Origin of the sequence: Staphylococcus sp. MZ3 (assembly GCF_018622755.1) — a bacterium.
Lineage (GTDB): Bacteria > Bacillota > Bacilli > Staphylococcales > Staphylococcaceae > Staphylococcus > Staphylococcus aureus.
This window is the reverse complement of sequence record NZ_CP076026.1, coordinates 2,421,378-2,479,048: the sequence shown is the minus strand read 5'-3', so window position 1 is coordinate 2,479,048 and position 57,671 is coordinate 2,421,378. Positions and strand designations below refer to the sequence as shown.

At 32.3% G+C, this 57,671-nt stretch carries 58 protein-coding genes and 1 pseudogene (2 of these 59 cut by a window edge); 44 read left to right on the top strand and 15 right to left on the bottom strand.

Annotated elements, in window-relative coordinates; genetic code table 11:
• On the bottom strand, positions 1-93 hold the 5' portion of the coding sequence (locus KI230_RS12250) for a glycerate kinase (protein ID WP_001176863.1). Its footprint begins 1,050 nt before the window's first position; the window shows 93 of its 1,143 coding nt (coding positions 1-93); the start codon lies at positions 91-93; its stop codon lies beyond the left edge, outside the window.
• Between the two features lie 267 nt (positions 94-360).
• Between KI230_RS12250 and gtxA the strand changes: the two genes are divergently transcribed.
• From gtxA to KI230_RS12195, 11 genes and pseudogenes are all read left to right on the top strand, one after another.
• Positions 361-747, top strand: coding sequence for a flippase GtxA (gtxA, locus tag KI230_RS12245; RefSeq protein WP_000779360.1), 387 nt, complete (start codon positions 361-363; stop codon positions 745-747).
• 133 nt (positions 748-880) lie between these two features.
• Positions 881-988 carry a type I toxin-antitoxin system Fst family toxin gene (locus KI230_RS12240; RefSeq protein ID WP_000482647.1) on the top strand — a complete coding sequence of 36 codons (108 nt, stop codon included), beginning with the start codon at positions 881-883 and terminating at the stop codon, positions 986-988.
• A gap of 706 nt (positions 989-1,694) precedes the next feature.
• Positions 1,695-3,458 (top strand): ABC transporter ATP-binding protein, encoded by a 1,764-nt coding sequence (locus KI230_RS12235; RefSeq protein ID WP_006191000.1) that lies wholly within the window; start codon positions 1,695-1,697, stop codon positions 3,456-3,458.
• Positions 3,459-3,482: 24 nt separating this feature from the next.
• Positions 3,483-5,216: an ABC transporter ATP-binding protein gene (locus tag KI230_RS12230; RefSeq protein ID WP_000486494.1), complete on the top strand. Its 1,734-nt coding sequence runs from the start codon at positions 3,483-3,485 to the stop codon at positions 5,214-5,216.
• Positions 5,217-5,446: 230 nt separating this feature from the next.
• The gene (locus KI230_RS12225; protein ID WP_001790576.1) at positions 5,447-5,614 is read left to right on the top strand and encodes a hypothetical protein; all 168 of its coding nucleotides are present in this window, start codon (positions 5,447-5,449) and stop codon (positions 5,612-5,614) included.
• 54 nt (positions 5,615-5,668) lie between these two features.
• Entirely contained in the window at positions 5,669-6,355 is a 687-nt protein-coding gene (bioD, locus tag KI230_RS12220) for a dethiobiotin synthase (protein WP_001217916.1), read from the top strand.
• The gene (gene bioA / locus KI230_RS12215) at positions 6,333-7,691 is read left to right on the top strand and encodes an adenosylmethionine--8-amino-7-oxononanoate transaminase (protein ID WP_001110071.1); all 1,359 of its coding nucleotides are present in this window, start codon (positions 6,333-6,335) and stop codon (positions 7,689-7,691) included. Before bioD ends, bioA begins: the two co-directional genes overlap by 23 nt.
• A gap of 1 nt (position 7,692) precedes the next feature.
• Complete coding sequence (gene bioB, locus KI230_RS12210; protein ID WP_001046645.1) at positions 7,693-8,700, top strand: biotin synthase BioB; 1,008 nt, start codon at positions 7,693-7,695, stop codon at positions 8,698-8,700.
• Positions 8,678-9,793, top strand: a complete 1,116-nt coding sequence (locus tag KI230_RS12205) for an aminotransferase class I/II-fold pyridoxal phosphate-dependent enzyme (protein ID WP_000971550.1) — start codon at positions 8,678-8,680, stop codon at positions 9,791-9,793. Before bioB ends, KI230_RS12205 begins: the two co-directional genes overlap by 23 nt.
• A 10-nt stretch (positions 9,794-9,803) precedes the next feature.
• A complete protein-coding gene (locus KI230_RS12200; protein WP_045177675.1) occupies positions 9,804-10,496 on the top strand; it encodes a 6-carboxyhexanoate--CoA ligase in 693 nt (230 codons plus the stop codon).
• A gap of 10 nt (positions 10,497-10,506) precedes the next feature.
• A pseudogene (locus KI230_RS12195) lies at positions 10,507-10,973 on the top strand (QueT transporter family protein).
• 51 nt (positions 10,974-11,024) lie between these two features.
• Here KI230_RS12195 and hlgB read toward each other — a convergent pair.
• From hlgB to sbi, 4 genes are all read right to left on the bottom strand, one after another.
• Entirely contained in the window at positions 11,025-12,002 is a 978-nt protein-coding gene (hlgB, locus tag KI230_RS12190; RefSeq protein WP_000783428.1) for a bi-component gamma-hemolysin HlgAB/HlgCB subunit B, read from the bottom strand.
• Position 12,003: 1 nt separating this feature from the next.
• Positions 12,004-12,951, bottom strand: a complete 948-nt coding sequence (gene hlgC / locus KI230_RS12185; protein WP_000916704.1) for a bi-component gamma-hemolysin HlgCB subunit C — start codon at positions 12,949-12,951, stop codon at positions 12,004-12,006.
• A gap of 567 nt (positions 12,952-13,518) precedes the next feature.
• The gene (hlgA, locus tag KI230_RS12180) at positions 13,519-14,448 is read right to left on the bottom strand and encodes a bi-component gamma-hemolysin HlgAB subunit A (RefSeq protein WP_000594519.1); all 930 of its coding nucleotides are present in this window, start codon (positions 14,446-14,448) and stop codon (positions 13,519-13,521) included.
• Positions 14,449-14,983: 535 nt separating this feature from the next.
• A complete protein-coding gene (sbi, locus tag KI230_RS12175) occupies positions 14,984-16,327 on the bottom strand; it encodes an immunoglobulin-binding protein Sbi (protein ID WP_045177671.1) in 1,344 nt (447 codons plus the stop codon).
• Positions 16,328-16,421: 94 nt separating this feature from the next.
• On the opposite strand from sbi, the gene KI230_RS12170 reads away from it, so the two are divergent.
• The 3 genes from KI230_RS12170 (at position 16,422) to KI230_RS12160 (ending at position 18,835) form a co-directional block, all read left to right on the top strand.
• Positions 16,422-16,526, top strand: a complete 105-nt coding sequence (locus KI230_RS12170; RefSeq protein ID WP_001789935.1) for a hypothetical protein — start codon at positions 16,422-16,424, stop codon at positions 16,524-16,526.
• A 429-nt stretch (positions 16,527-16,955) separates the two neighbouring features.
• Positions 16,956-17,822 carry a cation diffusion facilitator family transporter gene (locus KI230_RS12165; protein ID WP_000019127.1) on the top strand — a complete coding sequence of 289 codons (867 nt, stop codon included), beginning with the start codon at positions 16,956-16,958 and terminating at the stop codon, positions 17,820-17,822.
• 326 nt (positions 17,823-18,148) lie between these two features.
• On the top strand, positions 18,149-18,835 hold the full coding sequence (locus KI230_RS12160; RefSeq protein WP_001125208.1) for a 2,3-diphosphoglycerate-dependent phosphoglycerate mutase: 687 nt from the start codon (positions 18,149-18,151) through the stop codon (positions 18,833-18,835).
• 153 nt (positions 18,836-18,988) lie between these two features.
• On the opposite strand, the gene KI230_RS12155 is transcribed toward KI230_RS12160, so the two are convergent.
• Positions 18,989-19,093, bottom strand: coding sequence for a putative metal homeostasis protein (locus KI230_RS12155; RefSeq protein ID WP_000762708.1), 105 nt, complete (start codon positions 19,091-19,093; stop codon positions 18,989-18,991).
• A gap of 173 nt (positions 19,094-19,266) precedes the next feature.
• Between KI230_RS12155 and mdeA the strand changes: the two genes are divergently transcribed.
• The 4 genes from mdeA (at position 19,267) to KI230_RS12135 (ending at position 23,034) form a co-directional block, all read left to right on the top strand.
• Complete coding sequence (mdeA, locus tag KI230_RS12150) at positions 19,267-20,706, top strand: multidrug efflux MFS transporter MdeA (protein WP_000038959.1); 1,440 nt, start codon at positions 19,267-19,269, stop codon at positions 20,704-20,706.
• A gap of 120 nt (positions 20,707-20,826) precedes the next feature.
• Positions 20,827-21,606, top strand: coding sequence for a transporter substrate-binding domain-containing protein (locus tag KI230_RS12145; RefSeq protein WP_000825929.1), 780 nt, complete (start codon positions 20,827-20,829; stop codon positions 21,604-21,606).
• Positions 21,587-22,306, top strand: coding sequence for an amino acid ABC transporter permease (locus tag KI230_RS12140; protein ID WP_000479576.1), 720 nt, complete (start codon positions 21,587-21,589; stop codon positions 22,304-22,306). The genes KI230_RS12145 and KI230_RS12140 overlap by 20 nt, the downstream gene beginning before the upstream one ends.
• Positions 22,303-23,034: an amino acid ABC transporter ATP-binding protein gene (locus KI230_RS12135; RefSeq protein WP_000615461.1), complete on the top strand. Its 732-nt coding sequence runs from the start codon at positions 22,303-22,305 to the stop codon at positions 23,032-23,034. The genes KI230_RS12140 and KI230_RS12135 overlap by 4 nt, the downstream gene beginning before the upstream one ends.
• A 96-nt stretch (positions 23,035-23,130) precedes the next feature.
• On the opposite strand, the gene fmhA is transcribed toward KI230_RS12135, so the two are convergent.
• Positions 23,131-24,381 (bottom strand): FemA/FemB family glycyltransferase FmhA, encoded by a 1,251-nt coding sequence (fmhA, locus tag KI230_RS12130; RefSeq protein ID WP_001012241.1) that lies wholly within the window; start codon positions 24,379-24,381, stop codon positions 23,131-23,133.
• Between the two features lie 254 nt (positions 24,382-24,635).
• Between fmhA and KI230_RS12125 the strand changes: the two genes are divergently transcribed.
• The 22 genes from KI230_RS12125 (at position 24,636) to nreC (ending at position 44,688) form a co-directional block, all read left to right on the top strand.
• Positions 24,636-24,998 carry a DUF4467 domain-containing protein gene (locus KI230_RS12125; protein ID WP_000819843.1) on the top strand — a complete coding sequence of 121 codons (363 nt, stop codon included), beginning with the start codon at positions 24,636-24,638 and terminating at the stop codon, positions 24,996-24,998.
• A gap of 18 nt (positions 24,999-25,016) precedes the next feature.
• A complete protein-coding gene (locus tag KI230_RS12120) occupies positions 25,017-25,616 on the top strand; it encodes a DsbA family protein (RefSeq protein ID WP_000162812.1) in 600 nt (199 codons plus the stop codon).
• 6 nt (positions 25,617-25,622) lie between these two features.
• Complete coding sequence (locus KI230_RS12115) at positions 25,623-25,724, top strand: hypothetical protein (protein WP_001791744.1); 102 nt, start codon at positions 25,623-25,625, stop codon at positions 25,722-25,724.
• 164 nt (positions 25,725-25,888) lie between these two features.
• On the top strand, positions 25,889-26,140 hold the full coding sequence (locus tag KI230_RS12110; RefSeq protein WP_000584499.1) for a type II toxin-antitoxin system Phd/YefM family antitoxin: 252 nt from the start codon (positions 25,889-25,891) through the stop codon (positions 26,138-26,140).
• Positions 26,140-26,406, top strand: coding sequence for a Txe/YoeB family addiction module toxin (locus KI230_RS12105; RefSeq protein WP_000113262.1), 267 nt, complete (start codon positions 26,140-26,142; stop codon positions 26,404-26,406). The genes KI230_RS12110 and KI230_RS12105 overlap by 1 nt, the downstream gene beginning before the upstream one ends.
• 34 nt (positions 26,407-26,440) lie before the next feature.
• Positions 26,441-26,512, top strand: coding sequence for a hypothetical protein (locus KI230_RS13805; RefSeq protein WP_223200558.1), 72 nt, complete (start codon positions 26,441-26,443; stop codon positions 26,510-26,512).
• Between the two features lie 187 nt (positions 26,513-26,699).
• A complete protein-coding gene (gene adcA / locus KI230_RS12100; protein WP_045177665.1) occupies positions 26,700-28,250 on the top strand; it encodes a zinc ABC transporter substrate-binding lipoprotein AdcA in 1,551 nt (516 codons plus the stop codon).
• A gap of 185 nt (positions 28,251-28,435) precedes the next feature.
• Positions 28,436-28,903, top strand: coding sequence for an SRPBCC family protein (locus KI230_RS12095; protein ID WP_000153346.1), 468 nt, complete (start codon positions 28,436-28,438; stop codon positions 28,901-28,903).
• An 83-nt stretch (positions 28,904-28,986) separates the two neighbouring features.
• A complete protein-coding gene (locus KI230_RS12090; RefSeq protein WP_000230294.1) occupies positions 28,987-29,169 on the top strand; it encodes a hypothetical protein in 183 nt (60 codons plus the stop codon).
• A gap of 216 nt (positions 29,170-29,385) precedes the next feature.
• Entirely contained in the window at positions 29,386-30,210 is an 825-nt protein-coding gene (locus tag KI230_RS12085; protein WP_045177662.1) for a formate/nitrite transporter family protein, read from the top strand.
• Between the two features lie 232 nt (positions 30,211-30,442).
• Positions 30,443-30,979: a GNAT family N-acetyltransferase gene (locus KI230_RS12080; protein ID WP_000169317.1), complete on the top strand. Its 537-nt coding sequence runs from the start codon at positions 30,443-30,445 to the stop codon at positions 30,977-30,979.
• A gap of 229 nt (positions 30,980-31,208) precedes the next feature.
• Positions 31,209-31,940: a sirohydrochlorin chelatase gene (locus tag KI230_RS12075; protein WP_001014062.1), complete on the top strand. Its 732-nt coding sequence runs from the start codon at positions 31,209-31,211 to the stop codon at positions 31,938-31,940.
• A 65-nt stretch (positions 31,941-32,005) separates the two neighbouring features.
• Positions 32,006-34,411, top strand: a complete 2,406-nt coding sequence (gene nirB, locus KI230_RS12070; protein ID WP_001118725.1) for a nitrite reductase large subunit NirB — start codon at positions 32,006-32,008, stop codon at positions 34,409-34,411.
• A 3-nt stretch (positions 34,412-34,414) separates the two neighbouring features.
• Complete coding sequence (nirD, locus tag KI230_RS12065) at positions 34,415-34,729, top strand: nitrite reductase small subunit NirD (RefSeq protein WP_000448220.1); 315 nt, start codon at positions 34,415-34,417, stop codon at positions 34,727-34,729.
• The gene (cobA, locus tag KI230_RS12060) at positions 34,720-35,697 is read left to right on the top strand and encodes a uroporphyrinogen-III C-methyltransferase (protein ID WP_045177656.1); all 978 of its coding nucleotides are present in this window, start codon (positions 34,720-34,722) and stop codon (positions 35,695-35,697) included. Before nirD ends, cobA begins: the two co-directional genes overlap by 10 nt.
• A 308-nt stretch (positions 35,698-36,005) precedes the next feature.
• Positions 36,006-39,695 (top strand): nitrate reductase subunit alpha, encoded by a 3,690-nt coding sequence (locus KI230_RS12055; protein WP_000514385.1) that lies wholly within the window; start codon positions 36,006-36,008, stop codon positions 39,693-39,695.
• Complete coding sequence (gene narH, locus KI230_RS12050; protein WP_000692645.1) at positions 39,685-41,244, top strand: nitrate reductase subunit beta; 1,560 nt, start codon at positions 39,685-39,687, stop codon at positions 41,242-41,244. Before KI230_RS12055 ends, narH begins: the two co-directional genes overlap by 11 nt.
• Positions 41,237-41,812, top strand: coding sequence for a nitrate reductase molybdenum cofactor assembly chaperone (gene narJ / locus KI230_RS12045; RefSeq protein WP_000606771.1), 576 nt, complete (start codon positions 41,237-41,239; stop codon positions 41,810-41,812). The genes narH and narJ overlap by 8 nt, the downstream gene beginning before the upstream one ends.
• Entirely contained in the window at positions 41,805-42,482 is a 678-nt protein-coding gene (gene narI / locus KI230_RS12040; protein ID WP_000934155.1) for a respiratory nitrate reductase subunit gamma, read from the top strand. The genes narJ and narI overlap by 8 nt, the downstream gene beginning before the upstream one ends.
• Before the next feature lie 19 nt (positions 42,483-42,501).
• Positions 42,502-42,954: a nitrate respiration regulation accessory nitrate sensor NreA gene (nreA, locus tag KI230_RS12035; protein WP_000186933.1), complete on the top strand. Its 453-nt coding sequence runs from the start codon at positions 42,502-42,504 to the stop codon at positions 42,952-42,954.
• Between the two features lie 23 nt (positions 42,955-42,977).
• Entirely contained in the window at positions 42,978-44,012 is a 1,035-nt protein-coding gene (gene nreB, locus KI230_RS12030; RefSeq protein WP_000606546.1) for a nitrate respiration regulation sensor histidine kinase NreB, read from the top strand.
• 22 nt (positions 44,013-44,034) lie between these two features.
• Positions 44,035-44,688: a nitrate respiration regulation response regulator NreC gene (gene nreC, locus KI230_RS12025; protein WP_000706314.1), complete on the top strand. Its 654-nt coding sequence runs from the start codon at positions 44,035-44,037 to the stop codon at positions 44,686-44,688.
• 255 nt (positions 44,689-44,943) lie between these two features.
• Here nreC and KI230_RS12020 read toward each other — a convergent pair whose 3' ends face one another.
• Together KI230_RS12020 and KI230_RS12015 are read right to left on the bottom strand one after the other, a co-directional pair.
• Positions 44,944-45,684, bottom strand: a complete 741-nt coding sequence (locus KI230_RS12020) for a MerR family transcriptional regulator (protein WP_045177652.1) — start codon at positions 45,682-45,684, stop codon at positions 44,944-44,946.
• Positions 45,663-46,577: a DUF2268 domain-containing putative Zn-dependent protease gene (locus tag KI230_RS12015; RefSeq protein WP_045177650.1), complete on the bottom strand. Its 915-nt coding sequence runs from the start codon at positions 46,575-46,577 to the stop codon at positions 45,663-45,665. The genes KI230_RS12020 and KI230_RS12015 overlap by 22 nt, the downstream gene beginning before the upstream one ends.
• A 369-nt stretch (positions 46,578-46,946) precedes the next feature.
• Between KI230_RS12015 and KI230_RS12010 the strand changes: the two genes are divergently transcribed.
• A complete protein-coding gene (locus KI230_RS12010; RefSeq protein ID WP_000278558.1) occupies positions 46,947-48,116 on the top strand; it encodes a nitrate/nitrite transporter in 1,170 nt (389 codons plus the stop codon).
• A 106-nt stretch (positions 48,117-48,222) separates the two neighbouring features.
• Here the strand turns inward: KI230_RS12010 and KI230_RS12005 are convergent, their stop codons facing one another.
• Positions 48,223-48,651, bottom strand: coding sequence for an Hsp20/alpha crystallin family protein (locus KI230_RS12005; protein WP_014532690.1), 429 nt, complete (start codon positions 48,649-48,651; stop codon positions 48,223-48,225).
• A gap of 215 nt (positions 48,652-48,866) precedes the next feature.
• On the bottom strand, positions 48,867-49,313 hold the full coding sequence (locus KI230_RS12000; protein ID WP_000289213.1) for a MarR family winged helix-turn-helix transcriptional regulator: 447 nt from the start codon (positions 49,311-49,313) through the stop codon (positions 48,867-48,869).
• Between the two features lie 397 nt (positions 49,314-49,710).
• Here KI230_RS12000 and KI230_RS11995 point away from each other — a divergent pair, with 397 nt between their 5' ends.
• Both KI230_RS11995 and KI230_RS11990 read left to right on the top strand, forming a co-directional pair.
• Positions 49,711-50,076 carry a DUF3139 domain-containing protein gene (locus KI230_RS11995; protein WP_000727537.1) on the top strand — a complete coding sequence of 122 codons (366 nt, stop codon included), beginning with the start codon at positions 49,711-49,713 and terminating at the stop codon, positions 50,074-50,076.
• Positions 50,077-50,257: 181 nt separating this feature from the next.
• Positions 50,258-51,535, top strand: coding sequence for a cation:dicarboxylate symporter family transporter (locus KI230_RS11990; RefSeq protein ID WP_001173165.1), 1,278 nt, complete (start codon positions 50,258-50,260; stop codon positions 51,533-51,535).
• Between the two features lie 375 nt (positions 51,536-51,910).
• Here KI230_RS11990 and KI230_RS11985 read toward each other — a convergent pair whose 3' ends face one another.
• From KI230_RS11985 to KI230_RS11970, 4 genes are all read right to left on the bottom strand, one after another.
• A complete protein-coding gene (locus KI230_RS11985) occupies positions 51,911-52,267 on the bottom strand; it encodes a DUF4889 domain-containing protein (protein ID WP_000727328.1) in 357 nt (118 codons plus the stop codon).
• A 264-nt stretch (positions 52,268-52,531) separates the two neighbouring features.
• Positions 52,532-52,954: a pyridoxamine 5'-phosphate oxidase family protein gene (locus KI230_RS11980; RefSeq protein ID WP_045176540.1), complete on the bottom strand. Its 423-nt coding sequence runs from the start codon at positions 52,952-52,954 to the stop codon at positions 52,532-52,534.
• A gap of 70 nt (positions 52,955-53,024) precedes the next feature.
• On the bottom strand, positions 53,025-55,130 hold the full coding sequence (gene rsp / locus KI230_RS11975; RefSeq protein ID WP_000128366.1) for an AraC family transcriptional regulator Rsp: 2,106 nt from the start codon (positions 55,128-55,130) through the stop codon (positions 53,025-53,027).
• A 1,487-nt stretch (positions 55,131-56,617) separates the two neighbouring features.
• Positions 56,618-57,001 carry a YbgA family protein gene (locus tag KI230_RS11970; protein WP_000664393.1) on the bottom strand — a complete coding sequence of 128 codons (384 nt, stop codon included), beginning with the start codon at positions 56,999-57,001 and terminating at the stop codon, positions 56,618-56,620.
• 182 nt (positions 57,002-57,183) lie between these two features.
• Between KI230_RS11970 and KI230_RS11965 the strand changes: the two genes are divergently transcribed.
• Positions 57,184-57,671 carry the beginning of a sucrose-specific PTS transporter subunit IIBC gene (locus tag KI230_RS11965; protein WP_214958276.1) on the top strand. 955 nt of this gene lie beyond the right edge of the window, so 488 of the gene's 1,443 nt are visible here — the first part of the coding sequence; its start codon is at positions 57,184-57,186; the stop codon falls past the right edge of the window.

The following is a 57,671-nucleotide window of genomic DNA, read 5'->3' as shown; positions in this document are numbered from 1 at the left end:
AGTAAATGCCTGTTTTATAATATTGCCAACTTGCTGTGCGGTCATACTTTCCTTAAATGAGTCAGGAGCGATGACAATTTTTTGTAATTGCATAGTAGACATCCTCTCATTACTGTTGTCGCTCTTATTGTATATAAAATTACTAGTGAACTAAAGTAATCTCTATAGTGCTAATGAGTCACGCGATAAATCAGTTACATTATAATGGCGTATAAGGATGAGAGGAAAGAGACTAAATTTGCTGTGAAAGGGTATAAAGGTTGAAATAAGTAAATTTGAAGTGAAGCGGATTGGCTCGCATATTCGAGTATGTTGGAGAACGTAGCTATACATATATTTTGATGTTGAGGAGTTACACATATGAAACTAACACAAACGCATGCTGAAATTTTAAAATTTATCATTGTTGGCGGCATTAATACGTTAAATTATTATGTTGTCTATTTATTGCTGTTAAAATTATTACACATTGAATATATGATTAGTCATATTACCGGATTTCTAGTCGCTTTTGTGATTTCGTATTATTTGAATTGTTATTTTGTTTACAGGGTAAAACCTACTTGGAGAAAATTCATTAGTTTTCCAATTACGCAGATTGTCAACGTAAGCTTACAAACAGTTTTATTATATGTTTTTGTATCCTGGCTAAATTTGCCAGCGGAAATTGCGCCATTTGCAGGTTTAGTGATTACGATACCCATCACATTTGTATTATCTAAATGGATTTTAAAAGATAGTAATTAAAGTAGCGTAAACCACTAAAAAGCGCTTTACTCGAACTTTAATATTGCGTGAAATATAATAAATAAATGATATAATATAATGGTCGCCTAACATCTCGGGCGTTACTTTAACGCAGAGAGGAGGTGTATGACGGATGTTCAATTTATTAATTGACATCATGACTTCAGCTTTAAGCGGCTGTCTTGTTGCGTTTTTTGCACATTGGTTACGAACGCGCAACAATAAAAAAGGTGACAAATAACCAACACCTAAATAAATCCCCTCACTATGGCAGTAGTGAGGGGATTTGGTGTATTTAGATGTTCAATTTATTATGTAATTAATTATAGCATTGATGAACAAGGTGTGCAATGTATTTTTGCAATATTACAATAAATGAATTTAATTATATTAGAATTAAGTATTTTGGAAAATGATTTAATAGTTGAGTCATAGGATCATTAGATAAAGCTAATAATCAATTATAGGGACATTGGGATACAAATCAATGTACTAGACTCTACAAGGCTATACTCAGGGACCCAACAACATAGAGAAATTGGATCCACAGTTTCTACAGACAATGCAAGTTGGCGGAGTCCCAACACAGTAGCTGGCGGAAAGTCAGCTTACAATAATGTGCAAGTTGGCGGAGCCCCAACATAGAGTTTTACTCATGTATTCCTATTTTTAAGTACATATTAGCTGTGGCTAAGGATAAAGAACCATTACATAATAAATCATTAGTGGCTCTTTATCATTTCTGCCCCATAACCTTGTGAATTTTTAAAAGAAATGTGTCACAAATCCACGCAACATTGATAATCGTTATCAACTAATATATGATGTACTTGTAATAAGTATTAATTTTTAACAAATAACAAATTTATATTATGTATATCATCCAGTGAAATAAATAATATAAGCGGCTTAATTTAGATTATTAATTGAAAGGAGTTACATATACGATGAACAATCAGACAAATTGGATAAAGATACTCAGCGGATTTGCTTCTGATAGTAAATGGAAAATTATGTTATCAATTTTGTTGTCTATCATCAGTGTCTTTTCTGGATTAGTTCCATATTGGGCAGTCTTTAAAATTATTTTAATGATGATTAACAATGCATATACGATTAATTCGATTATGGTTTATATCTTTATTGCTTTAATCGCTTATATTTCACAAGTGTGTTGTTTTGGAGCGTCAACGATGCTATCACATATTACGGCATATGAAATTTTATCTGAAATTCGTAAAAAATTAGCTCAAAAATTAATGCGTCTCCCTTTAGGCGTAGTGGAATCTAAGAAAATAGGTGAATTAAAAAATATATTTGTCGATAAGGTTGAAACAATAGAATTACCTTTAGCACATATGATTCCTGAAGTTATAGGAAACTTACTTTTGTCAGCTGCTATCTTTTTATACATAATGCTCATTGATTGGCGTATGGCTAGTGCCTTATTAGTAACGATACCAATTTCAATTTTCGCTTTTAAAAAAGTTATGTCTGGATTTAATGAGACATATGCTGAACAAATGAAATCGAATAATTATATGAATAGCGCGATTGTAGAGTTTATCGAAGGCATTGAAGTGATTAAAACATTTAATCAATCTCAAAGTTCATATAAAAAATATAAAGATGCAGTAGATAATTATAAGATTCACACTTTGAATTGGTTTAAAAATACATGGGGGTATATGAATTTAGGAGCTAGTGTATTACCTTCAACATTTTTAGGGATTTTACCGGTCGGCATGTATTTGATATCTATCAACCAATTAAACTATGCGGAATTTTTCCTATGCATCGTATTATCTTTAGGTGTAGTAGCACCGATTAAGAATTTTACTAATTATGTAAATCATTTAAAGTCTATACAATACGCATTAACTGAAGTGAATCAAATATTAAGTCTAGAAGAGTTAGTATTGTCAACAAAATTTAAGAAGCCTCAACATTATGAAATTGCTTTTAATAATGTTGGATTTTCATATAACAAAGATAAGGACGATCTGGTCTTTAAGCATTTATCATTTACAGTACCAGAAAATAATTTCACAGCTATCGTCGGGGCATCTGGTAGCGGTAAGTCAACCATTGCCAAGCTTATATCACGATACTGGGATGTGACTTCAGGTGAAATTACGATTGGCGGTATAAATATAAAAGATATTGAATCGAAACAACTTAACGATTTAGTTGGTTTTGTTGGACAAGATAACTTTTTATTAAATCTTACTTTTAAAGAAAATATTAAACTTGGCAATCCAGAAGCTACGGATGAGGCAGTTGAAAAAGCTGCCAAGTTAGCACAATGTCATGAATTTATTGAAAAGTTGCCAGATGGATATGATACGAATGTTGGTACAGTGGGAGATAAATTGTCTGGTGGTGAAAAACAACGAGTCACTATTGCAAGAATGATATTAAAAGATGCGCCTATCATTGTATTAGATGAAGCGACTGTTTACGTTGATCCAGACAACGAACAAAAAATTCAAGAAGCATTAAATGTGTTGACGCAGGATAAAACATTGATTGTTATTGCACATCGGTTATCTACGATTCAACATGCAGATCAAATTATTGTTTTAGGTAAACAACAAATTTTAGAAAAAGGGTCACATCACTTATTGCTAAAATTAAACGGTAATTATAAGAAAATGTGGGATACGCACATGCATACAAAAGATTGGGGAATCAATACTGGACATAATTAAACTAATGAGAAAAGGAGGTCAAATATGTTTCAAATTACATTTAAAATTTTAAACTGGATAAGACCATATAAAGCAAGAATGATTTTAGGATTTAGCATGTCATTTTTAAATGCTATTTTTATTGCGTTACCTATCTTTTTAGCTGCAAAAATATTTAATAATGTGCTATCTCATAAACCTATTTATATGAAAGATATATTGAATGTTGTAATTATCATGGTTTTATTAGTGATTGGACGATTTATTACAGCATATTTCAAAAGCAAAAGCCATGAGAGCATCGCTTATGAAATGAGTGCGAAAGAACGTTTAGATATAGGGGATAAATTGAAAAATGTAAGGTTAGGTTATTTTAATTCGCATCATTCAAATGAGTTAACAACAATAGTAACAACAGATTTAACCTTTTTAGAAAACTTTGCTATGAAAATGGTGGACGTTGTTGTTAATGGATACATATTAATTACAGTACTCATATTGTCTCTACTTGTAGTTTCGTGGCAAGTATCATTATTAGCATGCATTGGCGTATTACTATCATTTTTTGCGATTCAATTATTAGAAAGAAAGAGTCGACAAAATGCGCCAGCGTATCATAATGTACAAAACCAATTAGTGGAAAAGGTATTGGAGGTTATTCGTGGTATTCAAGTAATAAAATCATTCGCGAAAGAAAATACGAGTCTTAAAAGTTTTAACCAAGCAGTCAATGAAAGTAAACGTATAAATACAAAAATAGAAATGCAATATATCCCATTCAATTTATTGCATTTACTTAGTTTAAAAGTTGTTTCAATAATGATTGTATTAGTTGCATGCTTATTATATATGAATCATAGTATTGATTTACCTACCCTTATTATGATTTCAATTTTTTCATTTGTGATATTTGATAGTGTTGAAAATATTAATAGTGCTGCACACGTACTTGAAATGATAGATATGACGATAGATGATATTGAAAAGATAAAAAATGCTCCAGAACTGGATGAGAATGGAAAAAATTTGACGATTAAAAATGAAAATATCGCTTTTCAAAACGTGAACTTTTCATATGATGATAAACAAGTGATAAAGAATGTGAATTTTGAGATACCTACACAAACATCAACAGCAATAATTGGACCTTCAGGAAGTGGGAAATCTACATTATGTCACTTACTCTTGCGCTTTTATGATATCGATGATGGAAATATTCGCATCGATGGTGTTGATATTAAAGATATGACATTAAGTACGTTAATGTCGAAAATTAGTGCAGTATTTCAAAAGGTGTATTTATTTAATGATACGATTGAAAATAACATATTGTTTGGCAATCCAGGTGCAACGAAAGAAGAAATTATTCGTGCAGCGAAGCAAGCATGTTGCCACGACTTCATCATGTCATTACCTGAGGGATATCAAACAATGCTAAATGAAAAAGGTAGTAATTTATCTGGCGGAGAAAAGCAAAGGATTTCTATTGCTAGGGCGATATTAAAAGATGCACCAATAATTATTTTAGATGAAGCAACTGCAAGTATTGACCCTGAAAATGAACAGTTGATTCAAACGGCAATTAATGAATTAAGTAAAGGCAAAACAGTAATTACAATTGCACATAAACTTGAAACTATTAAAAATGCAGATCAGATTATAGTGCTCAATGAAGGTGAAATAATTCAAAAAGGTAGTCATGATGAATTAATTCGAAAACCAGGAATGTATCAAGACTTTATAAGAATAAAAAGTAAATCAGCAGGCTGGAAATTATAAATAATAGTTTAATATGGAATCAGAATTTGGAAATAAAAAGGGTGATAGATAATCAACAGCAAAATAAATCCCCTCACTAGGGCAATAGTGAGGGGATTTGGTGTATTTAGATGTTCAATTTATTATGTAACTAATTATAGCATTGATGAACAAGGCGCTCAACGTAATATTACAATTAATGGATTGTTTCACAAGATGGTAAAGCTAGGATGTCTTTTTATTAAGAAATAATGCAATTATTAATTTTAACTGACATATTTTATCGAATCGCTGTTTATATCTGCCCGAATTCCTTAAGAAGTCTTAGTCATTTCAATAGCAAGGTCAAAATTTTGCCAAAATTTATAGTTATACTGAGAAGTTTAAATTCATGTTTTCTTGAAAAACATGCGCCTTAAATGTAAACTTATTAATTATAAAAGTTTACATTCGGATTGAGGTGCTTATTTTTTATGAGGATTTTTATTACAAGTACGAATACTGATGTAGGCAAAACCTATGTTACAAAGCATTTATACCATGCTTTGAAAACACGTGGTCATCGAGTTTGTATTTTTAAACCATTTCAAACTGAGGAACGCCAAGACGGGACATTTCCAGATTTAGAAGTATTTAAAAATGAATGTGATTTAAGCTATGACATAACGTCACTTTATACTTTTAAGCAACCTGTATCACCACACCTTGCATTTAAAATGACAGATCAAATTTTTCTAAATAAGCAGCGTGTATTAGATAAGGTAAAAGTTTTAGATAAGGAATTTGATTTTATCTTAATTGAGGGTGCTGGGGGAATTGCCGTACCAATATATGAAGGTACAGATGATTTCTACATGACTAAAGATTTAATCAATGATTGTGCAGATTGTGTCATCAGTGTGTTGCCATCAAAATTAGGTGCTATTAGCGATGCCATTGTTCACCAAGATTATGTTAATCAGAATGTATCGGCGAGTAATTTTTTAATAATGAATCGCTATACAGACAGCTATATTGAAAAAGACAATCAAATTACGATTGGAAAATTAACAAATAAAACAGTCTATACATTTGAAGAACATGCCACGTATGAAAATTTCTCAGAAGCATTTTTAAAACAATTAATAGGAGTTAAAAATGAATTACACACAACAACTTAAACAAAAAGACTCAGAATATGTTTGGCATCCATTTACACAAATGGGTGTATATAGCAAAGAAGAAGCAATCATCATTGAAAAAGGAAAGGGTAGTTACCTTTACGATACGAATGGCAATAAATATTTAGATGGTTATGCATCGTTGTGGGTCAATGTGCATGGTCATAATAACAAATACTTGAATAAGGTAATTAAAAAGCAACTCAATAAAATTGCCCATTCTACGCTGCTAGGATCATCAAATATTCCGTCAATAGAACTTGCGGAAAAATTAATCGAAATCACGCCAAGTAATCTAAGAAAAGTATTTTATTCTGATACAGGCAGTGCGTCTGTTGAAATCGCAATAAAGATGGCATATCAGTATTGGAAAAATATTGATAGAGAAAAATATGCCAAGAAAAACAAGTTTATAACGCTAAATCACGGTTATCATGGGGATACGATTGGTGCGGTAAGTGTTGGTGGTATCAAGACCTTTCATAAAATATTTAAAGACTTAATATTTGAGAATATTCAAGTAGAAAGCCCATCTTTCTATCGCAGTAATTACGATACTGAAAATGAAATGATGACAGCTATTTTAACGAATATAGAGCAAATTCTAATTGAAAGAAATGATGAAATCGCAGGGTTTATATTGGAACCGTTGATTCAAGGTGCGACAGGCTTGTTTGTTCATCCTAAAGGCTTTTTGAAAGAAGTCGAGAAATTGTGCAAAAAATACGATGTCTTATTAATTTGTGATGAGGTAGCAGTTGGTTTTGGGAGAACTGGAAAGATGTTTGCATGCAATCATGAAGATGTTCAACCGGATATTATGTGTTTAGGTAAGGCGATTACTGGTGGCTACTTACCACTTGCAGCTACATTGACATCTCAAAAAATATACAATGCATTTTTAAGTGATTCGCATGGTGTGAATACCTTTTTCCATGGTCATACATACACCGGAAATCAAATCGTTTGTACGGTTGCATTAGAAAATATAAGACTTTATGAAAAACGTAAGTTATTGTCACATATTGAAACGACATCATCAACACTTGAGAAACAGTTACATGCGCTGAAGCGTCATCGAAATGTTGGTGATGTAAGAGGACGAGGCTTAATGTTTGGAGTTGAATTAGTTACAGATAAAGATAGTAAAACGCCGTTAGAAATTGAAAAAGTTGAACGTATTGTACGTAATTGTAAAGAAAACGGGCTAATGATTAGAAATTTAGAAAATGTCATTACGTTTGTGCCAGTGTTAAGTATGTCAAATAAAGAAGTGAAAACGATGGTACGTATTTTTAAAAAGGCAGTACATAACATTTTAGATAGGAAGTGTTAATATGAATTTGGCTAAACGCATATTACAAGGGGAACAATTAACAAAAGAGACTGTATTGAAAATTTATGAGGATACTAATATTGATACCTTAGATTTATTAAATGAGGCGTACATTTTAAGAAAACATTATTTTGGTAAAAAAGTAAAATTAAACATGATTTTAAATGCTAAAAGTGGTATATGTCCTGAGAATTGTGGGTACTGTGGACAATCACGAGATATTAAACAAAAACAGCGATATGCTTTAATTCCAGAGGAACAAATTATCGATGGAGCAAAGGTGGCACATGATAATCATATTGGAACATATTGTATTGTTATGAGTGGTAGAGGACCGAGCGATAAAGAAGTTGATCATATTAGTAACACTGTAAGAACGATTAAATCTCAACACCCGCAACTAAAAATATGTGCATGTTTAGGATTAACGAATGACGAACAAGCTAAGAAACTTAAGTCAGCTGGTGTAGACAGATATAACCACAATATTAATACAAGTGAAAATTACCATGATAACGTCGTGACAACGCATAGTTATAAAGATAGAACAGATACGATAGAACTAATGAAAGCGAATAACATATCACCATGTTCTGGCGTGATTTGTGGTATGGGAGAATCTAATCAAGATATTGTTGATATGGCATTTGCTTTGAAAGAAATGGATGCCGACAGTATTCCGATTAATTTTTTGCATCCAATCAAAGGCACAAAGTTTGGAAGCATGGATGATTTAACACCAATGAAATGTTTAAGAATCGTAGCATTATTCCGATTAATCAATCCTACGAAAGAAATTCGTATTGCTGGAGGAAGAGAGGTCAACTTACGTTCGTTACAGCCATTAGCATTAAAAGCGGCGAATTCAATATTTGTCGGTGATTATCTAATTACTGGTGGGCAACCGAACCAATTAGACTACGATATGATTAATGATTTGGGCTTTGAAATTGATTATGACACTTGTGAAAATAAGGAAAACAAGAATGATGTTTCAAGAGCAAATTGATTTATTACAACAGAAAGGGTTATATCGGTCGCTTAAATCGGTAGGGTATATAGATAGACAGTATATTGAAGTAGAAAATAAGAGATGTACGAACTATACATCTAATGATTATTTAGGATTAGGTCAAATAGCGTTTGATAAGGATGATTTCGAAAGATTTATGCGGAAGTATAGTTATCACTTATCAAGTTCAAGATTAATTAGTGGAAGTTCGACAGCTTATGAAGAAATTGAAACAATGTTAGCAGGTTGGCTCGGATATAGTGCATGTACTATCTTAAATAGTGGTTATGATGCTAATTTGGCGTTATTTAATATTTTCAAAAATACAAATTGTGTCGTGTTTTCAGATCAAGAAAATCATGCGAGTATTATTGACGGTATTAAGTTAAGTGGTTTAGAAAAAGTGATATATAAGCATTTAGATATTGCTGATTTAGAAAAAAGGTTAGAGAAATACCCTAATCAAAATATACCAAAAATAATCATATCTGATAGTGTATTTTCAACGAATGGCGACGTTGTGGATATTGGTCAATTAGTCTCATTAAAGCATAAATATAACGCAACACTGATACTCGATGTTTCACATAGTTTTGGAATAGAGAATTACTCGAATTATCAAGGTGTAGATATACTCACTTCTAGTTTATCTAAAGCATGTGGTGCATACGGGGGTGTGATTTTAAGTTCAAATGATGTGAAGGATATGTTAATTAATCACGGTAGACCACTCATCTACTCAAGTAGTTTGCCAATTTATAATTTGTATTTTATAAAAAGAAACATTGAAAAGTTAATAAATGCTGATGATAGACGCACTAAATTAAATAGTTTGAGTAAATATTTTAACCAAAAGTTAAAAGCACTCAATGTTAATTATAATAGTTCAAACTCGCCGATTAAGTTTATTGAGTTTGATGACATAGAAGCGGCTGAGAACATTCATCAAACATTATTAAAGCATCATGTGTTTACAAGTTATTTAAGGTATCCAACTGTGACTAAGCCAATGTTAAGAATATCATTGTCGTATTTTCATACTGAACAAGATATAGATAGGTTGTTTGAAATTTTGCATCAAGAAGATTGAGGTGATCGTCATGTATAGTATAAAAATGCGTTCTAGCAATCAAGATGTTCATATTAGTGGTGCTGAAACGATTTGTGAGTTTGACAAAATAGAACAGACGGTACAAAGGTTTTATAATAAAGGTTTTTTTCATGAAAATGGGCAACCGGATTTTCTCAATATAAAAATACAAAAAATCATGGAACCGATTCAACAAATAAAAGCATTACAAATTATTGAGGATGATAAAGCAAATCTCCAACATTTAACACAAGAATGTGGTGTCACTGAACAAGCGCTAAATCAAGGGATGACATATATTAAAAATGAAACGGTTTATACAGGAGCTATTATTCTATCTGCTATATCTGGTAAACGTTTAGATTCATTTGGACAAAGGGGGATTAGGGCAACACATTTTTCGTTTGAAGATATAAATAATAAAGGTGATCTTAATGAAAGAGTGACTGATGCCTTAGCAATTGCTAGTTGTATCAATGCGCATCCGTATGTCAAAGGAGAACTTTGCGTGTCCGATGACTTAATGTATACGACAGGTTATTTTGCCTCTGCTAAAATTGGTTACCATCGATTGTTTGATATTAAACCAGTTAATACGAGATATGGAGGCAGAATAATATTTGTGGACAATCGTATTGATTTAAATCATTACATATCATTTTTAGAAAGCACACCGAAGCAAGTTGTTTATGAAACGGTATAGGGGTTTTAGTATGACATCAAAAGATATTACTCAAATTAGTGTCATTGCTGCGATTTTAACCATTTTGGCAGTTTTGAAAATACCGTCCATTATACCAGGATTAGATTTTCAATTATCTGCACCGGCAGCATTATTGATATTAGCTTTCTTTGGAATTAAAAAGTACTTTTTAGGTGGATTATTATCTAGCCTATTATTACTAGTATTTGGCGTATTTAATCCAATTAATGTGATTATCTCTATTATATTTAGAGTTATAGCTATTGCAGTTGTTTATTTATTGAAAATAAATGTACTATCATTAGTTTTAGCAAGTGTATTAGGCAGTTTGGTATCTAGGCTACTATTATCTATTATTTTAAATTTACCTGTGTGGGTAGTGTTGTTAAACGCGATTCCAGGCGTAATATTCACTTTAATTGTAGCTATTCCTTTATATCTCACATTGAGAAAAAAATGGCAGTCTTACTAAGATAATAAATCAAAACACGGTCGTCACAATTAATGTTGGCGACCGTGTTTTACTAGCTATTTATTGTTTTCAGTTTCTTTTGTATCTAACAATTTCACTTTGTGATTTTCCCAATCAATTTCATATGTTGATTTAAATGTTCTAGTTTTAAAGTTTTTATAATTTGCGCCTGCCCAGTAGAAGCCATTCCAACGAATTTGGTATAAATCCATTTCACGTTGATAAGTTACTGTAATTTTAGATTTTTTAGCGCCATCTTGTCTGTGTGATAGTACGCTTAAAAATTCTGGATTGAAGTTACTTCTAGATAATAATGGCATTTGGTGTTGCGCTATGAAGTTTTGTCCAGCGTATGCACTGCTTTGTCTGCCAGCTAAGAAGAGTTCATTACCATATGTTGGGTGGAAGCTATCTCGTCCATAAGGTCCCCAACCATTATTCATAATTTTATGTGCTTCAACTCCCCAGCCAACATTTTTATAATTTGTGTTGCGACTTAATGTTGTTCTGTAACTTTCTTGTTTATAATTAATTGTTTCAGAAAAAGCTGTATTTCCATTAAGTCCACCAGATAAACCATTAGAGATACTAATGTCACCACCAAATGTATAGCCTAAAGTATTTTGAACTTGAAACTCTTCATTTTGATTTTTTGGTGCATAATCAACGACGTTTACTGAATCATTAGATTGTGAGCTTATAGATACATTGTATTTAGCTCCCCAATATAATTTTGAAAAGTCATAGTCATTAGGATTAGGTTTTACAAAGCCTGAGTTAATATTCCCAGTAGCTTTAAGTACTAAAGTATCTTTATCATAACTTTTATCTTTGATGAAATTAAATGTTAAAATCTGTGAAATTTTAAATTTATCAGAATCTGCTGTGGCTGTTGTTTTGTATAAAGTAACTTTGTCATCGACTTTTTTTACGCTGACTGGTGTTATTTTACCTTCAGCATTAGCAGTACCAGAAAGTAATAATAATGCCATAGATGTAGCAACGGATGATTTGACTAATTTATTCATTTTCATATCAATTCTGTCCTTTCACCTTGATTTCATGAGTCTTCCAATTGACCTCGTATTTCACAGTATAGTTTCTATTTACAAATGCATTATGGACTCTATGTCCGTCTAAATAACTGTTGCCATAATGCGTTGATCTTTTAATGGCATGAGTGACATCCATGTTTCTTCCGTAAGTAATTTCAAATTCGCTTGTATCGCTTGAACCTTTTTCATGAGATACTGTGGCGATAAATGAAGGGTTAAATCCACTTTGTACAAGAGGAGGTAACTCACTGTCTGGAACGAAATAATCTCTAGGATCTTTACTATGAGGTTTGTAGCCTACAAATAAATCGCTATCAAATGCTGATTTTTGACCTGATTCAGTGGCGAATGAATTCGCTTTGACGCCCCATAAAACACTTTTTGAGTTTTGTTGTTCTACTTCACTTACATAATTTTGTTGTGTATAGCTAATCGATTTAGAATAGTTAAATGATCCATTACCACCGAGTGATGGGGCTGATTGGAAATTACCACCGATATTGTATCCTAATGTCTGACTCACGTTTGTAGATTCAATTTTATTTTTAGGTAAATAATTAATTAAAGAAACATATTTATCATTTGTTTTTAAACCAATATTATATTGGAATGGCCATCGCATAGCTTTAACATGATTAGTTTTTTTATAGTTGTAATATGTTGTTCTAGAGCTAATGAATCCTTGCATCTTTAATATCAAAGCATCTTTGTTATATTTTTTATCCTTCACAAAATCAAATTGAATATTTTGAGTCACGCCCCATTTATTACTTGTTTTATCTTCTGTCCTTTTGATAATTTCTATATCGCTTCCTTTACCGATGTCTTCAGTATCGTTGGCAGCTTTAGCATTTTCTAATAACGGATTGGCAAGAGGGGCAAGTAAGCTCACAGATAAAGTTGTGGCTAATATTTTATTTTTAAGCATAAGTTTCACTTTCTTTCTATAATTTTATTTAACTTAATTAAATAATAATATATTTTGGATGTTATTATAATTAACTGTTCATTAACAATTGACCATTATCAACTTTTTTTACAATTAAGTTGAAAATGCCATAATTCCGTTCAATTTAACCTTTTTTGTTTGGAATGCTAAAAGCTAATTTTGTGAGAAATATAGTTAATAAAACCTTGGTATTGTTGACAGTTGTAAACAATTTAAGGTAACCGATTGCACGAATGTCTTGCTTTTATTTTTAATTAATGTTTGTAAAATACAAATTGTTCTTTTTTACGATTTTTGATGAATCCATCTAAAAGTTAATTATTTATTAAATTGAGAATATTTATTTAAGTTTTCAACTTAAATTGCTTCATTTGTATTATTTGTGTATCTACTATGGTGCGATACTTTGTTCTTATAAAAATCAGTTGTTATTATTAAATTTAATGTATGATAAATTAATTTAATGTTATGAGACTGATTCAATATGTTAAAAAATCCTGAGACAAGTATGAAGTGTCCCAGGATTTTATAAAATGATTGAACTGTTTACTTAGGTGTGATGCTTTTAATTTTTACTTCATGTGTTTTCCAGTTCACTTCATATTTAACTGTAACGTTTCGGTTTTTAAAAGCATCATGTTTTCTATCAACGGCTAAACGATGTCTTGTCACGTAAGCATATGTAGCATCCATGTTTCTGCCGTAAGTGATTTCAAACTCGCTTTTATCACCTTTACCTCTTTCGTGTGACAATGTTGTAATAAATGATGGATTAAAGCCACTTTGAATTAAAGGAGGTAATTGATTATCTGGGACGAAATAGTCTCTTGCTGCTGGACCAGTTGGGTCTTGTGCAAATAAGTATTGATCATATGCAGATACTTGACCATTCGGTGTAACGAATGAATTTGCTTTCACTCCCCATTTAACACCTTTAGAGTTCTGACTTTCTACTTCAGTAACATAGTTTTTTTGATTATAACTAATTGTTTTAGAGTAGTTGAATGAGCCACTGCCTCCGATTGATGGCGCTGATTGGAAGTTTCCGCCGATATTATAGCCTAATTTCTGACTAACATCTGCTGAATCAATTTTATTTTTAGGAAGATAATTGATTAAATCAACATTAGAGTCTTTCGTTTTCAAACTGATATTATATTGAAATGGCCATATCATTCTTTTAATATATGGATATTTTTTTAAGTCTGAATATGTTGTTCTAGAGCTGATGAAGCCTTGCATCTTAACAACTAGGGCATCTTTGTTATATTTTTTATCTTTTACAAAATCAAATTGAATGTTTTGAGTTATAGCTAATCGTTTGCTAGTAATGTCTTGTGTTCTTTTGATGATTTCTGCACCTTGGCCGATATCTTCTATCTTATTTTCTGCTTTAGAAATTTCTATAAATGGATTGGCTAAAGGGGCTATTAAACCAACTGCTAAAGTTGCTGTTAATATTTTATTTTTAATCATAGAAATCACTTTCTTTCTATTTAATTTTAAGTTCATATATATAATAATCTATTTGTAAGCGTTTTCGAATTAACTGTTCGTTAAAAGTTAATTACTATCAACATGTATTGAAGAGACATTTTTAGCATTGTTAAATGATGTTTTTGCATTATGTTATGTTTAAAAGATTTATTGGTCGTAGGCGTTTATATAGCTACATAACTATGCTTTGCAAGTCTTATTTTATTGAATTGTTGTTTAATTATGGTGCTTGTAGTGGAAGAGGAATGGATTGCGCAATAGTTTGTGAAAATATGAAGTTAATAAAGTTGAGCTGATTCAACTAAATGATGAACTATTCGTTAACGATGTAAGGATTATTTAACAAGTTGCAGGTAAAAAAGTGGGCTGACAAATAGCGAAGAAGCATTTAATTGATGGAAAATGAAAAAAGAACCGTAGATTCGATTGAGAATCAGCGGTTCTTTTTAATCACGGTTTGTTACGAAAATTATTTAAAAAATGATGTAAAACTAGAGAAGATATTTTTGATTGATTATTTCCAGAATGAGTTAAATAATCCAGTTATTGTATTTTTGATTGATGATGCAGTTTCTTGAGCTTTAATAGCTGTTTTTACTAATGTTGGGTTTTGGTAGAAAGTATATAATACTTTACCAGTATTGATTGACTCAGTTACATAGTTTCTTACTTGTGCATATGATTTAGCTAAATAGCCATTTTTATCATCAACTTTCAATGGTTGGATATAAGATTTAGAACCATCGCCAAGTAAAGTTAATACAGCTTTGTCAATCGCACCTTTGTATTTATAGTACGTATTATAGTAGTACTTTGCTGTATCATATTTTTCTTTATAGCTTTTATAAGTATCTGTTAAATACTTGTAACCATAGTTAAATGAATCTTTTAATGATTGGTAGTAACCTAATAATTTAGATTGAGGAACCTCAACTTTTGGTGATTGGATTTGAGGGACTTCAACTTTTGGTGATTGGATTTGAGGGACTTCAACTTTTGGTGATTCTGCTTTAGGTTTTTCAATTTGTGGTGATTGAATTTGAGGAGCCTCAACTTTTGGTGCCACTTTCTTTTCAGCATCTTTTTGAGCTACTAATGCGTCTAATTGTTTCTGTAAATGCTCTTTTACATCCATAGGTGCTTTGTTAACTTCACGTTGTGCTAAACGTCTGTTTTCAATTGAATCTTTTACATTTAATTTTGAGATTGCATCATTTGCTGATTTCACACGCTCATCATGACGAACGATTGCTTTTTCAATTGAAACTTTTTCTACAAAGCGGTTATTTTTATCGCGTAAATCTTTAGGTAATTTTGAGTTAGCTTCATATGCTGCTGATTTATCGTGTGGTGCTTTGTTATCTTGGAAATCTTTAATTGCTTTATCCGCATTTTCAATATTTTGACGTTCTTTAGCTTTAGAAGATTGTACTGATTCTACCCAAACTTGTTGGCTTCTATCAGGGTTTTCTTTAATTTGTGCAATGTAATTATTTTTTTCTTGTTCAGTTAAGTTATCATTTTTAAGAACATTGTAAAAAGCGTTTTGTTGTGCAACACGTCGGTCTGGGTTCTTGCTGTCTTTAAGTGATTCAGAGAATACTTCTTGTGCACGTTCTGGGTGTTCGCGTAATGTTTTGATGTATTGGTTACGTTGTTCTTCTGTGATACCTTTTAGATGTAATACTTGATAAAAAGCTTTTTGTTGATCTGTTACGTAGTTGTTTTGAGTTGTTTGGTGCTTAGTTGAAGTTTGTTGCGTGTTTTCACTCGCTTTTGCTTCCCCATTTGAAATCATTGTAGCTAACGTAATTGTTGCTGCCCCAACTAGCAACTTCGAGATATATTTATTTTTCATGTGTATTCCCTTTCTTTTTACATATTAAATTTATTGTATGCTTTTAGAATTTATCACATGAGAATACAAATGGAAATTAACTAATTATTAACTAATGTTAACTAATAGATTAACTAGTGTTAACTATGTAAAAAAGCGTTTAATTCAGAACATTCAGCGTATTTTAAGTAAGGAAGTACTATATGGAGAAATGCAATAGTTTGCTAATAAATAGAGGAGAAAATTGTCTTTCGAAGAGAGTTTGGTAGAGTAGAAATCTCATTTAATTTGTCACTGATGCACTTTTTCTTCTATATAATTAGGTCACGACATTAGATAGCTTCGCTACTAATGCATAGGGTCCCAACATAGAAACTTTCGAGGCGAAAGTTCACAAACAGGGAGAGTTGGGTGCCTTTCTAACAAATAAATTTGAAGAAGACGAAGGAACGCAGTTGGACGTAAAACGTCAACTGCATAAGCCTTTCTAGCTCATAAAATTCGCAGAAAGGCTAAAAAATATTTTTAGGGGTTGCGAATGAATAAATTAGTTTAATTTTATAAAAATTTATAAAAATTAAAAACGTTGTAAATTTAAAATAAATCATTCATAATATTGTTACTATACTAATTCAAGGTGGTTCAACGCATGTCTCATAATGAAAATCTTAAATTGGCGCAACGCGGTGCTTATTTGAGTTTAATTGTATATATAATCTTATCTATTGTTAAGTATGTCACGGGTTTTGTCTTTAACTCTGCAGCTGTAAGAGCCGACGCATTAAACAATATGACAGATATTATCGTTTCTTTAGCTGTTATTATTGGATTGAAAATTTCAATTAAACCTGCCGATCGAAATCATCCTTATGGCCATTTGAAGTCTGAAAATATTTCTTCATTATTGGTGTCATTTGTCATTATGTTTGTAGGTATCCAAGTAGTTATTCAAAATGCACCTCGTTTGTTCAAAGAAGATGACGTTGTACCTAACGCAATAACAATTATCGTCAGCTTAATCAGTGGTCTTGTAATGTTGATTGTATTTGCAGTCAATCAAAGACTAGCGAAAAGAACGAAAAGTAGTTCTTTAAATTCGGCTGCCAAAGATAATTTATCAGATAGTTTAGTCAGCATTGGAACAGCGATAGGATTAATTTTTACGCAAATCGGTTTCCCAATTGTCGATATTATTTTAGCAACATTACTAGGCTTACTAATCGTTTATACTGGTTTTGGTATTTTTAAAGAAGCAATTTTTATGTTGAGTGATGGTTTCAATGAAACTGAATTAGAAGCGTATCGCAATGATATTTTAGAAGTTGATGAAGTACAAGAAGTTAAAAGTATTAAAGGGCGTTACCATGGAAGTAGTGTGTTTATTGATGTCACAATTGTTGTAGATGCTAACCTTTCCTTAGTAGAAGCGCATCAAATTTGTGACAATGTCGAACATCATTTGCACAAAAAAGGTATTTCCTCAGTATACGTTCACCCAGAACCAGACCATCTATAATGTATTTAAACGTCTTCATAGATATATAAATATCTGAGGAGGCGTTTTTATTACATTTATTTTTAGGCGCACCTAAAAATATTTTTTAAACCTTAGAAAAATGGCGAACAAAGGTGTATAATATGATTTGTTATTAGGTGGTTATTGATTCATTTATGAATTAAAAAATGAAAATGGGGAATAGGATTTATGTATTTAATGTCTAGTGATAATTGATTTAATCATTGAATTTTAAAATATATTGAAAAGAAAATTACTAAGATTAAATCATCTTAAAATATCCCTGAAATAACGTCCTAAAGATTAAAGGAAAGAGGTTATAAGTTATGCCAAAATTAATTTTATGTCGTCATGGACAAAGCGAGTGGAATGCTAAAAACTTATTTACTGGATGGGAAGATGTTAATTTATCTGAACAAGGTATTAATGAAGCGACTAGAGCAGGTGAAAAAGTAAGAGAAAATAACATTGCCATCGATGTAGCTTTTACATCGTTATTAACACGTGCTTTAGATACAACGCATTATATTTTAACTGAATCTAAACAACAATGGATTCCTGTATATAAAAGCTGGCGTTTAAATGAACGCCACTATGGTGGATTGCAAGGCTTAAATAAAGATGATGCTAGAAAAGAATTTGGAGAAGAACAAGTACATATTTGGCGTCGTTCTTATGATGTGAAACCGCCTGCTGAAACCGAAGAACAACGTGAAGCTTACTTAGCTGATCGTCGATATAATCATTTAGATAAACGTATGATGCCTTATTCTGAAAGTCTGAAAGATACTTTAGTTCGAGTGATACCATTTTGGACAGATCATATTTCACAATATTTGCTAGATGGTCAAACGGTATTAGTTTCTGCACACGGAAATTCAATTCGCGCATTGATTAAATATCTTGAAGATGTGTCAGATGAAGATATCATTAATTATGAAATTAAAACAGGTGCACCGCTTGTTTATGAATTAACGGATGATTTAGAAGTTATAGATAAATACTACTTATAAAAAAAGAGCTGCATGTACACAAGGAGTGAGTGTATATGCAGCTCTTAAATATGTGAAGTAATGTAAGGAAATAGTTAAGTATAGAGTTTATATTAACGAGCTAGGGATACTCGAAAATATAGTTAGACATACAATATAGTCAAATTAAAACAATTATTTCGCTCTTTTGTGTTGCTTAATAATCTTTAAAGCACGCTTTCTTGTTTTAATGTTAGGGCTATTTAAATTTCGACGAGCAGTCTGTAAATCTAATTTCATCTCTATCCCTCCTTGTAAATATATTATGACCGATAACTACTCATATGTAAATAGTAATGATTACGTTTTAAAGAAATTGTAATAAAGTCGTGCTAATTTTTTTGAAAATGGGTATAATTACCGGATATCTAAAAATGAGTGTCGTTTTTTAGATGGTGAGGGGGAAGCTTTAAATGTCGAAGAAACAAAAATTAACGATGATTATTACTATGCTGATGGGTGGATTTTTTGGATTATTAAATGAAACACTATTAGTGACGGCTTTACCAAGTATTATGAAAGACTTTGAAATTTCATATACACAAGTTCAATGGCTGACAACAGCTTTTTTATTGACTAATGGGATTGTTATTCCTTTGTCCGCGCTTGTTATACAACGTTATACAACAAGACAAGTGTTTTTAGTGGGTATTTCTATCTTTTTCTTAGGTACATTACTCGGCGGCTTGAGTCCGCACTTTGCAACATTATTAGTTGCTAGAATTATTCAGGCGTTAGGCGCAGGTATTATGATGCCATTGATGATGACAACGATTTTGGATGTTTTCCAACCGCATGAACGCGGTAAATATATGGGGATATTTGGTTTGGTAATTGGTTTAGCACCAGCTATTGGACCTACTCTTTCAGGTTACCTTGTTGAATATTTTAACTGGAGATCGCTTTTCCATGTTGTCGCTCCAATTGCAGCTGTTACATTTTTAATTGGATTTAAAACGATAAAAAATGTTGGAACTACAATTAAAGTACCTATTGATTTTATTTCTGTCATTTTTTCTGTACTAGGTTTCGGCGGGTTATTGTATGGAACGAGTTCAATTTCAGAAAAAGGTTTTGATAATCCTATCGTATTAGTATCTATGATTGGAGGCGTTGTTTTAGTCGCATTATTTGTATTACGTCAATATCGGCTATCAACACCATTATTAAATTTTGCAGTATTTAAAAATAAACAATTTACAGTTGGTATCATTATTATGGGTGTCACAATGGTATCGATGATTGGTTCGGAAACGATTTTACCTATCTTTGTGCAAAATTTATTGCATCGTTCAGCTTTAGATTCTGGGTTAACTTTATTACCAGGAGCAATTGTTATGGCATTTATGTCGATGACTTCGGGTGCTTTATATGAAAAGTTTGGTCCAAGAAAATTGGCTTTAGTCGGTATGGCGATTGTTGTTATTACTACGGCTTATTTTGTTGTAATGGATGAACAAACATCAACAATCATGTTGGCAACAGTTTATGCGATTCGAATGGTTGGTATCGCGTTAGGATTAATTCCAGTAATGACCCATACGATGAATCAATTAAAGCCAGAAATGAATGCACACGGTTCATCTATGACAAACACAGTACAACAAATTGCTGGTTCTATCGGAACAGCTGCATTAATTACTATTTTATCTCATGCAAGCAAAAACTTTTCTCCAACTATGTCAGACTATAATGGCATGAACAAAATTGATATGATGAATCAAATTAAAGTTGATACGATGTTGCATGGTTATCACGCTGGATTTTTATTTGCATTATTGATTACAGTTATTAGTTTCTTTTGTTCATTTATGTTACAAGGGAAGAAAAAAGAAGTTGATTCTCGTCAATAAATATAAGTTGCTAGCTATATAAAGCTTTTTAGCAAAAGTTCAACATATTGACTTATCCGGCATTTCAGATTAAAATATTTTTATTCCGATTAGAATAATAAGAATAAGGAGATATATTCTATGAAAAGACTTTTATTTGTGATGATAGCTTTCGTTTTCATATTGGCTGCATGCGGAAACAATTCGTCGAAAGACAAGGAAGCTAGTAAAGATAGCAAGACAATTAATGTTGGGACTGAGGGGACTTATGCACCATTTAGTTTCCACGATAAAGATGGTAAATTAACTGGTTACGATATTGATGTTATTAAAGCAGTGGCTAAAGAAGAAGGTTTAAAACTTAAATTTAATGAAACTTCTTGGGATTCTATGTTTGCAGGTTTAGACGCAGGGCGTTTTGATGTAATCGCGAACCAAGTAGGTATTAATCCTGATAGAGAAAAGAAATATAAATTTTCTAAGCCTTACACATTCTCAAGTGCTGTTTTAGTTATTCGTGAAAATGAAAAAGATATTAAAGATTTTGATGATGTTAAAGGTAAGAAGTTAGCACAAACATTCACATCTAATTATGGTAAATTAGCTAAGGATAAAGGTGCTGATATTACAAAAGTTGATGGCTTTAACCAATCAATGGATTTATTATTGTCTAAGCGTGTTGATGGTACATTTAATGATAGTCTGTCATACTTGGATTATAAAAAACAAAAACCTAATGCTAAGATCAAAGCAATCAAAGGTAATGCTGAACAAAGTAGATCTGCATTTGCATTTTCTAAAAAAGCAGATGATGAAACAGTTCAAAAATTCAATGATGGCTTGAAAAAAATCGAGGAAAACGGTGAATTAGCTAAAATAGGTAAGAAATGGTTTGGTCAAGATGTTTCTAAATCTAAATAGCGAACAACAACATGCGCTAGATGCTGCAAAACAAGCTTTCGGACCTATGCTAGAAGGTTTGGTCAAATATTCAATTCCTATTACATTAGTTACATTTGTTTTAGGATTGATTATTGCATTATTTACAGCATTAATGCGAATTTCAACGAGTAAAATTTTAAGAAGTATTTCACGTGTCTATGTATCTATTATTCGAGGAACACCAATGATAGTACAACTATTTATCATATTTTATGGTATTCCAGAATTAGGTAGATTATTAACAAATGACGCTGACAACCAATGGACATTGGCACCTGTAGTGGCTGCTATTATTGGTTTATCATTAAATGTAGGTGCGTATGCTTCGGAAATTATTCGTGGCGGTATTATTTCTATACCGAAAGGACAAACAGAAGCTGCATATTCCATCGGTATGACGTATGGTCAAACGATACAACGTATCATTTTACCGCAGGCAATTCGAGTGTCGATTCCTGCACTAGGTAATACATTTTTAAGTTTAATCAAAGATACATCATTATTAGGATTTATTTTAGTGGCTGAAATGTTTAGAAAAGCTCAAGAAGTTGCGTCTACAACATATGAATATTTAACAATTTATGTGTTAGTTGCGCTAATGTACTGGGTGGTATGCTTTATTATTTCAATTATCCAAGGTATCTATGAATCTTATATTGAAAGAGGGTATCGCTCATGATTCAATTGAACAATATCCATAAATCATTCAATGATGTTGAAGTCATCAAAGGTATTGATTTATCTGTTGAACAAGGTGAGGTTGTAACCTTAATCGGTCGATCTGGTTCAGGTAAAACAACATTGTTACGTATGATTAATGCATTAGAAATTCCAACTGAAGGTACAGTTTATGTTAACGGCAAAACATATACATCTAAAGATAAAAAATCACAAATAGAAGTTCGTAAACAGTCTGGTATGGTATTTCAAAGTTATAACCTTTTTCCGCATAAGACGGCATTAGAAAATGTAATGGAAGGTCTTATCACAGTTAAAAAGTTGAAAAAGGATGAGGCACGTGGGAAATCACTTGAGTTACTTGAGAAAGTTGGTTTAACACATGTCAAAGATCAACGTCCACATGCATTATCAGGTGGTCAACAACAACGTGTTGCTATTGCAAGAGCACTAGCAATGAACCCTAAAGTGATGTTGTTTGATGAACCAACATCTGCACTTGATCCTGAACTTGTGAATGATGTTTTAAAGGTTATTAAAGATTTGGCTAATGAAGGCATGACAATGGTCATTGTGACACATGAAATGCGTTTTGCTAAAGAAGTATCTAATAACATTGTATTTATTCATGAAGGCATGATCGGAGAACAAGGGGCTCCAGAAGAGATGTTCAATCGTCCGAAAACAGAAGAATTAAGACGTTTCTTAAATGTTATAAATGAAGAATAATCAAATAAAACCACGTATCATGTTTTAGTATGGTGATGATGCCATATACATGATGCGTGGTTCTTTGTTATGTTGTCATAATCTTGGAGCGATATTTTAACGACGTTTATGATTTAAGTATGTTTGTACCTTATATAGTAATGGTTTGATAGGCTTAATAAAGTCGCCGATATACTCTTCTACATGTGCGTTAAAACCTTTTTTGAATTGTTGTACGCCATAATCTTCTGATGACTCTGAAAAGTCACCGGTAATACCATAAAAATTATAGCGATTAATATGATGCGCTTTAGCAAACTTAATCATTTCCCACTGCAAATGGTAGGCACCCATATAAGCATTATATTTAGGGTTTGAACCACTAGATAAGTAATAAACTTCATGCTCATTGTAGATAAACAAAGCAGAAGCTAAGTTTAAGACTGCACCATCTTGTTCAATTTGTTCTATTGTATTGTCGATTTTACGCTTATTGCTATTTAGCTGTTGTTCTAGCTGTGTGCGTTTCGTTTTATTTTTCTTTGAATTAGGACTTTCTTCCAATGCCTCTTCAACACCTGAAAGTTCAGCCGTTAATTGCTGTTGCTTTAATTGTAACGTTTTTAAATACTCGTTTAAATCAATATAAGCCAACTTTAACATGGCGTGGTCATCGTATAACTTTTGCATTTCTTCAAAGTATGGTAACTCACGGAATTTGAAACCATGCTTTTCTTCGGCCATATGGAATAAGTCGAAAAAAGTTTGCGTTTCATCAATCGTTAACGTTTTAGTTTTGACACCAATATCATATGTTTTTTTAATATTACGTCTCGTTTGATAATCCATTTCTTTTAATAACTGGTCTTCTGTTTTATCCTTTAAATCTAATACAGATAACCAACGGATTTGACTCATTGAATCATAACCGACTGGAAAACCTTGATGCTTATAGCCTAATGTGTCCATTGTTCTAACAAATGCTCGGTTGTCATAAGACTTAACAATTTCACCGTCTGCATTGCGTAAATTTTCAATTAAATATGGATCTACAAGGACATATAAACAATTTTGTTTCTTCAAATATGAAGTTAATGATTTAAAGAAAAATGCTACTAATGATTGATTTGTATAATCCATCACTGGCCCGCGATGTGTATAAAAATATTTGAAAAATTTAAGTGTGCGTGCTTCTGTCAATAAGCATCCTGCAATCACTTGACCATTGTCATCTTTAACCCCTACAAGATGCACATCGCCTTTTAAATCAACTCTATGATTGTAATGAATAGCTGATTGTGTGTAATGTGAAAAATGCTTTGTTGTAAACGCATTGAACTCATCCGAAGTCAACGTTACAAAGTTCATTTTATCCCATCCCTCTCTGAATTGAACTGTAATTTTTGAATTTATTTATAATGCTATTTTTTTATTTTATCAAAAACTGATTGTAAATACACATAGAAAATGAAATATATTTTTCTTTGACTATACATAACTGTTATTTCTTTGGATATTTATATTAAATGCATTGGTAGTAGTTGTAGCGCATTGATGTTTGACGGTGTATAGTATTAATTATATTGAAAGTTAGTTGGAAGTTGATAGTAGGAGTGGGAGCATTGAAGCGATTTGTGGCGACGGTATTATTATTACTAGTCTTTATATCAGGATGTGGTAATGATAAATATGTGAAAGAAATAGATGAAGCAGTTAAAATTCAAAATCAAAAACAAGAACAACTTGCCAAAAAAGGCAACGGTGATCGTGTTGATCATTTTGAACGCAAAGATGCTAATATTTATGTCTATGATAAGGATAAAATTATCATTTTAGCTTATAAACCTTTGAGTAATGATGATGAAGTGCATTATTATGCATATGATTTTAGTGATAAACGTGTATCATATAAGCAAGATTTTGATTCGAGACGATATTATCAACAACATGATGCGGATTATCATGAAGAAAATATGACGAACTAGATATGAGCAGGAGTTATTATGACTAAAAAATTACTAACATTATTTATAGTGAGCATGTTAATTTTAACAGCTTGCGGTAAAAAAGAATCAGCAACGACATCCTCGAAAAACGGCAAACCATTAGTTGTCATATATGGCGACTATAAATGTCCTTATTGTAAAGAATTAGATGAAAAAGTCATGCCAAAGTTGCGTAAAAATTATATAGATAATCACAAAGTGGAATACCAATTTGTCAATTTAGCTTTCTTAGGTAAAGACTCAATTGTTGGTTCGCGTGCGAGTCATGCAGTATTGATGTATGCACCTAAATCATTTTTAGATTTTCAAAAGCAATTATTTGTTGCCCAGCAAGATGAAAATAAAGAATGGTTAACAAAAGAACTATTAGATAAACATATTAAACAACTGCATTTAGATAAAGAGACGGAAAATAAAATTATAAAAGATTACAAGACAAAAGATAGCAAGTCTTGGAAAGCTGCAGAGAAAGATAAAAAAATAGCGAAAGATAATCATATAAAAACGACACCAACTGCATTTATTAATGGCGAGAAAGTTGAAGATCCATATGATTATGAAAGTTATGAGAAGTTATTAAAAGATAAAATCAAATAGTCTTAATTGTTGAGATCAGTAAGTGATACCAATTTATTAGGACAATACGAAAAGGCAATTTCTATTAGCGATATGATAGAGATTGTCTTTTTAATGTATGAAGTCTAAATAGGTGGAAATTATCATGTAAACATTGTTTAGTAGGGAATCAGTACAGGATAGGTATTGATTCTTCCCCGTGCGAAATCTTGATTAGTAGTTTTTTTCTGTGTCGCTTGTTTTATTGTACAGATATTTGTACAATTGAGGTGTGTTAAAAGGAGGCGATAAATATGATTATTAAAAATTATTCATACGCTCGACAGAATTTAAAGGCACTTATGACAAAAGTAAATGATGATAGTGATATGGTAACTGTAACATCTACTGATGATAAAAACGTAGTAATCATGTCAGAATCAGATTATAACTCCATGATGGAAACACTTTACCTCCAACAGAACCCAAATAATGCTGAACACTTAGCTCAATCAATTGCAGATCTAGAACGTGGGAAAACTATAACGAAAGATATAGATGTATAATGGCTAGGTTAAATATTACGTTTTCGCCTCAAGCCTTTGAAGATTATAAGTATTTTCAGCAGAACGATAAAAAAATGGTGAAGAAGATTAATGAGTTACTTAAAAGTATTGACAGAAATGGTGCATTGGAAGGTATAGGTAAGCCTGAAAAGTTAAAATCGAATCTGACTGGGTATTATAGTAGACGTATCAATCACGAACATAGATTGGTTTATACAGTAGATGACAATCATATAAAAATAGCATCATGTAAATACCATTATTAAATCTAAAAGTCACACTATAAAAATAGGGTAAGTTATTTTAGGACAATATGAAAAGGCAATTTCTATTAGCAATATGATAGAGATTGTCTTTTTTCTTATATTATGACGTTCGTAAATACTATAAAGTTTTCTGTATCATATTTGTACAATAGTCATGTATTAGATAAAACGAAAAGTGGTAAATACCTAAAGTATGATTCGACTTTATATTATTTATAAAAACAGTGCTTGTATTTTAAGTAGCATGAGTATATAATTTTAAAACGTAAAGATTACTATTTAGGAGGGTGACTATGAAAAAGAAATTAGGTATGTTACTTCTTGTACCAGCCGTAACTTTATCATTAGCTGCATGTGGGAATGATGATGGAAAAGATAAAGATGGCAAGGTAACAATTAAAACGACAGTTTATCCATTGCAATCATTTGCAGAGCAAATTGGTGGAAAACACGTGAAGGTATCATCAATCTATCCAGCAGGGACAGATTTACATAGCTATGAACCAACACAAAAAGATATATTAAGTGCAAGCAAGTCAGACTTGTTTATGTATACAGGGGATAATTTAGATCCGGTTGCTAAGAAAGTTGCATCTACTATCAAAGATAAAGATAAAAAACTGTCTTTAGAGGATAAATTAGATAAAGCAAAGCTTTTAACTGATCAACACGAGCATGGTGAAGAGCATGAACATGAGGGACATGATCATGAGAAAGAAGAACATCATCATCATCATGGTGGATATGATCCACACGTATGGTTAGATCCTAAAATTAACCAAACTTTCGCTAAAGAAATTAAAGATGAATTAGTGAAAAAAGATCCAAAACATAAAGATGACTATGAGAAAAACTACAAAAAATTAAACGACGATCTTAAGAAAATTGATAACGATATGAAGCAAGTTACAAAAGATAAGCAAGGTAATGCAGTATTCATTTCACATGAATCAATTGGATACTTAGCTGATCGTTATGGTTTTGTTCAAAAAGGTATTCAAAACATGAATGCTGAAGATCCATCACAAAAAGAATTAACTAAAATTGTTAAAGAAATTAGAGATAGCAATGCTAAATATATTCTTTACGAAGATAATGTTGCGAATAAAGTGACTGAAACAATTCGTAAAGAAACAGATGCGAAGCCTTTAAAATTCTACAACATGGAGTCTTTAAATAAAGAACAACAGAAAAAAGATAATATTACGTATCAATCATTAATGAAATCTAATATTGAAAATATCGGTAAAGCTTTAGACAGTGGTGTTAAAGTGAAAGACGACAAAGCTGAAAGTAAACATGACAAAGCAATTTCTGATGGGTATTTTAAAGATGAGCAAGTTAAAGACCGTGAATTAAGCGATTATGCTGGTGAATGGCAATCTGTTTACCCTTACTTAAAAGACGGTACGCTTGATGAAGTGATGGGACATAAAGCTGAAAATGATCCGAAGAAATCTGCTAAAGATTTAAAAGCTTATTATGACAAAGGATATAAAACTGATATTACTAACATTGATATAAAAGGAAATGAAATTACATTTACTAAAGATGGTAAGAAACACACTGGTAAATATGAATACAATGGTAAGAAAACATTGAAATATCCTAAAGGTAACCGTGGCGTGAGATTTATGTTTAAATTGGTCGATGGTAATGATAAAGACTTACCGAAATTCATCCAATTTAGCGATCACAACATTGCACCTAAAAAGGCAGAACACTTCCATATCTTTATGGGTAATGATAATGACGCGTTATTAAAAGAAATGGATAACTGGCCAACATATTATCCTTCAAAATTAAATAAAGACCAAATCAAAGAAGAAATGTTAGCGCATTAATTCAACAGGTTTGCACACTCTACTCAACTGTTAATAGCTGAATAGAGTGTGTTTTTTATTTCGTAGTTATCAATTTCAACAGAGGGAATGATTAATATTACTATAGTTTATAACAAATGATTTGGTAACATATGTTACTCAATGCATGTTAAGATGAGTAAATATAAAAGATAGGGAGTGGGAAGATGACGATTAAAGTTGAAGATAATAAAATTATTTTTTCAAGAACGATAGAAGCACCGATTGAAAAGGTGTTTGATGCCTATACGACAAAAGCATTATTTGAAAAATGGTTTCATCCAAAAGACGCTAGTACCAAAGTGTTTCGCTTTAATGCTGTTTCAGGTGGTGATGCATTTTATGCGATTAAAACACCTACAATGACCAGCTATACATTAGCAGAATATAAAACGGTTAAGCGTCCATATTTAATTGAATATATTGACTCATTTGCGACACCTCAAGGTGCAAAAGATACAAAAATGCCAAGCATGAAAATTACTTTGTCATTTTCCAAGAGCAATACAACGAAAACGACAGTGACATCAACATCGGTATTTCCAACAAAAGAAGTCGCTCAACAAGTCATAAACATGGGTGTTGAACAAGGTATGAATCAAACTTTAGATCAACTTGATGCATTATTGAAATAAAGTTGTTGAAAATATGTAAAAACTTTTTTGTTTCATTCGGTTTATAATAATCTTGTAATATTATAAAAATGAGGGATGATTCGATGGTAGAACGTTATATCAAAGTTTTAATATTATATATTTTCACAACACTACTATCTTCTATTTCAGTAACGTCAAAATGTGTACCTAATAAAGTTATAAGGTTTATTTTACGTACTGCAATTGGTTACAGTGTATTTGCATATGGTTTACATTACTTTTCAAATTTAAAAAAGAATAAGTAATACTTTACATAAAGCGAGATAAAATGAGCGTCGTAATATCTTAAATCATAAAGATATTAGCCAATCACGTGATTTATCTCGCTGTTTTTATGAAAGAAAACTACATTTTTGAGAGAATAAAAAGATTTTTCTGAAATTTAAACTATCAATTACATTGAATTACTAATATAATTAGAAAGTAAATTTTATTTGATCAAAGTAAATGGGGGAAGTACTGTGATAGAAAATAAGAAAACAGTTGAAGATACATATTCAACAGGCGCAATTGTTGATTCAATATCATCTTCAGTACAAATGAAGCAAGTAATGGTACAGCAAACACCTAGCCGATATATGCTTAAAGCAATGATGGCCGGATTTTTACTCTCAATCGTTACTGTATTTATGTTCGGAATAAAGACGCAGTTTGCGAGTACTCACGTAGATGGACTTATCAATTTAATGGGAGCCATTGCGTTTAGTTTAGGTTTGATTTTAGTTGTATTAACTAACTCTGAATTATTAACAAGTAACTTCATGTACTTTACAGTAGGCTGGTATTATAAAGTCGTTTCTGTTAAGAAGATGACTTGGATTTTATTATATTGTTTCTTAGGAAATATTTTAGGTGGGTTTGTGTTATTTTTCTTAATGAAATTTGCGCATGTCATGACACCTGAAATGACACAAGCTTTAACAGCTTTAGTTCAGAAAAAGACTGTTGATTCAACATGGTTGAATATTTTTACAAAAGGTATTTTCTGTAACTTCTTTATTAATATTGGTATTTTCATCTCTATGCAATTCAAAGGCGGCTTAACAAAGGCATTCTTCATAGCTTGTGGTGTCGTGGTCTTTGTATACATGGGATATGAGCACGTTGTGTTCAATGCAGGTCTATATGCAGGTATGGTATTCTTTAACCTTGATGCAGTTTCATGGTTACACGTTTTAAAAAATATCGTTTTTGCTTTCTTAGGTAACTTTGTCGGTGGCGGTATTTTTGTAGGTCTCGTTTATGCTTTCTTAAATGGTAAGCGTAATCGTTTAGAGCAACAATAATTAAGATGTAGTGATTAAATAGCGTAACAATGAATCATTCTTCCAAACCATTCATGAATTTGAATGGTTTTTTACGTTGAGAGAGTAATTTTTAATAAGTTTCATGAGAGTATTGGTGTATTCAGATGAAGCATACTTTCTGACATGTGATCAATTTATTGATACACTTTGATGGATATTTATTTTAAAAATAAAATATGGTTAAATCATTTAAAAAAGAGTGGGGATTAATATGACAAAAACGATGATTCGACTCGCAAGTGAACAAGATGCAGAAAAATTGCAACAACTCATGCATGAAGCATTTACGCCTCTAAGAGAACTAGGTATTGATTGGCCTTCGGTTAATGCTAATTTAGATGCTGTTAAAGAAAATATAGATAAAAATACTACATTTGTCATGACAATTGATGATGAAATTATATCTACGATTACGGTTAGATATCCTTGGGGAAGTGTGAAAAGTATTTCGGGTTATCCTTTTGTCTGGTGGTTTGCGACAAATCCTGAGTATGAAGGGAAAGGCTATGGTAGCCAATTACTTACTTATGTTGAAGAAGCATTTTTGCGAGATACGTTAAAGTCAGCGGCAGTTACTTTAGGTACATCTGCAAGATTGCATCCGTGGTTACTTAAAATTTATGAAAAAAGAGGTTATGAAATATACAGCGAACATGAAAATGATGATGGCGATTTAGGTGTGATCATGCGCAAAGTATTGATACCCGAGCGCTTTGACGAAACAATATTAGGCCAACCACCATTTTAAGATAATAATATACACTACAAGCGACCGATATATTAATGCTTGCTCAAATAAATGTTGAGTAGGGATTCATATATCGGTCGCTTTTTTTGATTTAACAAAAAGGGAAAATGTATAAGGAATATGCATGACTACAGGCATCAGGGAATTCCCTGATTTTACATTATAATGTGATTCTTTTCACAAAAACAAAATGATTTGGTATACAATACGTGTGAAAGGGTTGGTAAATGTGAATGGGAATATCATTGTTGCACATGGCATGAGGCACGGACGACAGAATCAAGCGTTAGAAGCATTTATTTCTGAATTAGTAAAAGATGATATACATCACTATGATATTGCGTTTTTAGAAAGTGAGCATCAGGATTTAGAGACGGTAATGACGACGTTGATTCAAAGTGGGGTTGACCATTTTAAAATTGTACCATTGCTAATCTTTAGTGCAATGCATTATCTCAAGGATATACCGAATATCGTTCATGAAATGAAACGACGGTATCCAGACATAAAGGTAGAAGTAAGCGAGCCACTTGGCACACATCCTTTAATGAGACGATTAATTGAACAACGTATTTGTGACGCATTAGCAGGTGACGAACAACAAGTTGGAGTTATGGTTGTTGCACACGGCAATATTAATGGAAAGTTTACTAAGGCACACGAAGAGTTACAAATATGCGCTCAAAATTTGCAAATTAGCAAGCCGACATATGCGAGAACGCTATATGGAGAGATTAGTTTTACACATGATTTAGAAAGCATCTCGAAACGGTATCAAAAATTGATTGTCGTACCATTATTTTTATATGACGGAAGACTTGTTAACAAAGTGAAGCAGCAAATGAATGACATGGTTATTAATACAGATATACACTTCACACCTTCAATTAACTTCGACCCAATTTTAAAGCAAATCATTAACGATAGATTAGAAAGCTTAATGATTCCAATGAAAATATAAAAGCACTAACGAAAAATTAATACCTTTTTTTGAAATAAATATTATGGAGTAAAGGGGCATATTTTATGGCAAAGCAAAAACTAGTAATGATTGGTAACGGTATGGCGGGCATTCGAACAATCGAAGAAATATTAGAGCGCGCCAACGATTTATATGATATTACGGTAATAGGTAAAGAACCTTATCCAAACTATAACCGCATCATGCTTTCAAATATTTTACAAAATAAAATGACAGTTGAAGAAACAATTATGAATCCATATGAGTGGTATGAGGAACATGGTATCGAGTTAATTACAAATGATCCTGTAATTGAAGTAGATAGAGCAAATCAATCAGTTACTACTGCAAATGGTATTGAAGTATCATACGATAAATTGATTTTTGCGACAGGTTCTAAAGCATTCGTCATTCCAGTTCCAGGTTCGACATTACCGAGTGTAATTGGTTGGAGAACGATTGATGATACTGAACAAATGATGAACATTGCTAAGACTAAAAAGAAAGCAATTGTAATTGGTGGAGGATTACTAGGTTTAGAGTGTGCACGTGGTTTATTAGATCAAGGTATGGAAGTAACGGTGTTACATTTAGCTGAATGGTTGATGGAAATGCAACTAGACCGTAAAGCTGGAAATATGCTTAAAGCAGATCTAGAAAAGCAAGGTATGAAGTTTGAAATGCAAGCCAACACAACTGAAATCTTAGGAGAAGATGATGTTGAGGGTGTTAAATTGGCTGATGGACGCGAGATTCCGGCAGACTTAGTTGTTATGGCAGTAGGTATACGACCATACACAGAAGTAGCCAAAGAATCAGGTCTAGATGTTAATCGTGGTATTGTTGTCAATGATGTGATGCAAACAAGTGATAGCAATGTATATGCAGTTGGTGAATGTGCAGAACATAACGGCAAAGTTTATGGACTCGTTGCACCACTATATGAACAAGGTAAAGTATTAGCTGATCATTTAACAAATAAAGAAACGAACGGATACAAGGGATCAACAACATTTACGTCATTAAAAGTTTCTGGGTGTGACTTGTATAGTGCTGGTCAAATTGTAGAAAATGCAGAAATTAAAGGTATTGAAATATTTAATAGTGTTGATAATAACTATAAAAAAATCTTTTTAAAAGACGGTAATGTAGTTGGTGCAGTACTATATGGTGATATCGATGATGGTTCACGCTTTTATAACATGATGAAAAAAGGTGAATCCACTGAAGATTACACACTTGTATCATTGCTTACTAAAGGTGGAGAAGAGGCATCGCTATCAATTGCTGATATGGCTGATGATGAAACAATTTGTGGTTGTAATGGTGTTGATAAAGGTACTATAGTAAATGCGATTACGGAAAATGGCTTTACAACAGTTGAAGAAGTAACGGCTAAAACAAAAGCGGGGAATTCATGTGGTAAATGTAAACCGCAAATTGCTCAAATATTGCAGCACACCTTAGGAGATGACTTTGTTGCCGCAAAACCTGCTGGTATATGTGGTTGTACTGATTTGACACGCGATCAAATAGTAACGCAAATAAGAGCGAAAGGTTTAAAAACATCTAAAGAAGTTCGACATGTTTTAAACTTTAAAAACAAAGGTGGATGTCCAAAATGTCGACCTGCGATTAACTATTATTTGAACATGGTTTATCCACATGATCATGAAGATGAAAGAGAATCAAGATTTGCTAACGAACGTTACCATGCGAATATTCAAAATGATGGTACATTTTCTGTTATACCTCAAATGCGTGGGGGTGTTACAGATGCAGACCAACTGATTCGTCTAGGAGAAGTGGCTAAGAAATATCATGTGCCACTAGTTAAAGTGACAGGTTCACAACGTGTTGGTTTGTATGGAGTTAAAAAAGAAGAATTACCAAATATATGGGAAGACCTAGGTATGCGTTCAGCATCAGCTTATGGTAAGAAAACACGCTCAGTTAAAAGCTGTGTTGGTAAAGAGTTTTGTCGATTTGGTACGCAATACACGACACGACTTGGCATTCGTTTAGAAAAAACATTTGAATACATCGATACACCTCATAAATTCAAAATGGGTGTATCAGGCTGCCCAAGAAGTTGTGTTGAATCAGGTGTTAAAGATTTTGGTATTATCTCAGTTGAAAATGGATTCCAAATCTATATCGGTGGTAATGGTGGTACAGAAGTTGAAAAAGCTGAATTTTTAACAACTGTAGAAACAGAAGATGAAGTAATCAAATTATGTGGTGCTTTGATGCAATATTATCGCGAAACAGGTATATATGCTGAAAGAACAGCGCCATGGTTAAGAAGACTTGGATTTGAAAATGTAAAAGAAGTCTTACTTGACCCAGAAAGACAAAATGAACTATTTGAACGCATTATGGATGCTAAAAAAGCAGTCGAAGCTGAACCTTGGGAAGCAATAACTAGCAATGCGCAAGCACGTAAAATTTTTGAAGTGGAGAAGGTGTAATACATGGAAACAAAAGAAAAAATTAAAGTGACAACTATAGATGAATTAACACCCCTAATTGGAAAAAAGGTTATTGTCAAAGACAAAGAGGTAGGATTGTTTTTAACAGAAAGTGGCAAAATTCATGCGATTCACAATATCTGTCCACACAAACAAGGACCATTGTCTGAAGGGACAGTGAGTGGGGAATATGTATTTTGCCCGCTCCACGATCAAAAAATTGATTTAAACACAGGTATTGTTCAAGAACCTGATGAAGGTTGCGTAGATGTTTATGAGGTAGAAGTTACAGACGGGAACGTATATATATGTCTGTAGAGGAATATGGCAAGGTTTACTTGATAGGTGCGGGCCCAGGTAATCCGAATTATTTGACTAAAAAGGCTGAGCGTTTAATACGTGAAGCGGATGTCATTCTATATGATCGATTAGTGAATCCGTTAATTTTACAATATGCGAATTTGACTACTGAAATTATCGATGTTGGTAAAAAGCCGTATGCAAAACATATTCAGCAAGAAAAAATAAATGACTGTATCGTGGAAGCAGCGCGTCGATATAACAAGGTTGTTAGACTTAAAGGTGGCGATCCAGCGATATTTGGTCGTGTGCAAGAAGAAGTCGACACACTAAATGAACATCATATTGCGTTTGAAATTGTACCAGGGGTGACATCAGCGAGCGCAGCAGTTGCTACTATGCAGACAGGTTTGACAATGCGTACAGTTGCTAAAAGTGTGACATTTTCTACAGGTCACTTTAAAGATTCAGAAGAAAATGAAGTGGATGTCAATTCCTTAGTGAATGGTGGCACGTTAGCAATTTATATGGGGGTAAAACGTTTAGGGAAAATTATCACACAGATACAACAATACACAGATATTGATTACCCGATAGCGATTGTCTTTCAAGCATCGTGTTTTAACGAGTTTGTTGTTAAGGGGCGTTTAAGTAATATTATTTCAAAATTGCAACACTATTCAATTGAGGCGAAACCAGGTATATGTATTATTGGGGAAGTTGTTGGTTATACTGAAAACACTCCTAAATCATATGATTCTATGAAGCAATTTTATGTAGTAAGTGGTTCTAAACATGACGCCCTTATGCTCTGTGAACATTTATATGACGAAGGTTATGGCTGTTTGCTAAACCCAAATGATACATCGAATGGCACATATCATTCGTCGCAATATGATTACTATGATGCATTTATTAAGCAGCAAGAAAATGTAACATATATTTCAACCGATCGTGCAGATGCTAATACAGTGTTATGTCACTAATTTATAAAAAATAAATGAATAAGTAAGGTTTCAACCGAGAGAATATATTCGTGTTGAAGCCTTATTTGTCGTTGTGCCAAATTTGAACGATTTAGATTGGCAATAAGCACGACCATACATGATTGTGTATTATTTCAATGAAATCCCGTTATTGATAGGGAAATTCCTTAAGTAATTAGGTGATTCCCTAATATTTTATGTTTGTGAAAAAATGTACAATCTAATTAAAGCAATAGTCTTGGGCATTTTAAAGTATTTAAAAACACGACATCTACACATCGTATTTTTATACGTAGGAGGATATAAATATGGGAAAATTTGGATTGAATTTCTTTAAGCCAACAGAAAAATTTAATGGGAATTGGTCGATCCTAGAAAGTAAAAGTAGAGAATGGGAAAAAATGTACAGAGAACGTTGGAGCCACGATAAAGAAGTAAGAACAACACATGGTGTTAACTGTACAGGCTCATGTTCTTGGAAAGTATTTGTGAAAAATGGTGTGATTACCTGGGAAAATCAACAAACTGACTATCCAAGTTGTGGTCCGGATATGCCTGAATACGAACCGAGAGGATGTCCACGAGGTGCGTCATTCTCTTGGTATGAATACAGTCCGCTTCGAATCAAATATCCATATATTCGTGGAAAACTCTGGGATTTATGGACTGAAGCATTAGAAGAAAACAATGGTAATCGCGTTGCTGCATGGGCGTCTATTGTTGAAAATGAAGACAAAGCCAAACAATATAAGCAAGCCCGAGGTATGGGAGGGCACGTGCGTTCAAATTGGAAAGACGTTACAGAGATAATCGCAGCACAATTACTGTATACAATAAAAAAATATGGTCCAGATCGAATCGCAGGATTTACACCTATTCCAGCGATGTCAATGATTAGTTATGCAGCAGGTGCTCGATTCATCAATTTGCTTGGTGGTGAAATGCTTAGTTTTTATGACTGGTATGCAGATTTACCACCTGCCTCTCCACAAATTTGGGGAGAGCAAACAGATGTGCCTGAATCAAGCGACTGGTATAACGCATCATACATTATTATGTGGGGGTCTAATGTACCTTTAACACGTACTCCGGATGCACATTTTATGACTGAAGTCCGCTATAAAGGTACAAAAGTCATTTCAGTAGCACCAGATTACGCAGAAAATGTGAAATTTGCAGATAACTGGCTAGCACCGAATCCTGGTTCAGATGCTGCAATTGCACAAGCAATGACGCATGTTATTTTACAAGAACATTATGTTAATCAACCTAATGAACGCTTTATAAATTACGCCAAACAATATACAGATATGCCGTTTATTATCATGCTGGATGAAGATGAAAACGGATATAAAGCGGGTCGATTTTTAAGAGCGAGTGACTTAGGTCAAACAACAGAGCAAGGCGAATGGAAGCCAGTTATTCATGATGCAATCAGCGATAGTTTAGTAGTACCTAATGGCACAATGGGTCAACGTTGGGAAGAAGGTAAGAAGTGGAACTTAAAACTAGAAACAGAAGATGGTTCTAAAATTAACCCTACATTATCAATGACAGAAGGTGGATACGAATTAGAAACAATTCAATTCCCATACTTTGATAGTGATGGAGATGGGATATTCAATCGTCCAATTCCAACTCGACAAGTCACTTTAGCAAATGGTGACAAAGTCCGTATTGCTACAATTTTTGATTTAATGGCAAGTCAATATGGCGTACGTCGTTTTGATCATAAATTAGAATCAAAAGGATACGACGATGCAGAATCAAAATATACACCTGCTTGGCAAGAAGCCATTTCAGGCGTAAAACAAAGTGTTGTCATTCAAGTAGCGAAAGAATTTGCGCAAAACGCTATCGATACTGAAGGGCGTTCAATGATTATCATGGGTGCGGGTATTAACCATTGGTTTAACTCAGATACGATTTATCGTTCAATCTTAAACTTAGTTATGTTATGTGGCTGTCAAGGTGTGAATGGTGGCGGTTGGGCTCACTATGTGGGACAAGAAAAATGTCGTCCGATTGAAGGATGGAGTACTGTCGCATTTGCGAAAGACTGGCAAGGACCACCACGTTTGCAAAACGGAACAAGTTGGTTCTATTTTGCAACAGACCAATGGAAATATGAAGAGTCAAATGTAGATCGTTTAAAATCTCCATTAGCTAAAACAGAGGAGTTAAAGCATCAACATCCAGCTGATTATAATGTTTTAGCAGCTAGACTTGGTTGGTTACCATCATATCCACAATTTAATAAAAATAGTTTGTTGTTTGCAGAAGAAGCTAAAGATGAAGGCATTGAGTCGAATGAGGCAATTTTAAAACGCGCGATAGATGAAGTTAAGTCAAAACAAACGCAATTTGCGATAGAAGATCCGGATTTGAAAAAGAATCATCCGAAATCACTGTTTATATGGCGCTCAAATCTAATCTCAAGTTCTGCAAAAGGTCAAGAATACTTTATGAAGCATTTACTTGGCACAAAATCAGGTTTATTAGCTACACCAAATGAAGATGAAAAGCCAGAAGAAATTACGTGGCGTGAGGAAACAACAGGGAAATTAGATTTAGTCGTTTCTTTAGATTTCAGAATGACAGCAACACCTTTATATTCTGACATTGTATTGCCAGCAGCGACTTGGTATGAGAAGCATGATTTATCATCTACAGATATGCATCCATATGTACATCCTTTTAATCCAGCTATTGATCCATTATGGGAATCGCGTTCAGACTGGGATATTTATAAAACGTTGGCAAAAGCATTTTCAGAAATGGCAAAAGACTATTTACCTGGAACGTTTAAAGATGTTGTGACAACTCCGCTTAGTCATGATACAAAGCAAGAAATTTCAACACCATACGGCGTAGTGAAAGATTGGTCGAAGGGTGAAATTGAAGCGGTACCTGGACGTACAATGCCTAACTTTGCAATTGTAGAACGCGACTACACTAAAATTTACGACAAATATGTCACGCTTGGTCCTGTACTTGAAAAAGGGAAAGTTGGAGCACATGGTGTAAGTTTCGGTGTCAGTGAACAATATGAAGAATTAAAAAGTATGTTAGGTACGTGGAGTGATACAAATGATGATTCTGTGAGAGCGAATCGTCCACGTATTGATACAGCACGTAATGTAGCTGATGCAATACTAAGTATTTCATCTGCTACGAATGGTAAATTATCACAAAAATCATATGAAGATCTCGAAGAACAAACTGGAATGCCGTTAAAAGATATTTCTAGCGAACGCGCTGCTGAGAAAATTTCGTTTTTAAATATAACTTCACAACCACGAGAAGTAATACCGACAGCAGTATTCCCAGGTTCAAATAAACAAGGTCGACGATATTCACCATTTACAACGAATATAGAACGTCTAGTACCTTTTAGAACATTAACAGGACGTCAAAGTTATTATGTGGATCACGAAGTTTTCCAACAATTTGGGGAGAGCTTACCAGTATATAAACCGACATTGCCGCCAATGGTATTTGGGAATAGAGATAAGAAAATTAAAGGTGGTACAGATGCTTTGGTACTGCGTTATTTAACGCCTCATGGAAAATGGAATATACACTCAATGTATCAAGATAATAAGCATATGTTGACACTATTTAGAGGTGGTCCAACGGTTTGGATATCAAATGAAGATGCTGAAAAACACGATATCCAAGATAATGATTGGCTAGAAGTGTATAACCGTAATGGTGTTGTAACGGCAAGAGCAGTTATTTCGCATCGTATGCCTAAAGGTACAATGTTTATGTATCATGCACAAGATAAACATATTCAAACGCCTGGGTCAGAAATTACAGATACACGTGGTGGTTCACACAACGCGCCGACTAGAATCCATTTGAAACCAACACAACTAGTCGGAGGATACGCACAAATTAGTTATCACTTTAATTATTATGGACCAATTGGGAACCAAAGGGATTTATATGTAGCAGTTAGAAAGATGAAGGAGGTTAATTGGCTTGAAGATTAAAGCGCAAGTTGCGATGGTATTAAATTTAGATAAATGCATAGGATGCCATACGTGTAGTGTGACATGTAAAAACACTTGGACAAATCGTCCAGGTGCTGAGTACATGTGGTTCAACAACGTAGAAACGAAGCCAGGTGTAGGGTATCCGAAACGTTGGGAAGACCAAGAACACTACAAAGGTGGTTGGGTACTAAATCGTAAAGGGAAACTTGAATTAAAATCTGGAAGTAGAATTTCAAAAATTGCTTTAGGTAAAATTTTTTATAACCCAGATATGCCATTAATTAAAGATTATTATGAGCCATGGAACTATAATTATGAACATTTAACAACTGCGAAATCAGGGAAGCATTCGCCAGTTGCTAGAGCGTATTCAGAAATTACAGGGGATAACATTGAAATTGAATGGGGACCTAACTGGGAAGATGACTTAGCAGGTGGTCATGTTACAGGTCCAAAAGATCCTAACATCCAAAAAATAGAAGAAGATATTAAATTCCAATTTGACGAAACTTTTATGATGTATTTACCACGTTTATGTGAACATTGCTTGAATCCAAGTTGCGTTGCATCGTGTCCTTCAGGTGCTATGTATAAACGTGATGAAGATGGCATTGTATTAGTTGACCAAGACGCATGTCGTGGATGGCGTTACTGTATGACAGGTTGTCCATATAAGAAAGTTTACTTCAATTGGAAAACGAACAAAGCTGAAAAGTGTACATTCTGTTTCCCGAGAATCGAGGCGGGTATGCCTACGGTATGCTCTGAAACTTGTACAGGACGTATGCGTTACTTAGGTGTTTTATTATATGATGCAGATCGAGTTCATGAAGCGGCTTCAGCAGTAGACGAGAAAGATTTATACGAAAAACAATTAGATATATTCTTAAATCCATTTGACGAAGAAGTCATTGCTCAAGCTGAAAAAGATGGTATTGGTTATGATTGGATTGAAGCTGCACAAAACTCTCCTATTTATAAGTTAGCAATTGAATATAAACTTGCATTTCCGTTACATCCTGAATTTAGAACGATGCCGATGGTTTGGTATTGCCCACCACTTAGCCCAATTATGAGCTATTTTGAAGGTAAAAATACAACTCAAAATCCAGATGCGATTTTCCCAGCCATTGAAGAAATGCGTTTACCTATTGAATACTTAGCTAATATTTTCACTGCAGGAGATACAGAGCCAGTAAAAGGAGCCCTACAACGTATGGCAATGATGAGAAGTTATATGAGATCTCAAGTTACTCAACAGCCATTTGACACGTCTCGATTAGAGCGATTAGGTATAACCGAGCGCCAAACTAAAGACATGTATCGTTTATTAGGACTAGCTAAATATGAAGATCGATTTGTTATTCCAACATCACACAAAGAAACCTATTTAGATACGTATCACGCACAAGGTAGTACAGGATACAATTACGGCGGCGAGCATTTTGGAGATAACTGTGAAGGCTGTGGCGTTGCAGTAGGTTCAGGGAAAACTGGTCAAGAAATTTATAATGAGAATTTCTATGGAGGGATTTTCCGTGATTAATTTCGATAATTTTAAAAAATATCAAGAAAGTTTTGGATATATGGCACAACAGTTATGCTTTCCAGAAAAATTAACTTTTCATCCAAAAACTTTTGAAGAAACAATTTCGACAGATCATCCAGCATATGAAGATTTAGTAGCATTTAGAAATGTAATGATGACATTTTCATTATCAGAAATCAAAGCGATTTATACAGATACATTTGATTTTACGAAAAAAGCACCATTATATATGACGTATAACAAATTTGATACGCAAAAAGAACGTGGGCAAATGTTAGCTAAATTAAAGGTATTATATGAAATGTTTGGACTAGAAATGGTAGATAATGAACTTTCTGATTATCTACCGTTGATGCTTCAATTTTTGCAAGTGGCAGAATGGCGAAATGATCCAAGAGCTGAAGAGAATATTCAATTAATCATTATGATTATTGAGGATGGAACATATGTGATGGCGAATGCACTTGGTGAAGATAACAATCCATATGCCTATGTGATTCAAGCACTTAGAAAAACATTGAAATTATGTTTGACATCACCAAAAGGAGTGAAACATCATGCTTAATCAGTTTTTATGGGTTATATTTCCGTATTTATGTTTAGTTGTCTTTGTCGCAGGTCATATTGCACGTTATCGTTATGATAAATTTTCTTGGACAGCTAAATCTAGTGAACTAATAGAAAGAAAAAGATTGATGTGGGGAAGTTTATTATTTCACTTAGGTATTATTCCAGTGTTTTTTGGACACGTAGTTGGATTGTTAATACCGAAATCATGGATGGATGCAGTGGGTGTGTCTGAGCATTTATATCATATAGGCGCTGTTTATATTGGTAGCATCTTTGGTATAATAACTTTGATAGGGATGTTTTTATTAACAGCGAGACGTGTTACTACGAAAAGTATTCGAAGATTAAGTTCAGCGTCGGATATATTTGTAAATTTCTTATTATTACTTATCGTATTTATGGGATGTTACGCAACATTAGTAACCAATATACAACATCCAGATTTTAACTACAGAACTTCATTATCAATTTGGTTTAGACAATTATTTATGTTAAAACCAGATGCGTCATTGATGAGTGGTGTGCCGATTGCATTTAAAATGCATATATTGTTAGGTTTCACTATTATGGCTTGTTGGCCATTTACACGTTTGGTACATGTTTGGAGTGTACCTTTGACATATATAAATCGCAGATATATTATTTACCGTAAGAATAAAGTGTAAGCATAAGAGGTGAAAGGATTTGACACCAGAAGCAATAATTGAAGATCGTAGATTTCAAGAGACATTAGATAAAATACGCAAAGAAGAGGGTTATGATTTTGCGGCAATCGCTTTCTATGAATCTAACAAACCATCATCTCCAATAAAATGGCACTATGTTTCAGGTAATAAAAATAATCGATTTAAATTGATTATTTTAAGAAAAGGTCGTGGATTAGCTGGAACTGTTATGAAAACAGGAAAGCGTATGGTAATAGCCAATGTTGGTTTAGCTTTAGGGCCTGAAGAAAAGATTGACTATCCAATTTTATTGAGCGAATCATTAACAGCAGTTTTAGCAGTGCCGCTTTGGTATAAGAATCAAGTGTATGGCGTACTATTATTTGGTCAAAGAGATGGTCGTCCTTTACCAAAAATATTTGATAATGATGATATTCAACGTAAGTTTGGTATTTTCAATGATGATAAATAATGAGATGAATTAGGGTGTAAGTCATGATTAATGAGGACAGTATACAGTTAGATACTTTATTGAAAAAATATTATGAGCATTCAATCGAAAAGATAGTTTTTGCTGATGATAACGGCAAAATTATTGCAATGAATGATGCTGCTAAAGATATATTATCTGAAGAAGATAATTACAGTGCTGTGGCGAATGCGATTTGTCACAGATGTGAAGGGTATACAAATGCCTATGATGTACAATCATGTAAAGACTGTTTCTTAGAATCGATGCAAGTACAAGCTACGAATTTCCAAGTATTTATGAAGACGAAAGATCAAAAAGTGATGCCATTTACAGCAACATATCAGTTGATTGATCAAGACAGGGGAATTCATGCATTTACGCTTCAAAATGTTTCATCACAAATTGAACAGCAAGAGAAATTACATCAACAACGTATGATGCGTAAAACAATCTCAGCCCAAGAAAATGAAAGAAAGCGAATTTCAAGAGAGTTACATGATAGTGTGATTCAAGAAATGCTCAATGTAGATGTTCAATTGAGATTATTAAAATATCAAGAAGATACAACTAAGCTTTTGGAAGACGCAGAAAATATTGAATATATTGTCGCTAAATTAATTGATGATATACGTAATATGTCGGTTGAATTAAGACCCGCTTCTTTGGATGATCTAGGCCTTGAAGCAGCTTTTAAATCATATTTTAAACAGTTTGAAGAAAATTATGGAATAAAAATCATATATACATCAAATATTAAAAATACCCGCTTTGATAGTGATATTGAAACGGTTGTTTATCGAGTAGTACAAGAAGCTATTCTAAATGCGTTGAAATACGCTGATGTAAATGAAATAAATGTAGGTATCCGTCAAACTGGGCGCCATTTGGTAGCAGAAGTGATAGATGCGGGAAATGGTTTTGATCCAAGTTCTAAGCCTAAAGGTTCTGGACTCGGTTTATATGGAATGAATGAGCGAGCTGAGTTAGTCAGCGGTAGCGTCAATATTGAAACGAAAATTGGTGAGGGTACCAATGTTACATTGAACATTCCAATTTGAAACATACATTGGGGGAATAAAATTGAAAATAGTCATTGCCGATGATCACGCTGTTGTCCGTACGGGGTTCTCTATGATTTTAAATTATCAAAATGATATGGAAGTTGTTGCAACGGCTGCAGATGGCGTCGAAGCTTACCAAAAAGTAATGGAATATAAACCTGATGTGTTACTAATGGATTTAAGTATGCCACCAGGTGAGTCAGGTCTTATCGCTACGAGTAAAATTGCTGACAGTTTTCCTGAAACTAAAATACTAATACTAACAATGTTTGATGATGAGGAGTATTTGTTCCATGTGTTGCGTAATGGTGCGAAAGGTTACATATTGAAAAATGCACCTGATGAACAATTATTGTTAGCTATTCGAACTGTATATAAAGGTGAAACATATGTAGATATGAAACTTACAACATCTTTAGTGAATGAATTTGTATCTAATTCAAATCAGGACACTGCAAACACATCAGATCCTTTTAAAATCTTATCAAAACGAGAACTAGAAATATTGCCACTTATTGCCAAAGGTTACGGGAATAAAGAAATTGCAGAGAAATTATTTGTATCTGTGAAAACAGTAGAAGCACATAAGACGCATATTATGACAAAGCTTGGCTTAAAGAGTAAACCTGAGCTAGTTGAATATGCATTGAAAAAGAAATTATTAGAGTTTTAGAGTTTGAAATTAATATAATTCAGTATAAAAGCGCGAGAGGAAATGATTATCTTCTGGCGCTTTTGTATGTTTCGAAATATATTTTTTATAAATCGAATGGAACTTAATCCTTCTCCTTTCGGTAACCTATACTAATTCGCTTTGCAAAGGTATAACTTTTAATATAGTTATTGATTTAGAGAATAAATGATTAGTTTTCTACTTTGAACAAGTATTTTAGTTGGTGTATTCAGTGTTGTAGCATCTGTATGAGGATTAAAAATTGTCGCTTTTATTCACATTGCTCAAAAAATAATTAACAGCTTCTGAAATGTATGATGCTAAATTTTGATTATCATATGAATTAAAGTAATCTTTGAAACGCGTATCATCTTCATATGTTTTAGCAATACAGCATAATGTTTCATCATCAAAATCAGCGATAGTGTTCATAAATGCCTTCCACTCAAATACGAGATCACTACAATCTTGGATTGGATAATGACTCAAAGACATATGATTAAATTTATTGAAGATAGTTGTCAATTTATGTCTGATATCCTGCGATTGTAAGCTGTCTTTACGTCTAATAAATGATTGATATGCTTTCGTATGACCATATTTTATAGATGCTTCTTTATCATATTGTGACTGTAGTGTCTTGTTTAAAATGCTGGTATCTATTAGAGAGAGTCCTTTAATAAATTCACATACAGAGCGTCTAATTAATTGTAAGTCAGAAATCTTTTTATCTAACTTGCTTATTTGCTCTGATAATAACTTTCGCAATTGTTCATTATCATACGAAATGTATTGTTTTATTTTAGCGATATCAAAATCAAAAGACTTGAGTATTAAAATCTTTTGTAATTTTTCTAAGTCTTGCTGTTTATAAACGCGATAATTTTTATCATTTTTATCTGGAACTAATAATCCTATTTCATCGTAATAATGTAAAGTTCTTTTAGTTACACCTGTAATTTCAATAATATCTTTTAAAGTGAATGTGTATGCCAAAATTCAGTCACCTCATTTATTATTTTTTGTGCTGGAAGTGTTGTAGCAACTTCAATAGGTATGTTTGTTTTTTGTAAAAAGTATTTTACCAAGTGATAGCCACATGCATACCCGGCAGCATGAGATAGGCCAACGATAGGCCTACCTTGAAGTTTATTAATATCATCACCATAGAGATAAGGCATCGATTCAAATATATGCTTTAAATGTAAATGATTATAAATAGTATTTTTAATTTTTACGTTATCACGACTCCAATTAGTATTTGTTACCCACGGTCCAATATGCGCTTTACCATACAATGATTCTACATAGTTTTCAGCTAATCCTTCTGCAATAATCAATTCAATCAAACTTCCGCCATCCCAATCAATATATTGATAGCGCATATTATGATTTACTTCATGTGCAATTAAGCTTTTCATAGAATTAATTGTACTTGTACTCGGCACTAAATAAATCATAATATAACCTGGTATGCCACCATCACCACCGCGATTTTTATTTAGATACATAAGTGGTTTTTGGCTATCTCCAAGTAATACTGTGAAATGATAGTTAGAAACTTGAGATGAGATACTATAATTTGAAAATTGATCTATAGCAACTTTTAAATATTTTTCGCAATTACTCCAGAAATCATTATTCAGGTATTGTATTGACATTTGGTCAGTTTCAACCAGTTCTTTGGGAGACTTTTGAAATGCATCTAAAAAATGATTTGCATTCATTGTCTGTTTGGCATCATTATAAATAGGCATATGTTGTGCCTCAAATTTCTTTTTAAAAGGTACTAATATTTCTTTAGTGAAAATTGAATCACGGTCGTTTATTGGTGCCTTGAGTATATTCTTATAGACGGAATCTGATCTAATAATATTGATTTTATACATGATAAACCTCCTTATGTTGTCAGCATAAAGGATAACGTAACGTGATTTTCAAGCAGTAATTGTAACTAATTGAAAAAAATTAAGAAAAGTATGTGAGTGTTCCTAAATAATATGATTAAAATGATGGCGAATAAGTGTCTAAAAGCATCTTAAAGGGACATTGTATAGGGTAAATCACTTCATAAATAAGGGAAAATCCTTATGTTCACTTTTTCACAATCATAATAAAATATATATGTAGTCAATACTTTGTCTATATTGAATGTTTTCATATAAATGAAAGCATTTTTAAATAACATTGACCTCTAATATATAGGCAGAGTATTGATATCTATTAAAAAATAAATGATTTTGATGAAGGTGAAACGTATGTACAAAACAAAAGGTGGCTTTCAACTTACATTACAAACATTAAGTTTAGTGGTTGGGTTTATGGCTTGGAGTATAATTGCGCCATTAATGCCCTTTATTAAACAAGATGTCAATGTTACTGAAGGTCAAATATCAATCATTTTAGCGATACCAGTTATTTTGGGATCGGTGCTCCGTGTGCCATTTGGTTATTTAACAAACATTGTTGGCGCTAAATGGGTATTCTTTACTAGTTTTATCGTATTGTTATTCCCGATATTTTTCTTAAGCCAAGCACAAACACCGGGTATGTTAATGGCGTCAGGATTTTTCCTTGGTGTAGGTGGTGCAATTTTCTCAGTTGGTGTTACATCAGTTCCTAAATATTTCCCTAAAGAAAAAGTAGGTCTAGCAAATGGTATTTATGGTATGGGAAATATCGGTACAGCAGTTTCTTCATTTTTAGCACCGCCAATTGCGGGTATTATTGGTTGGCAAACAACTGTTAGAAGTTACTTAATTATTATCGCTTTATTTGCATTAATTATGTTTATTTTTGGTGATACACAAGAACGTAAAATTAAAGTGCCATTAATGGCACAAATGAAAACATTATCTAAAAACTACAAATTATATTACTTAAGTTATTGGTATTTCATTACTTTTGGTGCTTTTGTAGCATTTGGTATTTTCTTACCTAACTACTTAGTAAATCATTTTGGAATTGACAAAGTAGATGCTGGTATTCGATCAGGTGTATTCATTGCGCTGGCAACATTCTTAAGACCAATAGGTGGCATTTTAGGTGATAAATTTAATGCAGTTAAAGTATTGATGATTGATTTTGTTGTTATGATTATCGGTGCCATTATTTTAGGTATTTCAGACCATATCGCATTATTCACTGTAGGCTGTTTAACAATAAGTATTTGTGCAGGTATTGGTAACGGCTTAATCTTCAAATTAGTACCATCATACTTCTTAAATGAAGCGGGATCCGCAAATGGTATCGTATCAATGATGGGTGGTTTAGGAGGATTCTTCCCACCACTAGTAATCACATACGTAGCTAATTTAACAGGATCAAGTCATTTAGCATTTATTTTCTTAGCGGTATTTGGATGTATTGCATTATTTACCATGCGTCATTTATACCAAAAAGAATATGGCTCATTGAAAAACGGTTGATATGTAATACATGACATTCATTTAGTTAAATACAAAGCCTTAATATCATGCGCAATATTCGTAGCATGACATTAAGGCTTTAGTAGTGTATTCATTTTAAATTTAACTATGAAATTGGAATAGACGTTGATGAAGTAGTTTCATTGCTTGGTTTGATTTTAGGCAAGGTAATGGTTAATAACCCATTTTCAAAACTAGCAGTAATATGTTGCTTATCAACAGCTTCAAAATCAAATTGACGCATTAATGATTCGAAGTTACGCTCATCTAAAATGAGTTGTTCAGATTTGTGTTTTGCGCTTCTAGTAGCTTGAATAGTGAGCGTATTATTATTGAAATCGATACTAATATCTTCTTTATTTACACCTGCTAGTTCAGCTTCTAAGTAATATAATTCGTCTGTTTCATATATATTCGTTACAAATGAAGGTGTTGAAAAGTAATTAAATACTTGTTTACCTAAATCTTTAAATGTATCACTTGGATTACCGTTAAAAAAGTTTTGATTCTCGAATTGATTGAAGTTCAATATCATCACTTCCATTATAGAAATTTGTATTACAAAGCCATTATATGAGTAGTATTAAAAAAGTTAAAGTAAAAGGGGAGATAAAAAAGTAATAAATGGGTAGATTTGTGCCTGATAAGGAATCAGGGCAAAAGAACTGAGCATCGAGATTTATACAAGCAATAAAGATAATGAATAAACATATCGATGCATACTTCTGCCCATCACCTTATGATAGGGAGTTACTTTTTGTCGGAATAGTCAAAATTTTTAGAAACAAAATTCCGCAAATTATTAATTATATCTGATGCTTCTCGTTCTGAAATGTTGAATTCATTAAAGACCTTAACAGAAATTTCAGCAAGAGGGCTTTTTATTGCTTTACCTTGTTCTGTTAGAGAAATTTGTAGGTTTCTTTCATCTTTCTCTTCACGTGTTCGAACAACGTAATCTTTCTTTTCTAATTTCTTTAGTAATGGTGTCAGTGTTCCAGAATCTAAGAATACACGTTCACCTAATTTTTTGATGTTAAGTTTTTCATCATTTTCAATCGCCATTAAAACAATGTAACCAGTATAGGTTAAATCATATTCCTTAAGATAGTTTGTGTATTTTTTAATTATTTCTTTTGAAGAAACATAAAATAAAAAACACAACTGTTTGCTAAGATAGCTGTTTTCTACATACATCCAATCACTCCTTGTTAAAATAAACAATATTATGAAGTGTAATAGTTGTCAAGTACTGATTTCATCGCAATTATTGAATTGTCTATAATTGAATTTAAATGTTAAATAATGCAAAACATATCGATATCTTAGTATTTTCATCGGTAATTACTGATATGACTGATTTTTTAAATTGAAAAAAATGTAATTGTATCATCCTTAATTGTTAAAAGTAGTCAATTATTTTGATAGATAGTAAAATGAAATTTGTTATTAAATTTTTTAAAAGCATCGTGTATGTAATTCGATTTCTATAATAATATTGAGAATAAAAAAATTTGTTACAATCTGGTAAAAACTCTTTATTAAATAAATTGATTCGTTCATACTGAATAGATAAGCAAAAAGGAGTTACATAATGAAGAAGAAAAAAAACGCGATTAAAGTTATCATTATATTATTTATTTCATTAATTGTTGCAGTAGCATTTTTCTTTGGTCTGAAAACATATCAAGGCCATAAGAATATTCAACTAATTGACAGTTACTTGGAAGAGAAAAATCTAAAAGATAAAATTAAATCAGAAAAAACAGAGTATAGTGCTAAAAAAGGTCTTTTCTATAAGGAAGTTACGTTTAAAGATGAACCTGGTGTAACTTATGTTGTCCAACCAATCAGTACTAATAAAGGATTATTTGTTGAAGGCTTTGATACAGAGACTAAGAAAAGTTTGAAAACTGCAAAGCATAAATATTTCAATCAAAATTATAAACCATCAAAATAGTGAAACGTTAAACTGGTGAAGCAGTTTAGTGCCTTCAATTTTAATTATTTGAGGTAAACAGTTTTTGTATGGAAATTAGTGATTTTTGACATCTATAAAAGATAAATATTTTAATTTTTTATAGATAATTATCAATTTTCTGATATAATTGAGTGATGTCAGATGAAGGGGAGTTTGTACTATGGCTCTATTCAAGAGAAAAATTAGCCTACCTATGCAAGTTGTTATTGCATTAGTGTTAGGTGTTGTCGTAGGACTTTTATTATATGGACAAGAAAACGTAGCAAATTACATTAAACCATTTGGTGACGTATTTTTAAATTTAATTAAAATGATCGTTATACCAGTTGTATTTTGCTCACTAGCGCTTTCTATTTCGAACGTTGGGGAATCGAAAACTGTAGGGCGTTATGGCTGGAAAACAATTTTATACTTTGAAATTATTACAACAATCGCAATAGGTTTAGGGATTATCTTCGGTAACCTATTTAAACCAGGTGCTGGATTAGACCCAACAAAATTACCTAAAGGTGATATTTCTAAATATCAATCAACTGCACATGCAGCAGAACAATCTACATATGGAAATCATTTTATTGATACCATTGTACATATTATTCCGACAAACTTTTTTGAAGCTTTAAATAAGGGTGAATTATTACCTATTATCTTCTTCGCAGTATTCTTTGGATTAGGATTAGCTGCTGTAGGTAAAAAAGCAGAACCAGTTAAAGAATTTTTAAGCGGATCGCTTGAAGCTGTGTTCTGGATGATTAATAAAATTTTAAAATTAGCACCACTTGGAGTGTTTGCATTCATTTGTACTACAATTATTACATTTGGTGCATCCGCATTATTACCACTATTAAAATTAGTATTAGTTGTTGTCTTTGCAATGGTGTTCTTTGTATTCGCTATACTAGGACTAGTTGCATGGATGTGTGGTATTAATATCATGAATATTATTAGAATCTTGAAAAGTGAATTGCTTTTAGCATTTTCTACATCAAGTTCGGAAGCTGTACTTCCTGTAATGATGAAGAAAATGGAAAACTTCGGTTCTCCAAAAGAAATTACTTCTTTTGTTATACCAATTGGTTATACGTTTAACTTAGACGGATCAGCACTTTATCAATCTATTGCAGCATTATTCGTTGCACAGATGTATGGAATGCACTTAACATTATCAGAGCAAATTGTGTTGATGTTAACATTAATGATTACGTCTAAAGGTATGGCGGCAGTACCAGGAACTTCAATCGTTGTTTTATTAACAACATTAGGTGCCATGGGCTTACCGGCACAAGGTTTAGCATTAATTATTGGTGTTGACCGTATCTTAGATATGGTACGTACATGTGTAAACGTTATTGGTAACGCATTATCAACAATCGTTATAGCTAAATGGGAAAACGTATATGACAAAGCAAAAGGTCAAGAATATTTAAAATCAATTTAAAAAATACTATCTGACATTTAAAGCCCCTTACAACCTTTGGTTGTTAGGGGCTTTTATGCATGCGCAAAGCGCAGGCGAACCGAAGCGCAGTGACCTCAGGTTGTTAGGGGCTTTTATGCATGCGCAAAGCGCAGGCGAACCGAAGCGCAGTGACCTCAGGTTGTTAGGGGCTTTTATGCATGCGCAAAGCGCAGGCGAACCGAAGCGCAGTGACCTCAGGTTGTTAGGGGCTTTTATGCATGCGCAAAAGCGCAGGCGAACCGAAAATAGACTGACACAGTAATTCTTAAAAAGCAACAGTAAGATAATTTTCAATTAGAAAACATCTTACTGCTGCTTTTAATATCTTCTATATTACTCAAAATTAAAGCTTAATTAGTGTTTCATGTGCATTTTGCCCATGTCATGAATTTTCATCATTAAACCGTGAGGGACGTCATCATGGTCAACTTTTTTAACTTTAACAATTTTATCTGAATCTGCTAATTTATAAACAATTACAAAATCACCTTTTTTAACTTTAACATCTGAATCTGAAGGTAATTTAACATTTTTTTCAATACTTTCATCTTTTTCACTAATCATTTTTTCAATAGTAGTATTATCTTTCATAATTCCATAGTATGTATCTTTCTTTCCGCCAGTCATCATCATGATTACTAATACAATACATACAATTAACATGATGGCGATTAAACTAATACCAAGACCAAAACCTTTTTTCTTTTTCATGGTTCATCAATCTCCTTAAATGTAGTTAATTCTGTTATACCTAAAAGTGCAACAGTTTGCAAATGCAGTATTTATATTACATAAAATTAATTTAAAAAGACACACCCTAATCACGTTAAATGTGAATAAAGTGTGTCTAAAAAACAATACATTGCAAATTGAATTGTAAACATATTAAACACTTTAATTATAGCGAGTTATTTTAAGTATTTAACATTGTTATATCTAGAATTCATAAAAGTTATTTCCTATATATACTTTGTGTTATAAATCGATTTTGATAGGTGTATCTAATGATTTATCATTCATTAGCTTAATGGATTGCGGAACTACTCTTAAAACACAAAGTTCTGGGTCTTCTTTTGAACTGAAAAAGCTTTTATCTTGAGTCTCCCATAACCAATCGATTACTTTTTGATCAGTAACTACTTCTATCGTGGCTTCCATTTCAACGAAACTGCGATTTGTCGTATCATTGTAACCTAACAATACATAGGCTGCTGGGTTTTCTTTAATTTTTTTGACCTTAGCAGAATGGATATTCGTTTTAGTATATAAAGTAAGACCATCATTATAAAAGACCATATATCTACTATTAGGTTTGTTATTATATGCAGTTGATAATACACCAACTTTTGACGTTGCTAACACGTTTTCAATTGCTTGAATTGCTTGTGAGTTACTCATTACATATCATCTCCTTATGATATAAATAGCCTTTAACGTAAGAAACTAAACACAAGAAGACTGTTAGTATTTAGCTTGGTTTAAAGCAAATATATTTAACCTCGTCGTGATTTAACTTGAGTTCAAATGTACGACCAGTTTCTTCTTGAACTGCAAGCTCCGTTTTAGGGTAATTCGTTTTGTCTAATTCATCTAAAATTTCTTTTTCTATATAAACAAGTTGATCGCTTATTGGAAGCAAATGTTGAATTGAACCATGTTCATGATTCAATGTTTTAATAATCATCAAAGAGTCTTGAGGTAATTCATTATGGAAAATGAAATCTTGTTTTACGTCTGACATATATCTATCATTAATTTTATTGAATAATAAGAAATGGTAGTTATTATCTTTACGACTCAATACATAATTATTTGTAATTTCAATATCTTCATTAACAAAAGGTCTAAACATTTTATATAAATGCATTAATGGTAGGGGGCTACCATATTTGTTGTACAAGGAAATATAATTTGAATGGTCATCTAATAATTGATAGCTAATGCCACCGCCATATCGTAATAATGCGATTAAGTGATACACTATGTCAGATAATTGAATTGGATTCTTACCATCATTAGTATATTTAAATCCGCTTACAGACAGGTTATTATATACAAATTGTGTTGATGATATACCTGAATCTAAAATAAATTTCTTATACTGTTCAAAATGAGTGTCAGTTTGATGATAGTGTTGGTTTTTAGTGATAAGATGTGTTGCAGTTTTTGAATTTTCAATATCAATAAAGTAATAATGGAATTTAAGACGCTGCATGACATCATAAACTTGTTCCACGGTTGAATAAGTTTCTAAAAAGCCATCGACTGTCACACTATATTTAATTTCTTTATTTTTGTTTTTAATTTTAAGATGACATAAATGAATTTCTTCTGCTGTCATAGAATTAGAGCAAAATACGAGCATAAATTTAACTAATTTCTTGCTTGTCTTATAGTCTTGATTGCCTTGTAAAAATGTGAGTATTAATTGCTTCATCGTTTCGAATTGTTGTGTTGATTTAATAGCGATTGCTAAACCTATATTTTTTTCGAAAAGCTTTTCAAAACATCTATTTAACAGGTTGTAATTCGTTTGGCTAATCTCAATATCGTGAATATCGTCAATGAAAACGACAGGTTTTGGTAAGTGCTCAAAGTTAATATCGTAATATTCATTGAAAATAAATTGAAATAGTTCATTGAAATTACTAAATCGAACAAATACTTTGGCACGCTGACTTCGATCTTTCGGATTAAAATCATCTATATGAATATCTGTTGTATTTGTAGCCAGTTGAGCTGTTAAATCAATTGTTGAAATTAACTCAGTGAATTGTGATACGTTATCTTGTTGGAAGTGTATTTGTGGTGGTTCAGTAATCTTGGAAACGAGTGAACGGAACTGTTTAGGACTAAAATGCAAGTAATTCTTAAATTGATTTGCAAAATTTGTATGACTGTTAAAACCGGCCAATTCAGAAACAGTTGTAATAGAATGTTTTGTAGAAAGTAATAAATTGATGGCGTTAACAAGTTTAATACTTGTAAAATAATCTTTAAAATTCATACTCAAATATCGAACAAAAAGATTAGAACAATATGATTCAGAGATGTTGCAATGCATCGCTATATCTTTTAAAGACAAGTGCGCATCAATATTGTCATGAATATAGTTTACACAGTCTATGAACACCGGATTGCTTAAAGCAATATTTGGTAAATATTCATGATCTATTCTTATAAAAGCTTCTTTAAGTAAAGTGTCTATAATACTTTGACCTATATTTTTCCCCATTAAAGAAGAACTTGTTGGTGTACTGATTAAATCGGCAATTAATGACTTAATATAATTACTTGATTGTAATAAATGACGATCTAAATAACCATTAAAGAAATCATCATCTTGTTGATAAAAATAAAAAACGGGTATCATTAATTCGATTATATTTTCGCCGTGGTTAATATTATAAATATCACCATGGTTAATTAAGATAATATAATTACTTACGTCTTTGGTTTCACCATTAATCGTAATATTGAGTTTACTTGTAAGTGAAAATAGCACCATAATATTATTAATATTACGACTTGGTATTGTCGATAATGTATGATGTATTTTAAGTTGGCATGTCATATTTCTCTCTCCTGCCTAATATATATTGAAATCTATCATTTAAATGTAAAACATGGAAATTTTTAAAATCATGGATAGTATACCTATTATAGTTGAATATTTTTGAAAAGGTAATAGTGAAAAATAAAAGAAATTAATGAAAACTCCTAGGAAAACGCTTGTTTTTATGCATTGTGCACAATATAAAAGTAAAATTAGAAAGATAGTAAGCAAAATTTGGAAATTTTCGATAGAGTCTAATTAAATTATTTGGTGCATAATTAATATAGATTTCAAACCTATGTATTTCAAAAAACAATACATAGCCATTTTGAACTAACTTGCTAATCTTTTATTGATATTCAACTATGTTATAAAAAAAGCAAATTGACCAAAATGGAAGTTTGAATCAAAAAACATTAAATGTACCCATGACTTAAATTTTATCGCCATTATTTAAGTTTGGACATACACTTTTGTCATCAAACGCTGAAAATTAGTACGATTGAAATCACTTCTTGTTATAAAAATTCTTAGTAGCCCTGTTACAAAATATTCGCTACAAATTATTCAAATCAACAACAATAACCATCAACTAAGAAATTTTAAACAATCTACTAAAAAATAAAGCGTTTAAAAGTTCTGTTTAGAAAACATCAAGATAAGTATAAACATCTAGAAAAGTGAACATCTAAGAAAATCCATCTAGTTATTGCCGTAACAATTAGAATAATCATTTGAAAAAGTGCATTAGACAACGAAATTCACCATCAAGATAATGAAGCAACAAGAAACAGCACACATCAATGAATTAACACCTTAGATTCATCATGAGAAAATGCATGGCACAACTAGATTTACCATCAAGATAATTCTTAAGCAGCGAAGAATTAACATCTAGAAATGCATAAACATCTTAGATTTTACATCAAGAGATGCGATAACTATAAACAACTAGAAACGTCACCAAGATAGTGCAACAACAAAGAATCAGCATCTTGAAATCGCACTAACATCTAAGAATCAACATCAAGTATTATATTAACATCATAGATAACTTCATCAAGACAGGCATCCACATCTAAGAAACTCATCTAGAATAGCTAACACCTAACATCAAAGAATATTCATCAAGAACAGTATCTAACAGAACTTTTTGACTATATATGAATTAATTATGTTACTAGCTAAATCATCTATTATTAACTTTCACACTCAATTTCTACATCTAATATCAATTTATTAACAATAGAATTAGCAGCAACAAGATATTACTTAAAATTACTCCCCCGAATTTAAAATATAAACAATGTAATAATTAAGGGTATAAATTGATTTATGCTGTAACTAATTAAATGTGTATGGTATCTTCTAACATCATGAAACGCATTTTAATATAGATATGTACATTTAAACCTTGAGAGATAGATTATAGTAAACTTTAGTACAAAGTATGAATTGCTGAACTCCAATGACTACTATTTGTCCGTTACAACTAAAGTTTCAATCTATCTCTTTCTTTTTGTGTTTAAAACACGACTTTGTAGTAAATATTGAACATCATATTTATTAGCAAGTTCTGCTAAAAAATCTAATAAAGTTTGGGTGTCGATTTTACCATTAATAAAATCAGCTTTAAGTAGTTTTGATTGTTGTCTTTCTTCTTCATTCGCACATTTTTTAAAATATCCCCACATATGATCAAAAGCATTACATACACTTCCTATACTCGGTTCAATTAACAAAGCATCATCAATCATTTGTTGAACTTGATGAAGTGATAAATCCGTTTTTAAAGCATTCCTTATCATTTGGTAAGACTGTTGACTGTGTAACAATACATGATATTTTTCCTCACGCCAAAGCTGTTCGATATAGCCACGTTCTTTCATAAAATTACCTCCGATAATTAATGTTAATATACATGCATGTAGTATAGCAATAAAAATGAATGCGCTATCAAAAATGGTGTAGGTGTTTATATAAAATGATAATAGAGTGTTGCAAATATTTTTGGAACCGGTTACAATAAAGTGGAATAAATGGAACCGGTTCTAATTAGGAGGCTAAATATATGAATTATAAGCAATCCGCAGAAGAAATTTTGAACGCGATAGGCGGAGAAGAGAATTTAGATGCAATGGCGCATTGTGCAACGAGACTACGATTAGTTTTAAATGATGAAAGTTTAGTAAATGAAGAGGCGCTAAACAATATGGATGTAGTTAAAGGGACGTTTTCTACTGGGGGACAATACCAAATTATTATTGGGTCTGGTACAGTCAATAAAGTATTTAGTGAACTGGAAAAATTAACTGGAAAAGAAGCATCAACCACTTCGGAAGTCAAAGCACAATCTGCTAAAAATATGAATCCGTTACAGCGATTTGTAAAAATGCTTTCAGATATCTTTGTTCCGATTATACCAGCCATCGTTGCTGGTGGTTTATTAATGGGGTTAAATAACATTTTGACTGCGAAAGATTTATTCTTTTCAGGTAAATCATTGATAGATGTATATAGTCAATTTGCTGGATTAGCTGAAATGATAAATGTTTTTGC

Excerpts from the sequence above, each read along its gene's own strand:
- KI230_RS12005 (WP_014532690.1), bottom strand. The coding sequence starts at position 48,651 with ATGATATTGAACTTCAATCAATTCGAGAATCAAAACTTTTTTAACGGT.
- KI230_RS12160 (WP_001125208.1), top strand. The coding sequence starts at position 18,149 with ATGCCAAAATTAATTTTATGTCGTCATGGACAAAGCGAGTGGAATGCT.
- KI230_RS12000 (WP_000289213.1), bottom strand. The coding sequence starts at position 49,313 with ATGTATGTAGAAAACAGCTATCTTAGCAAACAGTTGTGTTTTTTATTT.
- KI230_RS11970 (WP_000664393.1), bottom strand. The coding sequence starts at position 57,001 with ATGAAAGAACGTGGCTATATCGAACAGCTTTGGCGTGAGGAAAAATAT.
- nreB (WP_000606546.1), top strand. The coding sequence starts at position 42,978 with ATGATTAATGAGGACAGTATACAGTTAGATACTTTATTGAAAAAATAT.
- rsp (WP_000128366.1), bottom strand. The coding sequence starts at position 55,130 with ATGACATGCCAACTTAAAATACATCATACATTATCGACAATACCAAGT.
- KI230_RS12165 (WP_000019127.1), top strand. The coding sequence starts at position 16,956 with ATGTCTCATAATGAAAATCTTAAATTGGCGCAACGCGGTGCTTATTTG.
- KI230_RS12055 (WP_000514385.1), top strand. The coding sequence starts at position 36,006 with ATGGGAAAATTTGGATTGAATTTCTTTAAGCCAACAGAAAAATTTAAT.
- KI230_RS12110 (WP_000584499.1), top strand. The coding sequence starts at position 25,889 with ATGATTATTAAAAATTATTCATACGCTCGACAGAATTTAAAGGCACTT.
- cobA (WP_045177656.1), top strand. The coding sequence starts at position 34,720 with ATGTCTGTAGAGGAATATGGCAAGGTTTACTTGATAGGTGCGGGCCCA.
- hlgB (WP_000783428.1), bottom strand. The coding sequence starts at position 12,002 with ATGAAAATGAATAAATTAGTCAAATCATCCGTTGCTACATCTATGGCA.
- KI230_RS11990 (WP_001173165.1), top strand. The coding sequence starts at position 50,258 with ATGGCTCTATTCAAGAGAAAAATTAGCCTACCTATGCAAGTTGTTATT.
- KI230_RS12230 (WP_000486494.1), top strand. The coding sequence starts at position 3,483 with ATGTTTCAAATTACATTTAAAATTTTAAACTGGATAAGACCATATAAA.
- KI230_RS12120 (WP_000162812.1), top strand. The coding sequence starts at position 25,017 with ATGACTAAAAAATTACTAACATTATTTATAGTGAGCATGTTAATTTTA.
- KI230_RS12105 (WP_000113262.1), top strand. The coding sequence starts at position 26,140 with ATGGCTAGGTTAAATATTACGTTTTCGCCTCAAGCCTTTGAAGATTAT.
- sbi (WP_045177671.1), bottom strand. The coding sequence starts at position 16,327 with ATGAAAAATAAATATATCTCGAAGTTGCTAGTTGGGGCAGCAACAATT.
- bioB (WP_001046645.1), top strand. The coding sequence starts at position 7,693 with ATGAATTTGGCTAAACGCATATTACAAGGGGAACAATTAACAAAAGAG.
- gtxA (WP_000779360.1), top strand. The coding sequence starts at position 361 with ATGAAACTAACACAAACGCATGCTGAAATTTTAAAATTTATCATTGTT.
- hlgA (WP_000594519.1), bottom strand. The coding sequence starts at position 14,448 with ATGATTAAAAATAAAATATTAACAGCAACTTTAGCAGTTGGTTTAATA.
- KI230_RS12225 (WP_001790576.1), top strand. The coding sequence starts at position 5,447 with ATGCAATTATTAATTTTAACTGACATATTTTATCGAATCGCTGTTTAT.
- narI (WP_000934155.1), top strand. The coding sequence starts at position 41,805 with ATGCTTAATCAGTTTTTATGGGTTATATTTCCGTATTTATGTTTAGTT.
- KI230_RS12140 (WP_000479576.1), top strand. The coding sequence starts at position 21,587 with ATGTTTCTAAATCTAAATAGCGAACAACAACATGCGCTAGATGCTGCA.
- KI230_RS12080 (WP_000169317.1), top strand. The coding sequence starts at position 30,443 with ATGACAAAAACGATGATTCGACTCGCAAGTGAACAAGATGCAGAAAAA.
- nirB (WP_001118725.1), top strand. The coding sequence starts at position 32,006 with ATGGCAAAGCAAAAACTAGTAATGATTGGTAACGGTATGGCGGGCATT.
- adcA (WP_045177665.1), top strand. The coding sequence starts at position 26,700 with ATGAAAAAGAAATTAGGTATGTTACTTCTTGTACCAGCCGTAACTTTA.
- KI230_RS12235 (WP_006191000.1), top strand. The coding sequence starts at position 1,695 with ATGAACAATCAGACAAATTGGATAAAGATACTCAGCGGATTTGCTTCT.
- KI230_RS12170 (WP_001789935.1), top strand. The coding sequence starts at position 16,422 with ATGTTAACTAATAGATTAACTAGTGTTAACTATGTAAAAAAGCGTTTA.
- KI230_RS12205 (WP_000971550.1), top strand. The coding sequence starts at position 8,678 with ATGATGTTTCAAGAGCAAATTGATTTATTACAACAGAAAGGGTTATAT.
- KI230_RS12155 (WP_000762708.1), bottom strand. The coding sequence starts at position 19,093 with ATGAAATTAGATTTACAGACTGCTCGTCGAAATTTAAATAGCCCTAAC.
- KI230_RS11985 (WP_000727328.1), bottom strand. The coding sequence starts at position 52,267 with ATGAAAAAGAAAAAAGGTTTTGGTCTTGGTATTAGTTTAATCGCCATC.
- KI230_RS12095 (WP_000153346.1), top strand. The coding sequence starts at position 28,436 with ATGACGATTAAAGTTGAAGATAATAAAATTATTTTTTCAAGAACGATA.
- mdeA (WP_000038959.1), top strand. The coding sequence starts at position 19,267 with ATGTCGAAGAAACAAAAATTAACGATGATTATTACTATGCTGATGGGT.
- KI230_RS12090 (WP_000230294.1), top strand. The coding sequence starts at position 28,987 with ATGGTAGAACGTTATATCAAAGTTTTAATATTATATATTTTCACAACA.
- KI230_RS12010 (WP_000278558.1), top strand. The coding sequence starts at position 46,947 with ATGTACAAAACAAAAGGTGGCTTTCAACTTACATTACAAACATTAAGT.
- nirD (WP_000448220.1), top strand. The coding sequence starts at position 34,415 with ATGGAAACAAAAGAAAAAATTAAAGTGACAACTATAGATGAATTAACA.
- bioD (WP_001217916.1), top strand. The coding sequence starts at position 5,669 with ATGAGGATTTTTATTACAAGTACGAATACTGATGTAGGCAAAACCTAT.
- KI230_RS11995 (WP_000727537.1), top strand. The coding sequence starts at position 49,711 with ATGAAGAAGAAAAAAAACGCGATTAAAGTTATCATTATATTATTTATT.
- KI230_RS12240 (WP_000482647.1), top strand. The coding sequence starts at position 881 with ATGTTCAATTTATTAATTGACATCATGACTTCAGCTTTAAGCGGCTGT.
- bioA (WP_001110071.1), top strand. The coding sequence starts at position 6,333 with ATGAATTACACACAACAACTTAAACAAAAAGACTCAGAATATGTTTGG.
- hlgC (WP_000916704.1), bottom strand. The coding sequence starts at position 12,951 with ATGCTTAAAAATAAAATATTAGCCACAACTTTATCTGTGAGCTTACTT.
- fmhA (WP_001012241.1), bottom strand. The coding sequence starts at position 24,381 with ATGAACTTTGTAACGTTGACTTCGGATGAGTTCAATGCGTTTACAACA.
- KI230_RS12135 (WP_000615461.1), top strand. The coding sequence starts at position 22,303 with ATGATTCAATTGAACAATATCCATAAATCATTCAATGATGTTGAAGTC.
- KI230_RS12200 (WP_045177675.1), top strand. The coding sequence starts at position 9,804 with ATGTATAGTATAAAAATGCGTTCTAGCAATCAAGATGTTCATATTAGT.
- KI230_RS11980 (WP_045176540.1), bottom strand. The coding sequence starts at position 52,954 with ATGAGTAACTCACAAGCAATTCAAGCAATTGAAAACGTGTTAGCAACG.
- KI230_RS12015 (WP_045177650.1), bottom strand. The coding sequence starts at position 46,577 with ATGTATAAAATCAATATTATTAGATCAGATTCCGTCTATAAGAATATA.
- KI230_RS12145 (WP_000825929.1), top strand. The coding sequence starts at position 20,827 with ATGAAAAGACTTTTATTTGTGATGATAGCTTTCGTTTTCATATTGGCT.